The sequence below is a fragment of the Serratia sp. 506_PEND genome (assembly GCF_001076875.1).
GTDB classification, from domain to species: Bacteria; Pseudomonadota; Gammaproteobacteria; order Enterobacterales; family Enterobacteriaceae; genus Serratia; species Serratia marcescens.
The window spans coordinates 1-55,734 of the sequence record NZ_JVEL01000296.1 but is presented as its reverse complement, the minus strand read 5'-3'; the positions used below and the strand labels follow the sequence as shown (position 1 = coordinate 55,734).

53 protein-coding genes and 1 pseudogene are annotated in these 55,734 nt (G+C 61.9%); 25 read left to right on the top strand and 29 right to left on the bottom strand.

Going from position 1 to position 55,734, the window contains the following annotated elements:
- Positions 1-92: 92 nt before the first annotated feature.
- The 3 genes from ADK28_RS08025 to ADK28_RS08015 all read right to left on the bottom strand — a co-directional run bounded on the left by ADK28_RS08025 (position 93) and on the right by ADK28_RS08015 (position 4,609).
- Entirely contained in the window at positions 93-1,586 is a 1,494-nt protein-coding gene (locus ADK28_RS08025) for an APC family permease (protein WP_033638801.1), read from the bottom strand.
- 129 nt (positions 1,587-1,715) lie between these two features.
- On the bottom strand, positions 1,716-2,900 hold the full coding sequence (locus ADK28_RS08020) for an anaerobic sulfatase maturase (protein ID WP_033638802.1): 1,185 nt from the start codon (positions 2,898-2,900) through the stop codon (positions 1,716-1,718).
- Positions 2,897-4,609: an arylsulfatase gene (locus ADK28_RS08015; protein WP_033638803.1), complete on the bottom strand. Its 1,713-nt coding sequence runs from the start codon at positions 4,607-4,609 to the stop codon at positions 2,897-2,899. The genes ADK28_RS08020 and ADK28_RS08015 overlap by 4 nt, the downstream gene beginning before the upstream one ends.
- A gap of 481 nt (positions 4,610-5,090) precedes the next feature.
- On the opposite strand from ADK28_RS08015, the gene ADK28_RS08010 reads away from it, so the two are divergent.
- From ADK28_RS08010 to ADK28_RS07995, 4 genes are all read left to right on the top strand, one after another.
- Positions 5,091-5,738, top strand: coding sequence for a helix-turn-helix transcriptional regulator (locus ADK28_RS08010; protein ID WP_033638804.1), 648 nt, complete (start codon positions 5,091-5,093; stop codon positions 5,736-5,738).
- Positions 5,739-5,878: 140 nt separating this feature from the next.
- Entirely contained in the window at positions 5,879-7,066 is a 1,188-nt protein-coding gene (locus tag ADK28_RS08005; protein ID WP_025305177.1) for an MFS transporter, read from the top strand.
- Positions 7,063-8,175, top strand: coding sequence for a class II histone deacetylase (locus ADK28_RS08000; RefSeq protein ID WP_048795372.1), 1,113 nt, complete (start codon positions 7,063-7,065; stop codon positions 8,173-8,175). Before ADK28_RS08005 ends, ADK28_RS08000 begins: the two co-directional genes overlap by 4 nt.
- Positions 8,176-8,269: 94 nt before the next feature.
- Positions 8,270-9,076 carry an alpha/beta hydrolase gene (locus ADK28_RS07995; RefSeq protein WP_048795371.1) on the top strand — a complete coding sequence of 269 codons (807 nt, stop codon included), beginning with the start codon at positions 8,270-8,272 and terminating at the stop codon, positions 9,074-9,076.
- Positions 9,077-9,122: 46 nt separating this feature from the next.
- On the opposite strand, the gene ADK28_RS07990 is transcribed toward ADK28_RS07995, so the two are convergent.
- The 3 genes from ADK28_RS07990 to ADK28_RS07980 all read right to left on the bottom strand — a co-directional run bounded on the left by ADK28_RS07990 (position 9,123) and on the right by ADK28_RS07980 (position 11,668).
- The gene (locus ADK28_RS07990) at positions 9,123-9,488 is read right to left on the bottom strand and encodes a cupin domain-containing protein (RefSeq protein WP_015376517.1); all 366 of its coding nucleotides are present in this window, start codon (positions 9,486-9,488) and stop codon (positions 9,123-9,125) included.
- Positions 9,489-9,506: 18 nt separating this feature from the next.
- Positions 9,507-10,808 (bottom strand): NAD(P)/FAD-dependent oxidoreductase, encoded by a 1,302-nt coding sequence (locus tag ADK28_RS07985; RefSeq protein ID WP_033636959.1) that lies wholly within the window; start codon positions 10,806-10,808, stop codon positions 9,507-9,509.
- Positions 10,809-10,909: 101 nt separating this feature from the next.
- A complete protein-coding gene (locus ADK28_RS07980; protein ID WP_048795370.1) occupies positions 10,910-11,668 on the bottom strand; it encodes a helix-turn-helix transcriptional regulator in 759 nt (252 codons plus the stop codon).
- A 229-nt stretch (positions 11,669-11,897) separates the two neighbouring features.
- On the opposite strand from ADK28_RS07980, the gene ADK28_RS07975 reads away from it, so the two are divergent.
- Positions 11,898-13,025, top strand: coding sequence for an iron-containing alcohol dehydrogenase (locus ADK28_RS07975; protein ID WP_033638809.1), 1,128 nt, complete (start codon positions 11,898-11,900; stop codon positions 13,023-13,025).
- Positions 13,026-13,284: 259 nt separating this feature from the next.
- On the opposite strand, the gene ADK28_RS07970 is transcribed toward ADK28_RS07975, so the two are convergent.
- Positions 13,285-14,214, bottom strand: a complete 930-nt coding sequence (locus tag ADK28_RS07970) for a LysR family transcriptional regulator (RefSeq protein ID WP_016929209.1) — start codon at positions 14,212-14,214, stop codon at positions 13,285-13,287.
- Positions 14,215-14,349: 135 nt separating this feature from the next.
- Here ADK28_RS07970 and ADK28_RS07965 point away from each other — a divergent pair, with 135 nt between their 5' ends.
- From ADK28_RS07965 to ADK28_RS07950, 4 genes are all read left to right on the top strand, one after another.
- Complete coding sequence (locus tag ADK28_RS07965; protein WP_048795369.1) at positions 14,350-15,690, top strand: aspartate aminotransferase family protein; 1,341 nt, start codon at positions 14,350-14,352, stop codon at positions 15,688-15,690.
- A gap of 10 nt (positions 15,691-15,700) precedes the next feature.
- Entirely contained in the window at positions 15,701-17,209 is a 1,509-nt protein-coding gene (locus ADK28_RS07960) for a CoA-acylating methylmalonate-semialdehyde dehydrogenase (protein ID WP_048795368.1), read from the top strand.
- A 143-nt stretch (positions 17,210-17,352) separates the two neighbouring features.
- Positions 17,353-18,729 (top strand): APC family permease, encoded by a 1,377-nt coding sequence (locus tag ADK28_RS07955; RefSeq protein WP_048795367.1) that lies wholly within the window; start codon positions 17,353-17,355, stop codon positions 18,727-18,729.
- A 2-nt stretch (positions 18,730-18,731) separates the two neighbouring features.
- Entirely contained in the window at positions 18,732-19,841 is a 1,110-nt protein-coding gene (locus ADK28_RS07950) for a P1 family peptidase (RefSeq protein WP_048795366.1), read from the top strand.
- A gap of 38 nt (positions 19,842-19,879) precedes the next feature.
- On the opposite strand, the gene ADK28_RS07945 is transcribed toward ADK28_RS07950, so the two are convergent.
- The 10 genes from ADK28_RS07945 to ADK28_RS07900 all read right to left on the bottom strand — a co-directional run bounded on the left by ADK28_RS07945 (position 19,880) and on the right by ADK28_RS07900 (position 28,824).
- A complete protein-coding gene (locus ADK28_RS07945; protein ID WP_048795365.1) occupies positions 19,880-21,130 on the bottom strand; it encodes a phospholipase D-like domain-containing protein in 1,251 nt (416 codons plus the stop codon).
- Positions 21,123-21,773, bottom strand: coding sequence for a MotA/TolQ/ExbB proton channel family protein (locus ADK28_RS07940; RefSeq protein ID WP_016929215.1), 651 nt, complete (start codon positions 21,771-21,773; stop codon positions 21,123-21,125). The genes ADK28_RS07945 and ADK28_RS07940 overlap by 8 nt, the downstream gene beginning before the upstream one ends.
- Positions 21,774-21,819: 46 nt before the next feature.
- Complete coding sequence (locus ADK28_RS07935; RefSeq protein ID WP_016929216.1) at positions 21,820-24,054, bottom strand: TonB-dependent receptor family protein; 2,235 nt, start codon at positions 24,052-24,054, stop codon at positions 21,820-21,822.
- Between the two features lie 39 nt (positions 24,055-24,093).
- Positions 24,094-24,840: an energy transducer TonB family protein gene (locus tag ADK28_RS07930; RefSeq protein ID WP_048795364.1), complete on the bottom strand. Its 747-nt coding sequence runs from the start codon at positions 24,838-24,840 to the stop codon at positions 24,094-24,096.
- 1 nt (position 24,841) lies between these two features.
- Complete coding sequence (locus ADK28_RS07925; RefSeq protein ID WP_004933244.1) at positions 24,842-25,249, bottom strand: ExbD/TolR family protein; 408 nt, start codon at positions 25,247-25,249, stop codon at positions 24,842-24,844.
- 242 nt (positions 25,250-25,491) lie between these two features.
- Positions 25,492-25,815, bottom strand: a complete 324-nt coding sequence (locus ADK28_RS07920) for a helix-turn-helix domain-containing protein (protein WP_033638818.1) — start codon at positions 25,813-25,815, stop codon at positions 25,492-25,494.
- Complete coding sequence (locus tag ADK28_RS07915) at positions 25,778-26,158, bottom strand: type II toxin-antitoxin system RelE/ParE family toxin (protein WP_033641319.1); 381 nt, start codon at positions 26,156-26,158, stop codon at positions 25,778-25,780. Before ADK28_RS07915 ends, ADK28_RS07920 begins: the two co-directional genes overlap by 38 nt.
- Before the next feature lie 252 nt (positions 26,159-26,410).
- The gene (locus ADK28_RS07910; protein WP_033638819.1) at positions 26,411-27,331 is read right to left on the bottom strand and encodes a L,D-transpeptidase family protein; all 921 of its coding nucleotides are present in this window, start codon (positions 27,329-27,331) and stop codon (positions 26,411-26,413) included.
- A gap of 229 nt (positions 27,332-27,560) precedes the next feature.
- Positions 27,561-28,436, bottom strand: a complete 876-nt coding sequence (locus ADK28_RS07905) for a helix-turn-helix domain-containing protein (RefSeq protein WP_033638820.1) — start codon at positions 28,434-28,436, stop codon at positions 27,561-27,563.
- A gap of 10 nt (positions 28,437-28,446) precedes the next feature.
- Positions 28,447-28,824, bottom strand: coding sequence for a hypothetical protein (locus tag ADK28_RS07900; RefSeq protein ID WP_016929221.1), 378 nt, complete (start codon positions 28,822-28,824; stop codon positions 28,447-28,449).
- A gap of 120 nt (positions 28,825-28,944) precedes the next feature.
- Here ADK28_RS07900 and ADK28_RS07895 point away from each other — a divergent pair, with 120 nt between their 5' ends.
- A complete protein-coding gene (locus tag ADK28_RS07895; protein WP_004933266.1) occupies positions 28,945-29,766 on the top strand; it encodes an AraC family transcriptional regulator in 822 nt (273 codons plus the stop codon).
- Between the two features lie 38 nt (positions 29,767-29,804).
- On the opposite strand, the gene ADK28_RS07890 is transcribed toward ADK28_RS07895, so the two are convergent.
- The 7 genes from ADK28_RS07890 to ADK28_RS07860 form a co-directional block, all read right to left on the bottom strand.
- Positions 29,805-30,941, bottom strand: coding sequence for a porin (locus tag ADK28_RS07890; RefSeq protein WP_033638822.1), 1,137 nt, complete (start codon positions 30,939-30,941; stop codon positions 29,805-29,807).
- Between the two features lie 369 nt (positions 30,942-31,310).
- Entirely contained in the window at positions 31,311-32,081 is a 771-nt protein-coding gene (locus ADK28_RS07885) for a 3-hydroxybutyrate dehydrogenase (protein ID WP_048795363.1), read from the bottom strand.
- A gap of 12 nt (positions 32,082-32,093) precedes the next feature.
- The gene (locus ADK28_RS07880) at positions 32,094-33,485 is read right to left on the bottom strand and encodes a GntP family permease (protein ID WP_033638824.1); all 1,392 of its coding nucleotides are present in this window, start codon (positions 33,483-33,485) and stop codon (positions 32,094-32,096) included.
- Positions 33,486-33,530: 45 nt separating this feature from the next.
- A complete protein-coding gene (locus ADK28_RS07875) occupies positions 33,531-34,454 on the bottom strand; it encodes a 3-hydroxyacyl-CoA dehydrogenase family protein (RefSeq protein WP_033638825.1) in 924 nt (307 codons plus the stop codon).
- Between the two features lie 18 nt (positions 34,455-34,472).
- The gene (locus ADK28_RS07870) at positions 34,473-35,657 is read right to left on the bottom strand and encodes an acetyl-CoA C-acetyltransferase (protein WP_048795374.1); all 1,185 of its coding nucleotides are present in this window, start codon (positions 35,655-35,657) and stop codon (positions 34,473-34,475) included.
- A 14-nt stretch (positions 35,658-35,671) separates the two neighbouring features.
- Positions 35,672-36,325: a CoA transferase subunit B gene (locus tag ADK28_RS07865; protein WP_015376496.1), complete on the bottom strand. Its 654-nt coding sequence runs from the start codon at positions 36,323-36,325 to the stop codon at positions 35,672-35,674.
- 11 nt (positions 36,326-36,336) lie between these two features.
- Entirely contained in the window at positions 36,337-37,035 is a 699-nt protein-coding gene (locus ADK28_RS07860) for a CoA transferase subunit A (RefSeq protein ID WP_004933280.1), read from the bottom strand.
- A gap of 168 nt (positions 37,036-37,203) precedes the next feature.
- On the opposite strand from ADK28_RS07860, the gene ADK28_RS07855 reads away from it, so the two are divergent.
- The 4 genes from ADK28_RS07855 to ADK28_RS07840 all read left to right on the top strand — a co-directional run bounded on the left by ADK28_RS07855 (position 37,204) and on the right by ADK28_RS07840 (position 40,028).
- Complete coding sequence (locus tag ADK28_RS07855) at positions 37,204-38,103, top strand: LysR family transcriptional regulator (protein WP_048795362.1); 900 nt, start codon at positions 37,204-37,206, stop codon at positions 38,101-38,103.
- A gap of 108 nt (positions 38,104-38,211) precedes the next feature.
- On the top strand, positions 38,212-39,216 hold the full coding sequence (locus tag ADK28_RS07850; RefSeq protein WP_048795361.1) for a hypothetical protein: 1,005 nt from the start codon (positions 38,212-38,214) through the stop codon (positions 39,214-39,216).
- The gene (locus ADK28_RS07845) at positions 39,216-39,605 is read left to right on the top strand and encodes a hypothetical protein (RefSeq protein ID WP_048795360.1); all 390 of its coding nucleotides are present in this window, start codon (positions 39,216-39,218) and stop codon (positions 39,603-39,605) included. Before ADK28_RS07850 ends, ADK28_RS07845 begins: the two co-directional genes overlap by 1 nt.
- A gap of 27 nt (positions 39,606-39,632) precedes the next feature.
- On the top strand, positions 39,633-40,028 hold the full coding sequence (locus ADK28_RS07840) for a hypothetical protein (protein ID WP_048795359.1): 396 nt from the start codon (positions 39,633-39,635) through the stop codon (positions 40,026-40,028).
- Here the strand turns inward: ADK28_RS07840 and ADK28_RS07835 are convergent.
- A complete protein-coding gene (locus tag ADK28_RS07835) occupies positions 40,019-40,336 on the bottom strand; it encodes a hypothetical protein (RefSeq protein WP_048795358.1) in 318 nt (105 codons plus the stop codon). The two genes, ADK28_RS07840 and ADK28_RS07835, sit on opposite strands and share 10 nt — an antisense overlap.
- 236 nt (positions 40,337-40,572) lie before the next feature.
- Between ADK28_RS07835 and ADK28_RS07830 the strand changes: the two genes are divergently transcribed.
- The 3 genes from ADK28_RS07830 to ADK28_RS07820 are packed head-to-tail and all read left to right on the top strand — an operon-like array spanning position 40,573 to position 43,089.
- Positions 40,573-41,943, top strand: a complete 1,371-nt coding sequence (locus ADK28_RS07830; protein WP_048795357.1) for a glutamine synthetase family protein — start codon at positions 40,573-40,575, stop codon at positions 41,941-41,943.
- Positions 41,944-41,975: 32 nt separating this feature from the next.
- Positions 41,976-42,386, top strand: coding sequence for a GNAT family N-acetyltransferase (locus tag ADK28_RS07825; RefSeq protein WP_033631690.1), 411 nt, complete (start codon positions 41,976-41,978; stop codon positions 42,384-42,386).
- A 13-nt stretch (positions 42,387-42,399) separates the two neighbouring features.
- Complete coding sequence (locus tag ADK28_RS07820) at positions 42,400-43,089, top strand: trehalose-6-phosphate synthase (RefSeq protein WP_016929237.1); 690 nt, start codon at positions 42,400-42,402, stop codon at positions 43,087-43,089.
- 2 nt (positions 43,090-43,091) lie between these two features.
- On the opposite strand, the gene sfnG is transcribed toward ADK28_RS07820, so the two are convergent.
- Entirely contained in the window at positions 43,092-44,186 is a 1,095-nt protein-coding gene (sfnG, locus tag ADK28_RS07815) for a dimethylsulfone monooxygenase SfnG (RefSeq protein ID WP_033638838.1), read from the bottom strand.
- Between the two features lie 436 nt (positions 44,187-44,622).
- Here sfnG and ADK28_RS07810 point away from each other — a divergent pair, with 436 nt between their 5' ends.
- The 4 genes from ADK28_RS07810 to ADK28_RS07795 all read left to right on the top strand — a co-directional run bounded on the left by ADK28_RS07810 (position 44,623) and on the right by ADK28_RS07795 (position 48,669).
- Complete coding sequence (locus ADK28_RS07810; protein ID WP_048795356.1) at positions 44,623-46,803, top strand: carbon starvation CstA family protein; 2,181 nt, start codon at positions 44,623-44,625, stop codon at positions 46,801-46,803.
- 217 nt (positions 46,804-47,020) lie between these two features.
- Positions 47,021-47,206 carry a YbdD/YjiX family protein gene (locus ADK28_RS07805; RefSeq protein WP_048795355.1) on the top strand — a complete coding sequence of 62 codons (186 nt, stop codon included), beginning with the start codon at positions 47,021-47,023 and terminating at the stop codon, positions 47,204-47,206.
- Between the two features lie 21 nt (positions 47,207-47,227).
- Complete coding sequence (gene yjiA / locus ADK28_RS07800) at positions 47,228-48,190, top strand: GTPase (protein ID WP_048795354.1); 963 nt, start codon at positions 47,228-47,230, stop codon at positions 48,188-48,190.
- 56 nt (positions 48,191-48,246) lie between these two features.
- Complete coding sequence (locus ADK28_RS07795; protein ID WP_048795353.1) at positions 48,247-48,669, top strand: hypothetical protein; 423 nt, start codon at positions 48,247-48,249, stop codon at positions 48,667-48,669.
- Between the two features lie 24 nt (positions 48,670-48,693).
- On the opposite strand, the gene ADK28_RS07790 is transcribed toward ADK28_RS07795, so the two are convergent.
- The gene (locus ADK28_RS07790) at positions 48,694-49,716 is read right to left on the bottom strand and encodes a LacI family DNA-binding transcriptional regulator (RefSeq protein ID WP_145957376.1); all 1,023 of its coding nucleotides are present in this window, start codon (positions 49,714-49,716) and stop codon (positions 48,694-48,696) included.
- A gap of 284 nt (positions 49,717-50,000) precedes the next feature.
- On the opposite strand from ADK28_RS07790, the gene ascF reads away from it, so the two are divergent.
- On the top strand, positions 50,001-51,443 hold the full coding sequence (gene ascF, locus ADK28_RS07785; protein WP_048795352.1) for a PTS cellobiose/arbutin/salicin transporter subunit IIBC: 1,443 nt from the start codon (positions 50,001-50,003) through the stop codon (positions 51,441-51,443).
- A gap of 16 nt (positions 51,444-51,459) precedes the next feature.
- Positions 51,460-52,890 carry a 6-phospho-beta-glucosidase gene (locus ADK28_RS07780; protein ID WP_048795351.1) on the top strand — a complete coding sequence of 477 codons (1,431 nt, stop codon included), beginning with the start codon at positions 51,460-51,462 and terminating at the stop codon, positions 52,888-52,890.
- Between the two features lie 14 nt (positions 52,891-52,904).
- Here the strand turns inward: ADK28_RS07780 and ADK28_RS33420 are convergent, their stop codons facing one another.
- On the bottom strand, positions 52,905-53,738 hold the full coding sequence (locus ADK28_RS33420; RefSeq protein ID WP_343286270.1) for a putative T6SS immunity periplasmic lipoprotein: 834 nt from the start codon (positions 53,736-53,738) through the stop codon (positions 52,905-52,907).
- Positions 53,739-53,749: 11 nt separating this feature from the next.
- Positions 53,750-54,283, bottom strand: coding sequence for a hypothetical protein (locus tag ADK28_RS07770; RefSeq protein WP_048795350.1), 534 nt, complete (start codon positions 54,281-54,283; stop codon positions 53,750-53,752).
- 537 nt (positions 54,284-54,820) lie between these two features.
- On the opposite strand from ADK28_RS07770, the gene ADK28_RS32915 reads away from it, so the two are divergent.
- Together ADK28_RS32915 and ADK28_RS07760 are read left to right on the top strand one after the other, a co-directional pair.
- Positions 54,821-55,138: a hypothetical protein gene (locus ADK28_RS32915; protein WP_048795349.1), complete on the top strand. Its 318-nt coding sequence runs from the start codon at positions 54,821-54,823 to the stop codon at positions 55,136-55,138.
- A 229-nt stretch (positions 55,139-55,367) separates the two neighbouring features.
- Positions 55,368-55,734, top strand: a pseudogene (locus tag ADK28_RS07760) (HNH endonuclease); the annotation flags it as partial.

Here is a 55,734-nt window from a genome sequence, read left to right as displayed (position 1 = left end):
GCCGCTGATCGACAGTCTCAACGGCAGCGTCGGCCAGACGATCCAACGCGGCGCCCGGCCGATAGCCCGACGGCGCTCGCCGCCAGGCGCGATTAAGTGAGGGAAGTAAGCCGATCAAACTGCGCCTCCTCGTTTTCACCCTTGGCGAAGGCGTTCTCCAGCACCTGTTCGACCGGCACCGGCTTGAACGGATTCACTTTCTGCACGCACAGCGTCCAGAACAGCGCATAGGCGGCGGTCAGGCCGATCATCCAGCCGAAGGGAATGTAGACGTCGCGCGGATTCATCCCCGGCGGCGTGATGTAAACGATGGCCAGCACGATGCCGACGCTGGAGACGATCTGCGGCAGCGGGAACCACGGCGATTTATAGGCGCGCGGCAGATCGGGGCGGCGCAGGCGCAGCAGCACCACCGAGCAGGTCACCAGCAGGTAGGCCACGCCCCAGGCGCACACCGCCGCCAGCACCAGCGGAATGATCTTGTCGAGGTTGCCCTGAATGGCGAAGGCGTGTACGCAGGGGATCAGGACCGCCACCAGAATGCCGACCACCGGCGTCTTAAAGCGCGGGTGCAGATAGGCGAACATGCGCGGCAACGCGCCGTCCAGCGCCATGCCGTACAGAATGCGCGGCACCGCCGCCATCAGCGTGTTGATGGTCGCCGCGCCCGCCAGCAGCAGGCCGACGCCCAGCCAGTATTTGCCGAACTGGCCCATCACCTGGCCGGCGAAGGCCGGGATGGCCATCGGCGTTTCCAGCAGGCGCGTGCCGCTGGCGGCGTCGATCACCACGTTTTCCACCTGGTGGCTGAGCGCCGCGCCGTACAGCGCCATGCACACCGCCACGCCGCACAGCCCGAGCGCCATCGCCCGCGGGATCACCCGATCGCAGCGTTTGATCTCCGGCGCCATCGGCGTCACCAGTTCGCAGCCGACGAACATGAACATCGCCATGCCGATCAGGCTGAACACTGAGAAGGGATCGTTCAGGTTCAACGTGCTGCCGAACCAGCCCTCGAGCGGCACCGCATGCGGCGACAGCAGCCCGACGATGCCGAAAATCACCAGCGTGCTCCACATGGCGAAGGTCAGCACGATCTCCGCCTTGCCGAAGGCCTCGATGCCGAACGCGTTGAGCATGCCGAACACGACAACCAGCCCGACGCCGACCATCCAGGAGGCGTTGTGGCTTTCCATCAGGGTGTTGAGGTGTTCGAAGTTCACCAGCGCCATAATGCCGGAGAGAATGGTCTCGGCGGTGCCGGCGAAGATATGCACGATCAGGTAGGCCGACAGCGCGCCGGTGATGGCGAAAAAGCGCCCCATGCCGCAGGAAATGTAGTCGTAAACGGAACCGGAGGTCGGCAGCAGCGCCGCCGCTTCGGAGAAGGTGGTGAGCTGCGCCTGCATCATGACGAAAGCGATCAGCATCGCCAGCGCGAAGGTGTCGCCGCCGATGCCAAAGCCGCTGGTGACCGTCAGGATCACCGGGCTGGCCATGATCACCCCGACCGAACTGGCCAGGGTGGTGGGAAAGCCGACCTTGCCTCGAGCCAGGTGGGCGTGCAACCGCGACGACAGGTTCATGGTTATTTCCTCTTATAGTTTTGGCCTGATGCATGCAGGTGCTTGCAGGTTTTTCACCGCCAGCGGCGGTCATCTCACTATAGAGAGGAAAGGAAAATGCTGACTATCGTCCTTAAGGACGAGACGGTTTCAACCTGCGGTGGCGCTCACGGCGGCGCGCCACTGCATTGCCCCCTGCGGGCTGCGCGGGTAGGCGCGCAGCGGCGCCAGCAACGCGGAAAAGAAGGCGTAATAGCCGGCGCACAGCCGGTTGTAGCGATCTTCGCCCACATGCGCCGGGCAACCGCCCTGGCAGACGCTTTTCACGCTGCAGCGTTGGCACTCGCGGCGCAGGCTTTTGTTTTTACCGAACGGCATCTCTGCCGCCCTTGCCGCCAGGGTGGCGAGGGGCGTGTGGCGATCGGCATGGCCGAGCAGATGCTGCGCATTGATCAGATGATCGCAGGCGTAAAGCCGCCCGTCCGGCTCCATCACCAGATTGCCGCCGCAGCGTTCGGCGTGCACGCAGCTGGGGCTGACATGGGTGAAATACTGCGCGTAGACCTGTTCGATGTTCATTACAAAGACCTGGCCAACGTGCCCGCGGCTGCGCCAGCGGCGGTATACCGCCAGCATGAAGCGCCCCCAGTTGGCGGCGCTCAGTCCGTAACCGGCGGTGGGCGCATCCCCTTCCAGCATCAGCGGCTGGAACTGCAAATAACGCGCCCCGATCGCCACCGCATGATCGTAGATCGCCTCGGCGCGATCCGCGACGCCGTCGTGCACCACCATCAGCAGGTTGAAGTCGATCTGATGGCGCTGCAACAACGCAATGCCGCGCAACGCGGCGTCATAGCTGGCGCCGCCGCGCTTGTCCGGCCGGTGGGCGTCCTGCACCTCGCGATCGCCGTCCAGGCTGACGCCGAGGATAAAGTGATGCTGCCGGAACAGCCGGCACCAGGCGTCGTTCAGCAGAGTGCCATTGGTCTGCAGGCTGTTGCTGATCCGCACGCCCGGCGGCGCATAGCGGCGCTGCAACGCCAGCGCCCGCTTGTAAAAACCGATCCCCGCCAGCAGCGGCTCACCGCCCTGCCAGACGAAGTTGATCTCGCGGCTGTAACGCGGCTGGGCGGCGATGTAGCCGCGGATAAACTCCGCCAGCAGGTCGTCGTCCATCTTGCGCGTCCGCTCTTGCTGGCGCTGCGGGTAGTAACAGTAGCGGCAACCCAGGTTGCAGCCGGCGCCGATCGGCTTCACCAGCAAATGAAAAGGCGCCGCCGCGCGCGGTTCGCTCTCTACCGGGATCTGCTGCGCGCGCAGCTGGGCCAGGTTCATGGCGCCGCCTGCGGCAACGGTTTGTGGGTCTGCGGATCCAGGCCGATGTAGTCGCCGGTGCTGGCGTCTACGCCGAGATAGTCGATCGCTGCGCCTTTGGCTTCAATGACCATGCCCTGCTGCGCAAAGCGGCGATACGCCTCGCTCAGGCGTTTGACTTGATCCGGGTTAGCGGCGGCCAGATCGCGCGTTTCCAGCGGATCGTCATGCAGGTTGAACAGCCCCCACGGCGCCATCTGCGCCGTCGGCCCGGCCTTCACCAACCGCCGCAGCTTCCAGATGCCGTCTACATAGGCGGCCTGGTTATGCAGCTCCACGCCGTAGGCCGCGCGCGGCACGCCGTTGGCCTCGCCGCTGAAATAGCGCTTGAAGCTGACGCCGACCATCGGCAGCGTCGGTTTCGCCTTCAGCGGTTTGTTGGCGTCGATGCCGGCATAGTCGTACAGCGTCGGCGCGATGTCATACACCGCCATCGGCGTGCGGTCGATGCCGCCGCGCCCTTTCAGCTGTGGCGCGGAGATGATGAAATCGGTATTGATGCCGCCCTGCGCGCTGGTGGTTTTGTGGTAATTGGCATACGGCGCATTGCTGACGTTGGCCCAGTGCGGCCCGTAGGAGATAAACGATCCCTTGCGGCCGAGGTTGGCGTAGCTGTTGTCGAACTGCCGCCAATACTCCGGCTTCGAGCCGTAGTAGAAGCCGCTGGCCGGGTTGGCGCCGTTGTCGGTGGCGAACACGATCACCGTATTTTTATCGCGACCGGTCTGCTTCAGGGTGTTCAGCACCGCGCCGACCTGATCGTCCATATAGGCAATCATCGCCGCGTACACCTGCATGGTCTTGGCTTCATATTTTTGCTGCTCGGGCGTCAGCGCGTTCCAGGCCTTATCCAGCGCCAGCGTCGGCATCGGCGTGCGATCGGAAATCAACCCCAGCGCTTTCAGGCGTTGAATGCGCTGCTGATAGGCCTGCTGGTAGCCGGCGTCGTATTTGCCGTCGAATTTGGCGATCCAGTCATCCGGCGCCTGCAGCGGATCGTGCGGCGCGGTGAACGCCAGATAAGCGAAGACGGGCTTATTCTGCGGCGTCTCGCGGATCCACTGTTCCAGTTGATCGGCATAGGCCTTGCTGGAGTAGAAATCTTTGGGCAACGACACGCGTTTGCCGTTCAGGGTGTAGAAGGTGTGGAACGCCTCCACGGTGCCCAGCGGTTTCGCATCGTCGAAATGGCTGGTGCCGCCGCCCATGAAGGCGAAGGCGCGCTCGAAGCCGCGATCGGTCGGTTTGGCGCCGTCGACATAGCCCAGGTGCCATTTGCCCGCCATCATGGTGGCGTAACCCGCGTCGCGAAAGCGCTCCGGCAATGTGGTCACGCGGTCGGTCAGCCGCATTTCATAGCCCGGCTGCGCGGCGGTGCTCTCATACCACCACATGCCGCCCATGCCGGCCTGCTGGTTGGTGTTGCCGGTCATCAACATCGACCGCGCCGGCGCCGACATCGGCGAGGTGTAGTACTGGCTCATGCGCACGCCCCGCTCGGCCAGCGCCTGCAGGTTGGGGGTCGGTATCTCGCCGCCGAACGGGCTGATGTCGGAGTAGCCCATGTCGTCCACCAGAATGATCAGCACATTGGGGCGATCGGCGTCCGCCCCCTGAGCCAGGCCCGATAAGGCACCGCTCAACGCCACCGCCAGCGTTTTTTTCTGCATCGTTCGTTCCCCGTATGGTCATGTGGACTGAACAACCCGACGCCTCAGCCCGAGAAAGGTCATCATTTTTTCGTCTTATACGTTTGGCGCCGCCTGGCGCTATCTTCAATTCGCAGTGTAGGAAGCGGTGGAAAAGCCTGGCTATCGTTCTTAAGAACGAGGGACGGCGACGGTCGCGCCGGTTGTAGCACGCGCAGAGCGGCGAGGGCTTCGCCCAGGCAAGCATTGAAAAGCGCTGTAAATTCAGCGGGAAAAGCGGTGAATTATTTCATTAACCTATTAATGAAAATCGCGATAAATACAGCCTGAAAAGCCCTGACTAACGCAGTGTCATCTTGTTATTTATGTGTTTTATTGCAATCGGCCTCACGTTGTTAATATGTTTTTATTGTGTTGCCAAATTGCTACAACTATGCTTGTATCGTTCATATATTGACCGCCAACATTCTCCAGTTGAACGATAAAGGGAGGAACACGAATCATGCACAGCACCGCATCCGATGCCTTTATCAACAGTTGTTTGGCGACCATTACGCACCTGATCCCGGTGTCCGCCGGGGTGTTTTATCTGGTCGATCGCGACCTGCGGCCGGATCACTACATCCTGCACGGCATGCCCGATAAAACGCATCAGCAGTACCTGAACCACTTCCAGCAGATAGACCCGCTGCAGCCGGCCAATTTCCATCGCCAGGACATCACCATGGTCGGCATGAGCCCGGCGGCGATCGCCGGCAACCGCCGCTATTACCACGACTTTATGCTGCCGAACGACATGCGCGACATGACGGAGATCTTCATCCGCCAGCGCAAGCGCATCGTCGCCGGGGTATCGCTGATCCGTGATACCCCGTTTACCGAAGCGGAGCGCGGCCGACTGCGCGCGGTGCTGCCGCTGATCGAGCTGGCGACGCGCGATCTGCTGCCCGACAGCGAGGCGCAGCTGCTGACCGCCAAAGAGCAAGAGATCGTCAACCTGGTGCGCGAAGGCGCCAGCAATAAGCGCATCGCCCTGAAGCTGGGCATTTCGCTGTCCACGGTGAAAACCCATATGCGCAATATTTTCGCCAAAACCGACGTGGTGAACCGCACCGAACTGGTCGCCGGCGGTTTTCTCGCCCACGGTTAACGCCCGATAGCGGCCGCCGCTGCCAACGGCCGAAAAATAACGTCAGAACGTATTCGCCATTTATGGCGCGGCTTCCCCCTGCCCGCAATCGGGCCGAGCGGGATATTTCATCGTCACTTAACGCTTGGGGAATAAGGTTTATGTCCAGTGATTCGGTTTCCGCGCCCGCCGTCGGCGCGGCGCTCCCCTGCCCGCCGCGGCTGCTGACCGCCATTATCGTCTTCGCCGCCATCGCGCCGGGCATTCTGATGACCGCCCCCGCCGTGGCCGCCCAGCTCGCCGCGCAGTGGCAGCTCGGTCCGGCGCAGATTGGCCACCTGTTCTCCACCGAACTCGGCGCCATGAGCCTGGCCACGCTGCCGGCGTGGTGGTGGATCGGGCGCATCAACTGGCGGCGGGTCGCTACGCTGTCGGCGCTGGTGTTTATCGCCGGCAACCTGGCTTCGGCGCTGGTGCAGGATTTCACCCTGCTGCTGCCACTGCGCTTTATCGCCTCGCTGGCGGGCGGCACCCTGATGATCCTGTGCATCACCTGCGCCGCCGGCACCGCCAATCCCAGCCGCGTCTATGCCTTCTGGGTGCTCGGCCAGCTGGTGCTGGGCGCGGTCGGGCTGCTGGTGCTGCCGCCGCTATTCGCGCACTTCGGCCTGATGGCGGTCTACCTGATTTTGGCGGCCATCATGCTGTGCTGCCTGCCGCTCATCCCGGCGTTCCCCAACGGTTTCACCGCCGCCCGCGCCGCCCGCAGCGGCCCCGCCGCCTCGCTGGCGCGCAAGCTGTGCGCCGTGCTGGCGGTGCTGACCTTTTACATTAGCCTGAGCGCGGTCTGGACCTTTATCGGCGGCATCGCCGCCGGCGCCGGGTTGTCGCCGGCTCACAGTGGTCAGGTGCTGGCCGTCGCCACCTTGCTCGGCATCGTCGGCGCCGGCGCCGCGGCGCTGATCGGCGCGCGCTTCGGCGGCGGGCGCCTGATCGTGCTGGGGTACGCCCTGCTGCTGGCCAGCGTGGCGCTGCTGACGGGCCAACCCTTGCTGCTGCGCTTCGCCCTGGCCGCCCTGCTGTTCAAATTCACCTGGACCTTCGTGCTGCCGTTCATTCTGGCGCGGGTCGCCGGGCTGGATAACGACGGCAAGCTGATGAACGGCATCAACCTGGTGATCGGCGGCGGCATGGCCATCGGCCCGACGCTGGCCGGCTCTCTGATCGAATCTTCCGGCGGTTTCAACGCCTTGCTGCTCGGCGCGCTGGGCTGCGCGCTGCTGTCGCTGCTGTTGATTTCGCTGGCTTCACCGCGCGCACCGCGCCGTATAACAGGAGGAGAAAGGTGAAAAGAACAACCGGTTTCTTGTTTGATGAACGCTGTTTCTGGCACAGCACCGGCCTGCACGCCACCACCCTGCCGGTCGGCGGCTGGGTGCAACCGCCCTCAGGCGCCGGCCATGCCGAATCGCCGGAAACCAAACGGCGCATGAAGAACCTGATGGACGTATCCGGCCTGTCGCGCCGGCTCACCCTGCTGAGCGCCGAACCGGCGACGGAAGAAGACCTGCTGCGCATCCACCCCGCCCACTACCTGCAGCGCTTCAAACAGGTGAGCGACAGCGGCGGCGGCCTGCTGGGGGAGGAAGCGCCGCTGGGGCCGGGCAGCTATGAAATCGCCAAACTCTCCGCCGGGCTGGCCTGCGCGGCGGTGGAGGCGGTGCTGCAGGGCGAACTGGATAATGCCTATGCGCTGTCGCGCCCGCCGGGCCACCACTGCCTGCCGGATCAATCGATGGGCTTCTGCTTCCTGGCCAATATTCCCATCGCCATCGAGCGCGCCAAGGCCCGTTACGGCCTCGGAAAAGTGGCGGTGCTCGACTGGGACGTGCACCACGGCAACGGCACCCAGCACATCTATTGGCAGCGCGGCGACGTGCTGACGCTGTCGCTGCATCAGGACGGCTGCTTCCCGGCGGGCTATTCCGGCGAGCAGGATCGCGGTGAAGGCGACGGGGCGGGCTGCAACGTTAACGTGCCGATGCTGGCCGGCGCCGGCGACGACGGCTACCTGCACGCCATGCGGCGCATCATCATCCCGGCGCTGGAAAAATTCGAGCCTGAGCTGATCATCGTCGCCTGCGGCTACGACGCCAACGCCCTCGATCCGCTGGCGCGCATGCAGCTGCACAGCGACAGCTTCCGCGCCATGACCGCGCTGGTGCAGGACGCCGCCGACCGGCTGTGCGGCGGCAAGCTGGTGATGGTGCACGAAGGCGGCTACGCCGAATCCTACGTGCCGTTCTGCGGCCTGGCGGTAATGGAGCAGCTGAGCGGCGTGCGCACGGAAGTGCAGGATCCGCTGCTGGCGTTCATCCAGCAGCAGCAGCCGCGCGACGCGTTCAACCGCTTCCAGCGCGAAGCGCTCGACGAACTGGCGCGCCAGTTCGGCCTGTAATCCCCTCTCTGCGGGCGCCGCATCCGGCGCCCCTGACAACCTCGCCGCCAGCCGCTACGCTGAAGGGCAACCCTACCACCATGAGAACAATAACATGTCCGAACAAACCGTCAGCTTTATCAAAGGCCGTCACGGCGACATCGCCGTGCACGACTGGGGAAACGACAAGCCGCGCTATCTGGCGCTGCTGATACACGGCTACGGCGAGCACCTCGGCCGCTATCAATACGTGGCGCGCACGCTGCAGGCGCAGGGCGCGCGGGTGTTCGGCCCCGACCATCTCGGCCACGGCCTGTCGCAGGGCGAGCGCGTGCTGATCGAAGATTATGACGCCGTGGTCGACGACGTGCAGCGCGTGGTCAGCCATTTCCGACAGCAATACCCCACCTTGCCGCTGGTGGCGATCGGCCACTCGATGGGCGGCATGATCGCCACCCGCTACGTGCAGCGCCATAGCGAGGAAGTGCGCGCGCTGGTGCTGTCCGGCCCGCTGCTCGGCGACAGAACGGCGATCTCCGATCTGGCCGAACTGCCGACGATCCCCGACGCGCCGCTGGATACCGCCACCCTGGCGCGCGATCCGGCGGTCGGCGCAGCGTATCAGGAAGATCCGCTGGTGTGGCACGGGCCGTTCAAGCGCCCCACCCTGCGCGCCATGCAGCGGATCCTCGCCGCCATCAACGCCGGGCCGGGCTTCGGCGCGCTGCCCACGCTGTGGATCCACGGCGACGACGATCGGCTGGTGCTGATGAGCGAAACGCAAACCGCGCTCGATCGTCTGCGCGGCGACGATTTCGAACGGATGATCAATGCGGGCGGGCGGCACGAGAGCTTTAACGAAACCAATAAGGATCAAATCCTCAAGCGGGTGACCGATTTTATTACGCGGGCGTTAGGCTAAGGCGCTCCCCCTCGGCATTCAGCCTGCTGAGGGGGGCATGACGGCGTCAGCCCTCGACGATGGCGAGGTAGTGTTTGACGAAGCGATCCGAGGTGATGTCCCAACGCACCGGAGTGCCCTTCTCGACGAACCAGGAGTCGCCGGCCTGATACTGCACCGATTCGCCGGTGCGTTCGTTGGTCAGGGTCGCGCTACCTTCCCACACCGTGGCGTGCTCGGCGAACGGATACTCCATCACGAAGCTGCCGCGGGTGCAGCTGAACACGCCGCAGTTCAGGTTGTCGGTCGGTTCGCCGAAGATGCTGGCCACGCCGACGTTTGGCGTGCCGGCGATCACCGTGGCGCCCAGGTTGCTGACGCTGCCGATCTCCAGCAGTTCCGGCAGTGGTTGTTTAAGCAGTAACGGTTTCATGTCATTCTCCTCTGAGGGTTAACGGCGGCCTTTCCAGTAGCCGGATGTCTGGTGCCAAACCTTACCGGCGGTGGTCATCACCCGCCGCAGCTTGTCCTTGCCGAAGATGTTGACGTGCGGGATCGAGCTCATCAGATCGTACCGATCGGATCCTTCGCTCATGCCCTCCGCCAGCACCTTGCACACGATGTGGCTCGGCGTCACGCCGAAGCCGGAGTAGCCCTGCACGTAAAACACATTGTCGCGATCCGGCAGCGTGCCGATCTGCGGGAACAGGTTCGCGCTGCAGCACAGCGGGCCGCCCCAGGCCAGATCGATCTTCACGTCTTTCAGGTACGGGAACACCTTCAGCATCAGGTTGCGGTTCCAGGCCTTGAGATCCGACGGGAAATATTCGATCAGGCGGGTGGCGCTGCCGAACAGCAGCCGGTTTTCGTTGGTCACCCGGTAATAGTCGATCACCGGGCGGATGTCGCTGTAAGCGCCGCGGATCGGACTGATCTGGCGGATCAGATCGTCAGACAGCGGCTCGGTGGCCAGCTGGAAGGCGTAGGTATTGATGGTCTTGCGGTAGATCTGCGGCTCCATGCCGTTGAGAAAGCCGTTGCAGGCCCACAACATCTTGTTGGCGCGCACCGAGCCCATGGCGGTGCGCACCGTGATGCGCGGGCCATACTCCACGTTGAGCACGCTGCTGTTCTCGAAAATTTTCACCCCATAGCCGCTCAGCGCCTTAGCCTCGCCCAGCAACAGGTTGAGCGAATGCACGTGGCCGCCGCCCATGTGTTTCAGCGCGCAGGTGTAGGCGTCGGAGCCCACCACCTGCTTCACCTCCGCCCCGGTGTAGAGCTCAATCTCCTCCTGCGGCGCTACCGCCTTGAACTCCTTCAGCCAGCCGCGCAGGGTCTTCTCCTGGCGCGCGTTGCTGCCGAGATAGCCGTAGCCGAAGCAGAAGTCGGCGTCGATGTCATATTTCTTGATGCGCTCGCGGATAATGCCAGCGCCGAGATTGCTGATTTTGAAGATGGTTTCCAGCCCGGCCGGGCCAACGTGGCGCTTGATCTTCTCCAGATCGTGGCCGATGCCGGCCATCACCTGGCCGCCGTTGCGCCCGGTGCCGCCGTAACCCAGATAGCGGCCTTCGAGAATGGCGATGTTGGTGATGCCCTTCTCCGCCAGCTCCAGCGCGGTGTTGATGCCGGAGAAGCCGCCGCCGATGATCACCACGTCGACGTCCAGATCCTCTTCCAGCGTCGGGAAGCGCAGATCGTATTTTTTGGTCGCCGCGTAGTAGGTTAAGGACTCGATTTCGTTGTTCACTGCCGCACTCCCGATTGCCTATGCCATGACATCGGATTATCGGGAGCAGTGGGATCGTTCGCTATGTCCCCTTAGGGACATTCGCTACAAAAAATTAACATTCACGCGCTGCGTCGCTGCGGGGCAGTCAGCAGCAGGCTGAACAGTTCGGCCTGCGAACCGATGTTCAGCTTGCCGTAGATGTTCTTGCGGTGGTTTTTTACCGTGCCGAGGCTGATGAACAGCCGGTCGGCAATCTGCTGCGAACTGCAGCCGGCGAGGATCAGATCGACAATCTCGCGCTCGCGCGGCGTCAGCAGATAACGCGCCTGCGCGCCGTCGCTGTTCACCGTCGCGGCCTCGGCCGGCGCCGCCACCACCTCACCGTGCAGCCGCGCCACGCTTTTCACCAGCGTCAACGCGCTGCGCAGATCCGCCCGTTGCGGGTAGCGCACCGCCACCGTGCGGCGCGCCGAGCCGAAGAACACCCCCAGCCCGCGCTCCGGCGTCAGCTGCAGCAGCACGCCGGCCTCGTCGTGCCAGCCGGTCTTGCGATAAAAATTGCGGTAATAGTCGCTGTGATAAAACCCGCAGGGCGCCAGCTGGCGCAGCGTGAGCACCTCACCTTCGCCGCCGTCGCTCAGTGCGCGGTAAAACGGATCCTGCAGGTAGGCGCCCTGTTGGTAGAGCTGGTTGACCGCATCGCTGTTTTCCCGCTCGGTTTTGATCAGGCAATGCGGCGGCCGACCGCGTTCGAAGGCATAGACGATGGCGTTGTCGAAGGCGAAGAACCCTTCCAGCCAATTCAACAGGCTGGGATAAAAGCGCGGGCTGGCCACCGCATCGATCACCGCAGACAAGCGTTCAACCTGAATTTCCATACCCGCCTCGCCATTATTAATACATTAACAATCTACCGATTCCGGATGGGGTTGGCCGCATGGCGGCCGGTACTGTTAAAAAAAGCATCCGCAGCGCCGAAATGCAAGAACGCGATCGTTTACATGTTAAACAACTCACAGGTTGCCGCGGCGGGGAAAGCGGTGGCCGCTCCGCGCCCGCTGGCTTATGCTGTGGCATCGCGATCTGCAACGCCGTCAAGGAGACCTCATGTCCGTCAGCCACATCATCGCCAACCGCCAGACCTGGTTCGGCCACGGCAGCATCCAACAGCTGTCGCCGCTGCTGCTTGCCGATCCGCAGCCGACGCTGCTGTTCAGCTGCCGATCTTTTCTCAACGGCCCGGTGTACGCCGGCCTGCGCGAATCGCTGGCGCCGCTGTTCATCGGCACCGAGATCGTCAGCCACGAGGCGTCGCCGCAGGAAATCGACGCCTGGGTGGCGCGCTGGCGCGGACAGGTGCGGCGCGTGGTGGCCATCGGCGGCGGCAGCGTGCTGGACGCCGCCAAGGCGTTCTCCGCGCTGGTGGAGCATCCGCTGCCGACGCTGCGCTATATGGAAAAGGTGGGCGACAGCAAAATCAGCGGCGCCACCCTGCCGCTGATCGCCATTCCCACCACCGCCGGTACCGGCAGCGAGGTGACGCAGAACGCGGTGATCACCGATACCCAGATCAGCAAGGTGAAAGCTTCGCTGCGCCATAACAACTTCGTGCCGCACACCGCCATTCTCGATCCGCAGCTGCTGGCGGGCGCCCCGGACAAGGTGCTGGCCTACTGCGCCATCGACGCCTTCACCCACCTGTTCGAGGCCTATCTGTCGAAAACCGCCGGCGCCATGACGCGCGACATGTCGCTGAGCGGCATCCGCCACTTCCTCGCCGCCTGGCCGGCGCTCAACCGCAGCGACGCGGCGCGCGAGGCGATCATGCAGGCTTCCTACCTCGGCGGGCTGACGCTGAGCGCCGCCGGGCTGGGGGTCATTCACGGCATCGCCGGCGAGATCGGCGCACTGCGCGACTACCACCACGGGCAGGTCTGCGGCCGCCTGCTCCTGCCGTTCCTCGCCCTGTTGGAAAACAGCGAACAGCCGCAGCAACGCGCGCTGATGGCCGAGCTGGCCGCGCGCCTGTACCCACACTGGCAGGGCAGCCCGGAGAGCTACCTGACCGACTTCATCACCCGCCACGCCATCGCGCCGTTCTGGCAGGACGATTTGCCGATTTCCGGCCAGGAATTGGCGGTGGCGCTGGAGAAATCCAACAGCAAGAATTCCTGGATCGACTATGCGCCGGCACAGCGGCAACGGATGATCGAAGAGGCGTTTCGCGTCGAATGATGATATCTACCCTAAATAGTTGGAGCTGCATCCCGGCGGCAAGAGGCGCCTCGCCAGGAGCTTACTCAAGTAAGTGACTGGCGTACGCACTCGCAGCCAACACAGATGCAGTTTCAAGTATGACGGGTATAATCAGATCAACGCACTAGCAGGAGTTAAGGAAATGGGCATCATCGGCTGGATCTTCGCCGGCATCGCGGTCGGCATCCTGGTCGGCGCGCTGATCAGAATCTTCGGCAAGAAGAAAGAACAGTAAGCGTCACGCTGTTCCGTGGGCCGCCAGCAGGCACTCATGGAACAGCTTCACCACCCGCTGCGGCACCGGCGAGCGGCGCAGCACGCTGGAGTATTCGCAGTGATAGCGGAACAGCGCCGGTTTGATCGCCCGCATCATATTCTGCGCCACGAAAAACGCCGCGTAGTGATCCGGCAAAAAGCCGACGTATTTGCCGGACAGGATCAGCGTGGCGATCGACTCCTGCGCAAACCCCGTCGCCTTGCGATGCAAATGTTGCTGCAGGCTCAGTTCCATATTCGGCGAATGATAGCCTAATCCGGCGAAGGCATAATTGTGCAGCAGATCCCAATTTAATGTTTCATGGGGGCCGGAAAATAATTCATGCTGTGCGCCGCAATATAAGAACATCCTCTCACTGAATAACGAATGATAAGATAAACTTTCCGCGCTGCGGTGCATGGGAATAACGCCAACCTGAAATTGCCCGTCAATGACGCCGCGTTCAATGGTATTAATCGGCTCCACGTACATTTGCAAAGAAACCTCCGGCGCGCGCTCGCTGAATAATGCGATGGCCCGGCCGATCTGCGCCTGCGGATTGCTGACCGTATGGTCGAATATCGCCACGTGCAGCTGCCCGCCCATGCGCTGGTGCACCTCGTCCACCCCGCGCCGGAACGCCTCGGTGGCCGCCAGCAGGTTGACGGTTTCCTGGTAGATAATCAGCCCCTCGTCGGTGACCGCAAAGCCCTCGCGCCCGCGCTGGCACAGCGTCAGGCCCAGCCGCTGCTCCAGATCCTTGATGTGCTTGCTGATGGTCGACAGGCTGATGTTCAGCTCCAGTTCGGCGGCGCTCATGCCGCCGCAGTCGACCACGGCCTTGAATACCCGCAGCAAACGCAGATCCATATCCGACAATTGTCCTAACAGCGCGCGCTTTTTTACTTGCATAAAACCTTAAGTAAGTTTCGACATATGATTATTCACAGTAGAGAACAAGCGGTACATAGTCAATTTCGCACAACAATTCGTTAACAACTCAGTTTATTTCATTAATCGCTCTTATTTTCCTGTTCGGAGGAAAACATGGCCGCTGAAAATCACCCGCTAAATAACCTCGATGCCGCAGGATTAGAGGCCCATTGGATGCCTTTTACCGGCAACCGCAATTTTAAAGCGCAGCCGCGCATCATTACTCAAGCCGCGGGGGCGTATTACACCAGCCACGACGGCAGAAAGATTTTCGACGGCCTGTCCGGATTGTGGTGCTGCGGATTGGGGCACGGCCGGCAGGAAATCACCGACGCCGCCCAGCGCCAGCTGGCGACGCTGGATTACTCGCCGGCGTTTCAGTTCGGCCACCCGCTGTCGTTCGAGCTAGCCAACCAGATCAAAGCGATGACGCCGGCGGGGCTGGATTACGTGTTCTTCACCGGCTCCGGCTCGGAAGCGGCGGACACCTCGCTGAAAATGGCGCGCGCTTACTGGCGCGCCAAAGGTCAGGCGGGCAAAACCTGCTTTATCGGCCGGGAAAAGGGCTACCACGGCGTTAACTTCGGCGGTATCTCGGTCGGCGGCATCGCCGGCAACCGCAAGGCGTTCGGCGCCGGCGCCGAGGCGGATCACCTGCCGCACACCCTGCTGGCCGGCAACGCCTTTTCGCGCGGCATGCCGCAACAGGGGGCGGAGCTGGCGGAAGAGCTCAACCGCATCATCGCGCTGCGCGACGCCTCGACGATCGCTGCGGTGATCGTCGAACCGTTCTCCGGCTCCGCCGGCGTGATTGTGCCGCCGGTCGGCTATCTGCAGCGCCTGCGCGAGATCTGCACCCAGCATGACATTCTGCTGATCTTCGACGAAGTGATCACCGCCTTCGGCCGCTGCGGCGCGATGACCGGCGCCGAGGCGTTCGGCGTCACGCCGGACATCATGAACATCGCCAAACAGGTGACCAACGGCGCGCAGCCGATGGGCGCGGTGGTGGTGCGGCCGGAGATCTACCAAACCTTCATGAACGGCGGCGAACCGGACTACCAGCTCGAATTCCCGCACGGCTACACCTACTCCGCCCATCCGGTCAGCTGCGCGGTCGCGCTGGCGACGCTGGACATCCTGCAGCGCGAACAGATGGTGGAGCGCGTACAGGCGCTGGCGCCCTATTTCGAACGCGCGGTGCACAGCCTGCAAGGAGCCAAACACGTCGCCGACATTCGCAATATCGGCCTGGCGGCCGGCATCACGCTGGCGGCGCGGCCCGGCGAACCGGCGCGGCGCCCCTTCGAGGCGGCGATGCGCTGCTGGGAAAGCGGATTTTACGTGCGCTACGGCGGCGACACCCTGCAGCTGGCGCCGCCGTTCATCAGCAGCGAGGCGCAGATCGATGCGCTGATCAACGCCGTCGGCGACGCCCTCAACGCCACCGAATAAGGAGAGAATCATGACCATCACCCATTGGATCAACGGCGAGCCCGCCGCCGGGGGCGAACGCAGCCAGCCGGTTTACGACCCGGCCACCGGCCAATCGGCGCAGGAGGTGCAGCTGGCCGACCGCGCCACGGTGGAGCGCGCCATCGCCGCCGCCGAACAGGCCTATCCCGCCTGGCGCGATACCCCGCCGCTGAAACGCGCGCGCATCATGATGAAGCTCAAGGATCTGCTGGAGCAACATGCCGACGCCGTCTGCCAATTGATCACCGCCGAGCACGGCAAAGTGCTCAGCGACGCCCTGGGCGAACTGCAGCGCGGCATCGAGAATATCGAATACGCCGGCTATGTGCCGGAACTGCTGAAAGGCGAACACAGCAAAGAGGCAGGCCCGGGCATCGACAGCTGGAGCGAGTTTCAGCCGCTGGGGGTGGTGGCGGGCATCACCCCGTTCAACTTCCCGGCGATGGTGCCGCTGTGGATGTGGCCAATGGCGGTCGCCTGCGGCAATACCTTCGTGCTGAAGCCTTCCGAGCGCGTGCCTTCCGCCGCGCTGTATATCGCGCGGCTGGCGGCGGAGGCCGGGCTGCCACCGGGGGTGCTCAACGTGGTCAACGGCGACCGCGAAGCGGTGGAGACGCTGCTGCATGACGGGCGCGTCAAAGCGATAAGCTTCGTCGGTTCGACGCCGGTGGCGGAGCACATTTATCACACCGGCTGCGGCCAGAACAAACGGGTACAGGCGCTGGGCGGCGCCAAAAACCACGCGGTGGTGCTGCCGGACGCCGATATCCCCGGCGCGGTCGGCGCGCTGATGGGCGCGGCCTTCGGTTCCTGCGGCCAGCGCTGCATGGCCATCCCGCTGGTGGTGGCGGTGGGCGACGGCACCGCCGACGCGCTGATCGCCGGGCTGCGGCAACAAATGGCCGCCATGCGCGTCGGCCCCGGCAGCGACAACCGCAACGACATGGGGCCGCTGGTGACCCAGCAGCATTATCAGAAGGTGAAAGGCTATATCGAGCAGGGCGTGGCCGAAGGCGCCGAGCTGCTGGTGGACGGCCGCGAGCTGAGCGTGACCGGCGACGACGGCCGCCCCAGCCAGGGGTATTTCCTCGGCCCGACGCTGTTCGATCGCGTGACGCCGGGCATGCGCATCTATCAGGAAGAGATCTTCGGCCCGGTGCTCGGCGTGGTGCGCGCGGCGTCGCTGCAGGAGGCGATGACCTTGATCGACGCCCACGAATACGGCAATGGCACCTGCCTGTTCACCCGCGACGGCGAAGCGGCGCGTTACTTCTCCAGCCGCATTCAGGTCGGTATGGTGGGGATCAACGTGGCGCTGCCGGTGCCGGTGGCCTACCACTCGTTCGGCGGCTGGAAGCGCTCGCTGTTTGGCGATCTGCACGCCTACGGCCCGGACGCGGTCAGGTTCTACACCAAACGCAAGACCGTGACCCAGCGCTGGCCGGCCTCCGGCGACGCCCGGCTCGCCAGCTTCAGCTTCCCGTCGGGGCAGGGGTAATCCCAGAATAACGAAAAGTCCTTTCCGGGGAAGTTCGCTTCCCCGGTATTTCCACGCGCTCCATTTCATCTTTACGCAGGACAACAGAGTCGCCCTTCTGGCGGCAACAACAATTCACCCAAGCGTTAATGGAGTAGTTCCCAATGAAAGAGTCCGCCCCTGAACACACCTTCAAAGGCAATCTCAGCGTCCTCGACGTGGTGATGATCACCGCGTCCGGCGTGACGCCGGCCAGTTCGATCTTCGTCATCGCGCCGCTGGCGATCGCCAACGCCGGCAGCGGCGCCTTTCTGTCGTTTCTGATCGCCGCCTGCGTCGCCGCCGCCATCGCGCTGTGCTATGCCGAGCTCGGCGCCGCACACCCCAGCGCCGGCGGCGAATACAGCATCATCAAGCGCCTGTTCGGCACCCTGTGCGGGTTGCAGACCTACCTGTTTATCCTCAGCGCCTCGCTGTTCGTGCCGGCGGTGCTGGCCACTGGCGCAGTGCCCTACCTGAATACCGCGCTGGGCACCCAATTCGACGCCTCCACCGCCGGCATGCTCACCGTGCTGGTCGGCGGTATCTGCGCCATTTTCAACATCAAGGCCAACGCCCTGCTGACCGGCGCCTTTCTGGTGGTGGAAGTGGCGGTGCTGGCGCTGATCGCCTGGCTCGGTTTCAGCCATCCGCATCAAAGCGCGGAGATCCTCACCGCGCCGGTGATGCTGGACGCGCAAGGCAGCCTGGCGCCGGTATCGCTGCCGCTGATCGTCGCCATGGTCGGGGTCGCGCTGTTCTCCTACAACGGCTACGGCGCGGCGGTGTACATGGCGGAAGACATGCGCGAACAGGGCAGGCCGATGGCGATCGCGATCATGCTGACGCTGACCATCGTGGTGCTGGTGGAGTTGGTGCCGTTCACCGCCCTGCTGATCGGCTCGCCGTCACTGACGGAGATGGCCAAACAGGCCGACCCGGTCGGCTATGTGGTCACCGAGCTCGGCGGCCCGACGCTGGCGCGGGTGGTGAGCGGCGCGATTTATCTGTCGGTATTCAACGCCATCATCGCCATCGTGGCGCAGTTCAGCCGCATGATGTTCGCCAGCGGACGCGACGGCTTCTGGCTGCCGGCGTTCAACCGGGCGCTGAAAATCATCCATCCGCGCTTCGGCACCCCCTGGATCGCCACCCTGCTGTTCGGCGTGCCCTCGGCGCTGCTGGCGTTTTGCTCCGACCTCGAATCGCTGACCTCGTTCACCGTGATCCTGCTGCTGCTGGTGTACATCATCATGGCGGTCGCGGCGCTGATCAGCCGCCGTCGCCGCCACTTCCCCCACCCGTATCTGATGCCGCTGTGGCCGCTGCCGGTGGTGGCGGCGCTGCTGTGCTGCCTGTACGTACTGTGGACGATTTTGATCGCCAGCAGCCTGAAAGACTTTATTATCATTGCCGGCATCATCGGCTTCGGGCTGGCGCTGAACCATCTGCGCGGCCGCCAGACGGCGCCCCTCGCCGCCCCCTCAATAGAAGGAGAATAACCATGACGCAGCGCACTCAGGATCTGGGCATCACCATCGGCCAGGGCACGCCCGGCCCGCTGAACGCCATCACCGACGTGCCCGGCGTGCGCGTCGGCCATGCCAGCCTGCATGCCGATTTGGCGGACGGGCGCAGCGTGCGCACCGGCGTGACGGTGATCGAACCGCGCCCCGGCTCCGCCCGCCACGCCCCCTGCTTTGCCGGCGTGCACGTGCTGAACGGCAACGGCGACGCCACCGGCCTGGAATGGGTGCGCGAAGCGGGGCTGCTGACCAGCCCGATCGCCTTCACCAACACCCACAGCGTGGGGGTAGTGCGCGATGCGCTGATCGCGCTGGAACGCGAAGCGCTGCCCGCGAGCGACAACGCGGTGTACTGGAATATGCCGGTGGTGATGGAAACCTTCGATGGCCTGCTCAACGACATCAACGGCTTTCACGTCAAGGCCGAGCACGTGCGCCAGGCGCAGCAGGCGGCCCGTGGCGGCTTGCCGCAGGAAGGCGCGGTCGGCGGCGGCAGCGGCATGATCTGCCATGAATTCAAAGGCGGCAGCGGCACCGCATCGCGCCGCTTGCCCGCCGATCAGGGCGGCTGGACGGTGGGCGCCATTGTGCAGGCCAACCACGGCAAGCGCGAGTCGCTGCTGGTGGGCGGTTATCCGGTGGGCCGCCACCTGGGGCATATCCCCTCGCCGTTCACGCCGCAGTTGCCGCATCCCGGCATGGGCTCCATCGTGGTGGCGCTGGCCACCGACGCGCCGCTGCTGCCGCACCAGTGCGCGCGCCTGGCGCAGCGCGCCAGCATCGGCATCGCCCGCACCGGCGGCGGCACCGAGGATTCGAGCGGCGATATCTTTATCGCCTTCGCCACCGGCAATGACGACCTGCCGCCCGCCGACTACGCCAATAAAGGCGATTTCACCACGCCGCTGCGCATGGTGAACAACGACTACATTTCGGCGCTGTTCGCCGCGGCGGCGGAAGCGGTGGAAGAAGCGATCGTCAATGCGTTGCTGGCGGCCAATACCGTCAGCGGCAACGGCCATCGGGCGGAAGGATTGAGCGCCGAACAGCTGGTGACGGCGCTGGAGAAAGCCGGCTGGCGGCGGTAAAAAAACACAGGGCGCGGGGGTTAACCGCGCCCTGATTATCAGGATTCGCCGCCCGGCTTGGGCGTCGGGTAGTCGTAATCCAGCCGCAACGGTTCGGCGTAGACGCTGTTCCACAGCTGTTGGTACAGCTGGTCCAACCGCCCGCTCATCGCCGCGCTGTGCAGCACCAGCTCCAGATTGCGCGAGTTGTCCAGATAGCCGCCGGTCCAGTTGCTGGTGCCCACCCAGGCGATCTCATCATCGATGGTCATCAGCTTGCTGTGGATCACCCGGGCAAACGGGATGAAGCCGCTGCTGGCCGGCGGAATAGTCACCACCTTGATCTGCAGGTTCGGCACCAGCGCCAGGCTCTTCAGCCAGGCGATATCCGGCTTTTTGGTGTTCCAGTTGGCCACCATCAGCTCGATCTGCACGCCGCGCGCCGCCGCGCTGCGCAGCGCGTTGTCGATCACCGCATAGAAGGGACGGCTGCGTTCCGGGCCGAACGACAGCGGCGCGTAGTCCATCACCTGCACCCGCACCCGCCGTTTGGCGTCGGCCAGCAGGCGCGGCAGCTCGGCCTGTGAGTCGATCACCCCTGCCGGATTGTAGGCGCGCGGGCTGGCCACCAGATAGTTGCCCTGCGGGGGCGCGGTCGGCGGCGAGTCGGGCAGCGCCGGCACCGGCTTATCCTGCGCCAGCAGCGCCTGCGCCCGCCAGTCCTGTTCGAAGATCGCCTGGATCTGCCCCACCACCCTGGCGTCGCTGATGCGCAGCCCGGTTTCGTGAATGTGTTCCAGCGCGCGCCAGTCGAAGTTCTGGCTGCCGACGAACGCCTGCTCGCCGTCCACCAGCAGATACTTGGCGTGCAGGATGCCGCCGCTCAGCTTCTGATAAGGAATGATGCGCAGCTCCAGATTGGGGATCGCCTTCAGCTGTTCCAGCGTTTCGGCGGTAGAAATGCGAAGGCCCTTCTCTTCGACCAAAAAGCGGATTTTCACCCCGCGTTCGCCGGCCGCCTTCAGGTGCTGCAGCACGCCATCCAGCAGCGAACCGTCCTGATTCGCCACGTAGAACTGCCCCAGGTCGATGCGGGTTTTCGCCGCGTCGAACATCTCGCGCCACACCTCGGCGGTGTTGCGCAGGTCGTCGGCCTGCAGCGCGGTTTCCACCGGCGCGGTGTACACCAGCTCGTAACCGGGAATCGCAAAACGCGCCGCAGCGCTCTGGCTCAACATCAATAAACAACCGCTCCACAATGCCGTATAAAGGCGGCCTCTCGGCCGCCGTGCTGGATGGCCATTAGGCATAGCGCGGCGCTCCGCTGTCAACCCATTGTTCGCCGCTGCCGCTCTCCGGCCGGCTGGCCGGTTGACCGGCGCGGATCAGCAGCACCTTCAGCAATTCGTTGATGCGCTCCATGCGGCTCTGCAGGAAGTTGTTGGCCACCAGGCACAGCAGCGCGATGGCGATGCCCAGCCCGGTGGCGTACAGCGCGGTGCCCATGCCGGCCGACACCAGACTCGGCTCGGACACCCCCGAGGCGGCCAGCGCCTTGAAGGTTTCGATGATCCCCATCACCGTGCCCAGCAGCCCCAGCAACGGCGCGGCGGTGACCACGGTTTCCAGTAGCCACAGGCCGCGCGCCATCGGCGGCTTGCTCAGCAGGTACTGGGCGTCGATCAGATCGCCGATCGCCTCGCGGTCGCCGGCGCGGTGTTTCTGCGCCAGCACCGGCGCGATCACCGCCATCGGCAGGCTGTTGCGCTGGGTCAGCGCGTCGGGCAAATCGGCGGCGCGGCGCACCTCCGGCGTCAGCGCCTGCTCCAGCCGGCGCGCCTGGCGCTGGGTATAGGCGAAGTACAGCGTGCGTTCGATGATGATCACCAGCGCAATCGCCAGCGCGGCGTACATCACGTAGAAAATAATGTCGTGCAACAGATTAGCGTCCATACAGGTTTCCTCTTCCCCGCCGCACGGCAGGCAGCGGGGTATTCAGTTAAAAGGTGGCTTCCAGCGAGACGCTGAAGGTGCGTTCTTCGCCGACGTTGTAATACGGCGTGCTGGCCTTCACACCGCCGTAGGGCGCCGCGTTGAAGGTGGTGGTGCGCACCGAGGTCAGGTATTCCTTGTCAAACAGGTTGCTGATGCCAAAGCGCAGCGCGGCGCTTTTGACGATTTTCTTGTCCACCGGCAGATGCACCCCCGCCGCCAGATCGAACACCGTGCGGCCGCCGATCTTCTCGTCGTTGGTCAGATCGCCGTAGAACGCGCTGACGTACTTGCCGCTGACGCTGCCGTAATACAGCCCGTCGTCATAACCCAACGTCATGTTCAGCAGGTTTTTCGGCACGTTCGGCACTTCTTTGCCGGAGGTCGGCAGCGGCTGCCCGCCATTGCTGACGATGTCGCTCTTCTGCTTCGATTGGGTATAGGTATAAGAGGTGTAGTAGTTGAAGTTATGCGGCAGTTGGCCGCTCCACTCCAGCTCCAGCCCTTTGTTCTCCACGTTGCCGATGTTCATCATCTCGTAGTCGCCGGCCGCGTTGGTGGTGGAGATTTGGCGATCGCTGTAGCGCATGTAGAACAGCGTGGCGCTCAGCAGCATGTCCTCTTGCTGGAAACGCCAGCCCAGCTCGTGGTTCCAGCTCAGTTCCGGCTTGGTGCTGAGCGAGTCGCCGACGTTGTACAGCACGTAGTTTGGCGGCGTGCGCATGTTGCGCGTCAGGTTGTAGAACACCTGGTTTTCCTGGTTCACCTTATAGCTGGCGCTGAAGTTCGGCAGGAATTCGTGATAGGTGGCTTTGCGCTTCTCCGGCACGTTGTACAGGCTGCCGCGGTTGTCCCCTTTGCGCTCCACATACTGATAGGCCAGGCCGCCGACGAAGGTCCAGTCCGGCGTGGCGAACCAGGTGTCCTGCAGCCACACTTTCTGCGCCGGGGTGATGGTGTACTGGTTGCGTCCCTGCACGGTGTTGCCGTTGGCGTCCTTCACCTGATCGGAACCGCCAGGTTTCCCCCAAATCTGTGACGGGTTGCCGTCGCCCTTGATGCTGATGAACGGCTGAGTCTGCAACTGGCGCGCGCGCTCGTACCAATAACCGACGTCCAGGCTGTGCTGCTCGTTGATGTCCCACTTCAGCTTGGTGGTGATGCCCGGCCGCCAGGTTTGGGTCCACGACGGGCGGTAATAGGTGTTGGACTGCAGGTTGCTGAGGTCATACTGCCCGGCTCTGTCTGACGTGCTGGACAATACCGACGCCGTCTGGCCGTTGAAACTGCCGCCGTTGCCCCAGTAGTAATAGGGCTGCAGAGTCAGCGACAGGTTGTCGCGCAGCTGCAGTTTCTGGGTGAACGACAGCGTAAAGTTCTCGAACGGGTTGCGTTCAATCTTGTAATACTTGTTCAACTGCCCTTTGCTGTTGTACTCCGGCGAGGTGACATAATCGGTGTCACGACCGTCGTTTTGGAACTGCGCCTTGCTCAGGGTGTTGTAGTTGGTGTTGTTCTGGCGGTTGTACTTCATCACCAGATTGCTGCTGTTGCCGTTGCCGTCTTCATACAGCGAGTTCATCTCGAACTTGTCGGAGTACAGCCGCCCCTCGCCGCGCCATTTCTTCGCCTCGGTGTGCGAATAGGAGAGCCAGTTGCTGAAGCCGTTGTACTCGCCGGTTTCCAGGCGGGCGAAGGTTTTGCTCAGGCTGTTGCTGCCCAGCGTCTGCTTGACGAAACCGCCGAAGTCTTTCGCCGGGCGGCGCGTCACCAGGCCGATGTTGCCGCCGCTGGAGCCGATGTGCGGGCCGTCCGCTTCGGAAGACCCCTGGGTGACGAACACCTCTTCCAGGTTCTCCGCATCGCCGAGCAGGTTCGGGTAGACCGCGTAGTTGCCGGAGTCATTGATCGGGATGCCGTCCATCGACAGGCCGATCTGATCCGAGTTCATGCCGCGCATGGTGTAGTCCACGCCGCTCAGGCCGCTGGCGTCGTTGCTGTTGACGTTCAAGCCCGGCGTGTATTTCAGTTTATCGATGGCGTTGGCCGCCGACGGCATTTTGTCCATCGCTTCTTTGGTGACGGTGGAGCGCGCCTTGGCGCTGTCATCCTGCACCATCATGCCGCCGCCGAGCGACTGCCCCTTGACGCTGATGGTGCCGACATCGGTGGCGTCGGCCGCCAGCGCGGCGCCCGGCAGCATCACCGCCAGATAGATCCCAGAACGATTAAACGATTTCATTGTGTGCATCCCATAAAAATCAAACGATTAACCCTTGCGCTAAGGCGCCTGATAATTGAACGTCGCGGTAAATCTTTTGGTTGTTTGCCCGGCGAACGCCTCGCTCGGGAACGGCTTCACTGAACTGATGCTTTGCAGGCTGCTCATCGCCGCGCGATTCAGCAGCATGCTGGCGGCTTTGTTGGCGATGCCGGAAGAGAGCACCCGCCCGCTGCGATCGACCTCCAACCACACCTCGACGTTGCCCTGCGGGCGCTCGAGCGAGGCCTGCCGCCCGCTCGGGTAGCGCTTGCGCTGTTCCAACTCACGGCGCAAGGCCAGCAGGTAGCCGTTTTCTATCGCCTGCGCGTTCACCTTCGGCGCCGCGGGAGCGGCCGGTGCGGGCTGCGCCGCCGGTTTGCTGGCCAGCGCGCGCGGTACGGCGGGCGCCGGCGTCGGTTTGGGTTTCTCTACCGGTTTGGCTTTCTCTTTCACCGGTTTGGGTTTGGGCTTCGGCTGTGGCTTCGGCACCGGCTTGGCTTCCACGATCGGTTCCGGCGCCGGCACCACCGGTTCGGGGATCGGCTCCGGCTCGGGCGGCGGCGGTTCGGGCTGAGGTTCCGGCGGCGTTTCCGGTTGGGGTTCCGGCGCCGGTTCAGGTTCCACCAGCGCCAGTTCAATGGCGGTTTCGTCATAGCGCGGCTGGATCTTCAGTGCCGCCTGTTGGCTGGCGAACAGCAGGCAACCGGCGACAATCAGCGCCGGCAACCAGCTGAAAAGATGACGTGAGCAATAGAGCAGATACATGTCACAGCTTCCGTGTCGCGATGGAGACGGAGAAGAAGCCGCCCTGGCGCAGGTTGTCCATGACCGCCACCAGCCGCTCGACCGCCACGCCTTTATCGCTGTTGACGATGATGGTGGTGGTCTGGTTGGCCTGCTGCTGTTGTTTCAGCGTGTTGACCAACGCGTCGAGCGCGATCGGCTGGCCATCCAGCTGCAGCTGTTCGTCGGCCCCCAGCGTGATGATCGCTTTCTTCTGCGGTTTCAGCTGTTGCGCGCTGCCGGCGGACGGCAACTGCGTTTTCAGCCCGAGCGCCGGGATGACGTTCAGGCTGATCAAGACGAAAAACACCAATAAAAACATCATCACGTCGATCATCGGGATCAGTTCGATGTGCGCTTTGTTCTTTTTCGGTTCGTTCCAGTTACGCATGACACTCCCTCCAAAAGCGAAGCAGCCAATATAGGAGGGGTTTGTTTACCTTTTGTTACGCTTGTGTGATCTTATTTTCACAGCACGGATTTTTTGCGAGAATTTTTTCAATGGCAGGCGATAAGGGAGTAGATATAACTTATTAATTAGCGATAGTTTTTATTGGAATAATTGCGATGGGGTATTTCAGAGAGCCAAAGCCAGAGAGGATAATGTGAGAATAGTGACAGCCCATACGGTCACTACAACAAGACCTCAAGCCCGTGCTTACGTACGATCGAAAGCAGCTTGAGCGACACGCCGCCGGGCCGTTTCACCCCCGTCTCCCACTTCTGTATGGTCGACACGCTGGTATTCAGATAACGGGCAAAAACCGGTTGGCTTAAACGTAAATGCTCACGCAAGGCTTTGATCTCTTGGGGCTGCAACATCTCGACCGGAGCAAGGCAAGACTCATCGAAACTGCGTAGGGTTTCCAGAGAAATGGCGCCAGTACGATGCAATCCTTCAGCCGCGCTGTGAATCGCCTCAAAGGCCGGACTCCGAAACGTTTTTTCCTTCTTCATGGCAAATCTCCATCCATTCGTTCTTTACGACCAAGGATTGGAGCATTTCGTCGCTCAACGCGCCAAAATGCACCGCCAACTTGCGAAAAGCTTGCAATTCCGCCCCAGAGATATTGGCCTGGACCTGCTTGGCAAACAAAAAAACATACACCCAATGCCGACCGTTTTTCGCTAATACCAACGCACGGTCGCGATTATGATTAAGACGTTTTTTAAATACACCACCGCCTAAATCCACAGCCAAACCCCGTTGTACATCGTGTACCGCCCGACATAATGCCTTATCGGTAATGCCGTGCGCCTGAGCCTTCTTGCTAAACCAACGAGTTTTAAATGTACGCATTGCAATGACTCCCCCATAAAACATAGCACTGAGTGAAACACTTTTCCAGAGCATTCCTTCTCGCCAGCATCACCTCAAACGTCGATGATGGCCACCATGGGAAACCCGATTTGCATGATGGCGCGCATCATGACTTCTTTCTGTGCAACGCTGAGGGCATCATTGCGAACGCACACGCAACAACATGTTTTACAAGCACAAAAAAAGACGCCCGCAGGCGTCTTCTTGGCATTGTCACTGAGCCCGAGGCGATCAGTTCACTTTCACCGGCATACCGGAACGGGCCTTGATCGCCGCGTCCACTTCGCTCTGGTTGACGCCGGCGTCCATCAGCACTTTGCCGACCGGCGCGGAGATGGTCAACGGCACCGGATCTTTCGATTGCAGCTGCTCTTCGTTGGCCGACAGCGGGTTGTGCACTTCCACGTAGCGCGAGCCGTCCGGTTCGACGGAGGCTTTCATCGGTTCGTTGATGAACTGCACGCGGGTGCCGACCGGCACGTTTTCGAACAGATACTTGATGTCGTCGGCGCGCAGACGCACGCAGCCGTGGCTCACGCGCAGGCCGATGCCGAAGTTGGCGTTGGTGCCGTGGATGGCGTACAGGCGGCCGACATACAGCGCATACAGCCCCATCGGGTTGTCCGGGCCGGCCGGGAACACCGCAGGCAGGATCTCGCCGTCAGCCGCGTATTCGGCGCGCATCTTGGCGGTCGGCGTCCAGGTCGGGCCGTCTTTCTTGCGCTGCACGGTGGTGGTCCAGTTCAGCGGGGTGTCTTTACCCAGCTGGCCGATGCCGATCGGCAGCACCACCACGGTGTTGGAGCCTTTCGGGTAATAGTACAGACGCATTTCGGCGCTGTTGATGATGATGCCTTCACGCGGCGCGTCCGGCAGGATCAGCTGCTGCGGGATAGTCAGGGTGCTGCCGGCCTTCGGCAGGAACGGATCCACGCCCGGGTTGGCCTCCAGCATGTTGCTCAGCCCCATCTGATACTGGGCGGCGAAGCTCTCCAGCGGCAGTTTGCTGTCTTCCGGTACGGTGATTTGGATATTCTCGCCCACCAAACGGCTGTCTTTTGGCGGCAGCGGGTAAACGACGGCGAAGGCAGCCTGGCTGAATGCAACCAGTGCCGTAAACAGGGTTAATAACGCGCGAATGCTCATTTTCATCTTCGTGTTGGTCAAGGCCACTGGCGATTAGGGATATCGGTTTCTACGGCCACTTCGCCCCGATGAGTTTCAGCCGGCAGCCACACGCTGCGGCCTGAAAAACAGGGGGATTGGACCGGATGCGCATTATATGTGCACATCAATCAAAGTGTGAACCATTACCGATGTAATATCGCAATTTTTTGTAACCTTACGCGCCACGAAGGCGATTTTTTGCGAGAACCGCCGCCTAGCTGGCGGCGGCCAACGCTTCCACCCGCCGTATCGGGATCAGGTATTCACAGCGGATCGCCGCGCCGCCGAGCGGGCAACTGCCCTCCTGCGCCGGGTAGAAACGCTCGATATCCTGCCCCGGCCGGCGGATGGCGTTCATCTGCGGCATGGCGGTGTCATACAGCCGGACAATAAAGTTTTGTAACCCCTCCGCCTGTCCCTGGTAGGTGAAACGGGCATACTCGCCCTGCTCGATAGTCACCCGCTCTCCCGGCGCCCCTTCGTCCGGCAGAGCGGCGGTGTAGGCCATGCGCGGGCTGCCCCGGCGGCGCCGGTCAACTTCCAGACTGGTAAGGCCGTATACTACCTCCGGCAGCGCCTGCGGCTGCAGCAACTGCCGCCAGGCGTGGCGGCGCAGCTCACACTTGGAGGCCGCCAGTTGCCCCAGGGTAAAACTGCGGCGCTGGGTATGGCCCACCAACTGCATGGCGGGCAGCGTCACGATATCGGCCTGCGGCAATGGCGCTTCGGTCAGGCGCAGCGGCGGCTGCAGGCCATAGCTCGACCAATCCTGGCTGCGACGATAGCTGGCCGGCGGCAGACCGAACTGCTTGCGGAAGCAACGGGTGAAGGTCTGCTGCGAATCGAACTGGTAAGTATCGGCGATGCAGGCCACGCTGGTGCCGGTCAGGCGCAGCTCACGCGCGGCGGCGGTCAGCCTTCTGCGGCGCGCGTAGGTGCCGAGAATATGGCCGGTATGCTGCTTGAACATCCGCTGCAAATGCCATTTGGAGTAGCCGGACTTGGCGGCGATGTCGTCCAGCGTCAGCGGCTGATCCAGGCTCTGCTCGATCCAGGCCAGCAGCTGTTCAATCACCTGTTGCTGGTGCATGGTGTTCCCCTTATTTGATCAATAACGTCTGCGCCAATACCCGGCCTGCGGCTTCATTGGCGGCCACCAGCACCGGATAGCCCCAGAATTTGGCGCCGTATTCGGCGAATTCTTCCGCCGCCGCGCGTTTGGCGTCGTCCGGCTCCAGCATAATCATGCCTTTCACCCACCGCTTCAGCGCCTCGCGGTTATCGCGTTTCCACAGCGCCACCTGGGTGCGAGCATCGCGGTCATGTTCTTCTTCTTCATCGCCGACGCTGCGGTCGGTGATCAGAACAAAAGGTTCGGCGCGCGCCAGCAGCGCGCTGAATTCGGCCAGCTCGGCCTGGGTATCGCGCCCGTTTCGGCGCATCCACACCAGCGGAAAATCGGCGGTATCCAATGACATAATCAGTTTCCTCGCGAAAGGGTTTAGGACTGGCGCTTACTTTATCGGCACCGGCGCTAGACCGCATTGCGCAATCAGGACATAATACTTTTCAATTCCGCCAAATTGAGAACTATTCTCATGAAAGTACAGATCCCCCGCCACTGTCTGGATATCGATCAAGTGCCGCGCCCGCTGTTTGCCCTGCAGGGGTCGACCCTCGAACAGGATTGGGAAGTCGAGCCGCACCGCCACCGGAAGGCGCAACTGATCTACACCGTGCGCGGCATGATCCGCTGCGAAGTGGAAAACGGGCTGTGGCTGGTGCCGCCGCAGTGCGCGCTGTGGATGCCGGGCAACGTATTGCACAACGCCCAGGGCGCCGGCTCCACCGAGGCCTACTGCCTGTTCGTCGATCAACATGCCGCCGCCGGCCTGCCGCAAAGCTGCTGCACGCTGTCGGTCTCGCCGCTGCTGCGCGAGCTGCTGCTGCAGGCCAGCACCTTCGAGCCGCTTTACGACGAACAGGGCGCCGAAGGGCGTCTGACGGCGGTATTGCTGGATCAGCTGGCGGCCGCGCCGATCGAGAATCTGCATCTGCCGGTGTCCGACGATGCGCGCATCCGGCAGTTGACCGAAGGCATGCTGAGCAGCCCGGCGGACAAATCCACCCTCGGGCAGTGGGCGCAGCGCATCGGCATGAGCGAACGCTCCCTCAGCCGCACGCTGCAACAGCAGATGGGCATGAGCTTCGGCCACTGGCGGCGCCAGTTGCACGTGATGCTGGCGCTGCAGCGCTTGACGCAGGGCGAGAGCGTACAGACGGTGGCGCTGGATCTGGGCTACGAGAGCGCCAGCGGCTTCGTCACCATGTTCAGAAAGGCGGTGGGCAAACCGCCGGCGCGCTACCTGGCGGAGCGCAACGCCTCTGGAGAGACCCTGGGCGGCGCGATCACCATGTGAAAAAGCCGGCGCAAGCGCCGGCTTGGAGCAGGTGAAAATCAGAAGTCGTAGAACACCGTTATCCAGGTGGAATCCGGCTCGTTGTCGCTGCTGTTGGCCAGCGTGCGCTCCACATACACCGACAGACCGTAACCGATGGTGGTGCCCGCGCCAAGATAGACGTGGTTGGCGTGATACGCCTCGTCTCCCTTCAGCCGCAGCGAGTCCGCCGCCACATAAGGCTGGACGGATTTGAGGAACGGCTTGTCGATATTGAAGGTATAACCGACGAAGCCTTCCAGCCCGTAGCCGTCACCGGCGAAGAAGTGCGACAGCGTGCGCTGGCGGGTGCTCGGCACATAATCTTTGTAATAGCTGGCGGTGCCGACGATGTACCAGTTGTTCGGCTGCCAGGTCAACGCGGTGCCGGACAACTGCTGGTGATAATCCTGTTCGTGGTACAGATTGTCTTTGATCTTCGCGTCGGTATAACTGTAGGCGGCGCTGAAGGTGAAATCCTTCGTCACCTTATAATCGAAGCCCAGCCCGCCACCGCCCTTGCGGCGGTAAATCAGATTATCCGCGGTGTGCAGATCGTCTTCCGGCAATAAATAGTTGGCGTACAGCGTGACCGGCCCGAAATCATTGGTGTATTTGATGCTGTTTTTCGGTTTATTGCCGCCGTCATAGTCGCCGGAAATGCCGATGCCGGTGCCGCCCGCATGGCCATCGTTATCCCAGACGTCGCTTTTAATGCCGACCACCGAATAATAGATGCCGTATTGATGGCCATAGGTCAGGGTGCCGTAACGATCGTCCTTGAAACCGGCGTACAGTTGGCGCTGATAGTCGCGCTTGCCGTCTTCGTTATAATGCCCGTCCCAGCTGAGCGCGTGCGCCAGATCGACGCCCCACTCGTAATAGCCGATGATCGAAGTGTCCTGCGTCAGCGCATAATCGCCGCTGAAGCGAAAACGCGTGCCGCCGTCGTGGCCGTTTTTGTCATAGCCCGGCTCCGGGCCGTTATTGAAGATCCACTCGGGGCGAATGCTGCCGCCCACCTTTAAACTGAGCGGCGCCAGCAACACATTGCTCTGCGGGTTTTTATCCAGAATGGTGATCTCGGCCTGTGCGCCGGCGGATAACGCCGACAGCAAGACGCCGCCAATGAATATTGGCGTTGTATTTTTTCTCATTATTACCCCTGCCCGAAAAAATTATTGTTATAAACGCGGTGGTCTTAAGCCACGTAGAAATAATTAACCGATGTGAACATCGCACGCAAGATATAAAAATTCACGCCATAACCTGCCATTATTTCAGGTTGGATTTAATTTCAGCAAAAACATGTTCATCTGTAACACAAAGAAAAACAATGTAATAATCGCAGCACGAAATAAACCAATCCGCACGCTTCACCCAAAATAACCCTTCGTGATTATCTGGAAATAAAGATAGCAAATAACAAATAAATATTATTGCCGCAGGTAAACCGTCACGCGAGGGAATTAATTAAAGGCGGGAAATAACGACGGAGCGCGTTGCGCGCTCCGGGTAAAATCTCACTACTGCGCCAGCCAGCCGCCGTCCATGTTCCAGGCGGCGCCGCGCACCTGCGCCGCCGCATCGCTGCACAGGAACAGCGCCAGCTCGCCGAGTTGCTCTGGCGTGACGAACGCTTGCGAAGGCTGCTTCTCCGCCAACAGCTCATCGCGCGCCCGTTGCGGATCGGCACCGGCGGCGATGCGCTTGTCGATCTGCTGTTGCACCAGCGGCGTCAGCACCCAACCGGGGCAGATGGCGTTGCAGGTGACGGGCGTGCGGGCGGTCTCCAGCGCCAGCGTCTTGGTCAGCCCCACCACGCCGTGCTTGGCCGCCACATAGGCCGACTTGTCTTTCGACGCCACCAGCCCGTGCACCGACGCCACGTTGATGATGCGCCCCCAGTTGCGCTCGCGCATCCCCGGCAGCGCCAATCGGCAAGTGTGGAACACCGCCGACAGGTTGATGGCGAGGATGGCGTTCCATTTCTCCACCGGGAACTGATCCAGCGGCGCCACATGCTGAATGCCGGCGTTGTTCACCAGAATGTCCACGCCGCCGAACTCACGCTCGGCATACTGCATCATGTCCGCTATCTGGGCCGCATCGCCGAGATCGGCGCCGTGATACCCCGGCGCGGCGCCCAGCCGCGCGACCTGCATTTGCGCCTGCTCCACGTCGCCGAAGCCGTTGAGGATCACGCGCGCGCCGGCGGCGGCCAGCACGGACGCTATCCCGAGGCCGATGCCGCTGGTCGAGCCGGTCACCAGCGCGGTTTTGCCTTGTACACTCATGGTATCGCTCCTTTAAACAATGCCGGTCAGGTAGAACACGCCGATCACGAACAGCACCGCGGCGCTTTTGATCAGGGTGATGGCGAAGATGCCGCCATAGGCCTGCCGGTGGCTGAGGCCGGTGATCGCCAGCAGGGTGATCACCGCGCCGTTGTGCGGCAAGGTGTCCATGCCGCCGCTGGCCATCGAGGCCACCCGGTGCAGCACCTCCAGCGGAATGTGTGCCGCATGGGCGGCGGCCACGAAGTTATCGGCCATCGCCGCCAGCGCGATGCTCATGCCGCCGGAGGCCGAACCGGTGATGCCGGCCAGCAGGGTGACGCTGATCGCTTCGTTCAGCAGCGGGTTGGGGATCGCCGACAGCGCCTGCGACAGCACCAAAAAGCCCGGCAGCGCGGCGATCACCGCGCCGAAGCCGTATTCGGAGGCGGTGTTCATCGCCGCCAGGATCGCGCCGCCGACCGCCGTCTTGCTGCCTTCCGCCAGCCGGCCGCGAATATTGCGAAAGCCGAACACCACCACCAGCAGAATACCCGACACCAGCGCCGCTTCCACCGCCCAGATGGCGGTGATCTTCGCCACATCGGTGGTGATGGGCTTGGCCAGCCCCGGCAGCGTCAGATCGTGGCTGGCGCCGTACCACTGCGGGATCCAATGGGTGAAGCCAAGGTTGAATACCCCGACCAAAATCAACGGCAAGATGGCGATCAGCGGGTTAGGCAGGTTGATGTCGTCCGGGGTTTCCGGTTCGTTCAGCAGCTCGGTGCCGTAACCCTCCCCCTTCAACTGCGCGTTGCGCCGCTGGCGTTCAAGATACAGCAAACCGACCGCGATGATGAACAGCGAGCCGATCAGCCCCAGCCAGGGCGCGGCCCAGGCGTTGGTGCCGAAGAAGCTGGTCGGGATGATGTTTTGGATCTGCGGCGTGCCGGGCAAGGCGTCCATGGTGAAGGAGAAGGCGCCGAGCGCTACGGTGGCCGGGATCAGCCGCTTGGGGATGCCGCTCTGGCGGAACAGCTCGGCGGCGAACGGATAGACCGCGAACGCCACCACGAACAGCGACACCCCGCCGTAGGTCAGCAGCGCGCATACCAGCACAATCACCGGAATGGCGTGGCGTCGGCCGAGAATGCGGATCGCCGCCGCGACGATCGATCGGGAAAAGCCGGACAGCTCGATCAGTTTGCCGAATACCGCCCCCAGCAGGAACACCGGGAAGTAGAGCTTCACGAAGCCGACCATCTTCTCCATAAACAGCCCGGTGAAGGTCGGCGCCACCGCGCCGGGATCGGTCAACAGCACCGCGCCCAGCGCGGCGATCGGGGCGAACAAAATCACGCTGTAGCCGCGGTAGGCGGCCAGCATCAGTAATCCCAGTGCTGCCAGGGCAATTAAAACGCTCATCGGGCACCTCGCTATCGTTGTTATTGTCAGGTACGGCGTGCGAAATTACGGTTTCAGCGCAAAGCGCAGCTGATGCGCCCGTCGCCGTTGAATGCGTTCCCTGCGGGCTTCATCCCAAAGATAAAATCCCCGGCCGCTGCGCTGGCCGCTATCGCCGCGCTGCAGCCGCTGTTCTACCAGCGCCATCATCTCGTCGCCGGTCGCCAGTTCCGGGAACAGGTGGCGGGCGATGTCCGCCACCGTCGCCAACCCGGTCATGTCGGCGGCCTCCAGCGGGCCGACCATGGCGTAGCGCCGCCCCAGCGAGGCGCGCATCACCTGATCCACCACCTCCGCGCTGGCGATGCCGCTGTGGACGATGTGCAGCGCCTCGCGCAGCACCGCAAACTGCAGCCGGTTGCCGACAAACCCCGGCGCGGCGCGCTCCAGCAGCACCGCCTCCAGCGCCATCCCGCCGAGCAGCGCCTGCACCGCCGCCAGATGGCGCGGATCGGTGGCGCGGCCGGGCACGATCTCCACCAGCGGGATCAGGTGCGGCGGGTGCCAGAAGTGGGCGATCAGCAGCCGCTGCGGATGGGTCATGCGCGCCGCCAGCTCGTCCGGCGGCAGGCCGCTGGTGTTGCTGGCAATCACCGCGTCGTCGGCGATCAGCCCCTCCAGTTGCTCATACAGCGCGTGCTTCAGCTCGAGCCGTTCCGGGATCGCCTCGATAAGCAGCCGGGCGCGCGCCACGTCGTTCAGATTGCCGGTCACGCGCAGGCGCGCCAGCGCCACGTCGCGCTCACCGCGATCAAACTGCCCGACGTCGCTCAGCTCAGCCAGAATGCCGCTTGCTACCGCCGGCGCTTCCGCCAGGCGCTGCGGATCCGGGTCATACAGCAGCACCTCATGGCCGTGGCGAATAAAGTGGGTGGCGATGCCCACCCCCATCAGCCCGGCGCCCAATACCGCATAGTCAGATGACTGCATGGTGCCCTCCTCGGTTGTTTACGGGCGCTCTACCGCCAGCGCCACCCCCTGCCCGCCGCCGATGCACAGCATCGCCAGCCCCTTGTTCACCCCGCGGCGCTGCATTTCGTACAGCAGCGACACCAAAATGCGACAGCCGGAGGCGCCGATCGGATGCCCCAGCGCGATCGCTCCGCCGTTGACGTTGACCCGCTCCGCCTCCCAGCCCAGTTCTTTACCCACCGCCAGCGCCTGCGCGGCGAAGGCTTCGTTGGCTTCGATCAGATCGACTTCCTCCAGCCGCCAACCGGCTTTTTCCAGGCAGCGGCGCGCGGCCGGCGCCGGGCCGATGCCCATGATCGCCGGATCGACGCCCGACGAGGCGTAACCGGCAATGCGCGCCAGCACCGGCAAGCGCAGCTCAGCGGCTTTTTCCGCGCTCATCAGCAACACCACGGCGGCGCCGTCGTTGAGCGACGAGGCGTTGCCGGCGGTCACCGAGCCCTCCTTGCGAAACGCCGGACGCAGCCGCGCCAGCGCCTCCAGGCTGGTGTCGCGCGGCTGTTCGTCGCGCTCAACTCTCAGCGCCTCCCCCTTCGGCTGCGGCACCGTCACCGGCGTGATCTCCTGCGCGAAACGCCCGGCCTGCTGCGCCGCCTGCGCCTTCTGCTGCGAACGCAGCGCGAACCTGTCTTGTTCTTCTCTGCTGATGGCGTATTTCTCCGCCAGGTTCTCGGCGGTGATGCCCATGTGGTAGTCGTTGAACGCGTCCCACAGGCCATCGTGGATCACGCTGTCCACCATCTGCGCGTGACCGAGGCGCAGACCGGCGCGCGCGCCGGCCATCAGGTAAGGCGACTGGCTCATGCTTTCCTGGCCGCCGGCGATCACCGCCTCGGCGTCGCCGCTGCGGATCGCCTGCACCGCCAGATGCACCGCCTTCAAACCGGAGCCGCACACCTTGTTGATGGTCAGCGCCGGCGTCGTAACGGGCAGCCCGGCGTTGAGCGCGGTCTGGCGCGCCGGATTCTGCCCGCAGCCGGCGGTCAGCACCTGGCCGAGGATCACTTCATCGATCTGCTGCGGCGGCACGCCGCTTTGCGCCAGCAGCCCCTGCACCGCCGCCGCGCCCAGTTCCACCGCCGTCAGCGGCGCCAGCGCGCCGTGAAAACTGCCGACCGGCGTGCGCGTCGCCGCCACGATCACCACTTCACGTTGTTGCACATTCACCTCCCGTTTCAGAAACGCATTTCCGGCACTTGCTCCGGCACGATCAGCCGGCCGGCGGTTTTGGCGACAATCTCCGCCACGCTGACGCCCGGCGCGCGTTCGCGCAGCACGAAGGCGCCGTCTTCAATTTCCAGGTAGGCCAGATCGGTCAATACCTTGCGAATGCAGCGGGCGCCGGTCAGCGGCAGCGTACAGCGCGGCAGCAGCTTGGACTCGCCGCCCTTCGCGGCGTGGGTCATCACCACGATGATGTTCTCCGCCCCCGCCACCAGATCCATCGCGCCGCCCATGCCCTTGACCATCTTGCCGGGGATCATCCACGAGGCGATGTTGCCCTCGACGTCCACTTCAAACGCCCCCAGCACGGTCAGATCGACATGGCCGCCGCGGATCATGGCGAACGACTGCGCCGAATCGAAAATAGACGCGCCGAGGCGCGCGGTGACCGTCTGCTTGCCGGCGTTGATCATGTCGGCGTCCAGCTGCTGCTCGGTCGGGAACTCGCCCATCCCCAGCAGGCCGTTTTCCGACTGCAGCATCACGTCCATGCCCGCCGGCACGTAGTTGGCCACCAGCGTCGGGATGCCGATGCCCAGGTTGACGTAGTAACCGTCCCTCAACTCTTGCGCCACGCGCTGCGCCATTTGTTCACGGGTAAGCATGCGAATTCTCCTTATGCCCGCAGGGTGCGTTGTTCGATACGCTTCTCGAAGGTGCCCTGGATCAGCCGATCGACGTAAATGCCGGGGGTGTGGATCGCCGCCGGATCCAGCTCGCCCGGCGCCACGATCTCTTCCACTTCCACCACCGTGATGCGCCCGGCGGTCGCCATCAGCGGATTGAAGTTCTGCGCGGTGTGGCGGTAGATGACGTTGCCGAAGTGATCGGCCTTCCAGCCTTTCACGATGGCGAAATCGCCGGTGATGGCGGTTTCCATGATGTAAGGGCGGCCGTTGAACTCGCGCACCTCTTTGCCTTCGGCGATCGGCGTGCCGTAACCGGTGGCGGTGAAGAACGCCGGGATGCCGGCGCCGCCGGCGCGGATCTTCTCCGCCAGCGTGCCCTGCGGCGTGAGATCCACCTCCAGCTCGCCGCTGAGCGCCTGCTGCTCGAACAGCGCGTTTTCACCGACGTAAGATCCCACCACCTTGCGGATCTGATGGGTTTCCAGCAGCCGCCCGAGGCCGAACCCGTCGACGCCGCAGTTGTTGGAGACCACCGTCAACCCGCGCACGCCGCGCCGGCGGATCTCTTCGATCAGGTTTTCCGGGATGCCGCACAGGCCGAAGCCGCCCGCCAGCACCGTCATGTTGTCCGTCAGGCCTGCCAGCGCTTCCTGGTAGCTGCCGACGCGTTTGTCGAGCCCTGCCATATCGTTGCCTCTGCATGTTGCGGCGCAGGGCGAAATGCCCTGGCTTGCGTGAGGGCATCTTCAGGTCACAAAAATGATTTGTTAATTTTGTTTTTATGCCGCATTCATTTAGAATTTTTATTAATCAGTCGTTAACCGACAATTAACAAAGAGTTAACGCCAACCAAAATGAAAATGAGCATCAAACAGTTACGCGCGTTTTTAGCGGTAGCTCACACTCTGAATTTCGCCCAGGCCAGCGAGCGGCTGAATATTTCTCAGCCGGCGCTCAGCCTGGCGATCCGTGGGCTGGAAGACGCGCTGGGCGGGCCGCTGCTGCTGCGCACCACCCGTCGGGTGACGCTGACACCGGAGGGGGAAACCTTCTTTCCGATGGCGCGCCAGCTGCTGGCGGATTGGGACAACGCGGAAGAGGCTATGCGCCAGCGCTTCACCCTGCAGATGGGCAAGGTGGCGATCGCCGCCATGCCGTCGTTCGCCGGCAACCTGCTGCCGCCGATCCTCAAGGCGTTTCGCGATCGTTACGCCGGCATCAACGTGGCGGTGCACGACGTCATCAACGAGCAGGTATTTGAAATGATCCGCGAAGGCCGGGTGGAGATGGGCATCGCCTTCGAGCCGGAGCCGAGCGACACCCTGCACTTTACCCCGCTGTGCCGCGATCGCTTTCTGGCGGTGGTGCCGAAGGATTCGGCGCTGGCGCGCAAGGCGCAGGTCAGCTGGAAGGAGCTGCTGACGCTGGATTTCATCACCCTGCAGCGGCCATCGGCGGTACGGCTGCTGCTGGAGCAGGAGCTGGCCCGCAGCGGGCGAACGCTGGAGGTGGCGTTTGAAAGCCACCAGTTGGTGACGGTCGGGCGCATGGTGGCCAACGGCCTCGGCGCCAGCGCGGTGCCGGCGCTGTGCGAGCGACAGATGGATGAGCTGGGGGCGGTCTGCGTGCCGCTGATCGGCCCGATCATCGAACGGCGCGTGGGCCTGATCCGCCTGGCGCAGCATCAGCTCTCTTCCGCCGCGCAGGCGCTGGCGACGGTGATCGAACGGGAGATGGCGGGGAGTGGCGGGTAAGGCGGCACCAGCATTTTCAGATGATTCTCCGATCGAGAGCGTGAGCCAGAACCTGTTACCACCCTGTAGAAAATGTTAAGTTTCCTAAAAATAAGGAGGTTTTTCGACATGGAACAGAAGTCCAACAGCATCGCACCGGGCTATTGCATCGCCCAACAAACCGGCCCGCTCGCCTTCCACGCCAACTACCTGTTCGGTGGCAAGCCATCGGAAGCGGCACGCTTTTTTATGCAGCTCAATGCCGATACGCCGCTGGTTCAACCGGGGCAAATGCTGATCGTCGCCGATCCGCGCAATCATAATCAATCTACGCAGATCGCCGCCCTGATGCAGGCCAAGAGCCGCACCAGCAAAGCGGTGAAAGCCGGTGACAGCGATTTCTCCACCTTCTTGCACCGCAATTACGCCGCTATCGCCGCCTTCACCAGCTATGGGGAAACGGTCGTCGGGCTGGCTTCGGATGCCGGAGAACGCTACTTCAGCCAGATCAAAAATATCCTGGTCGAGATTGAAAAAACCTACCAAAATCAGTTCCGCACGAGTGGCGCGTTGATTGGCACCCAGTTTCAGGTGGAACGAGCGCGCCTGTTCGGTACATTAAAACCGTTACTGAATCGCCTTACTCGTGCTCAACTCAATATGAAAGAGTATGCGCAAATCAAACACGCGCTGGGGCTCTCCAGTAAATCGCTGGTGCATGAATGGAGCACCGCCGGCGTCGGCGCCATCAAGGGTTATTCGAACTACGTCGACAGCGCCAGCCGGGCGGCCAAGTTTATGAAAGCCGGCGGCTGGATCGGCATCGGATTGAGTGGGCTGAATACCACCAACGACGTCTACAACGCCTGCACCACCGGTCGCGAACAGGAGTGCGCCAAGATTGCGGTGAAGGGATACAGTCATTTTGCGGCAAGTACTGCGGCGGGGATTTGGGGGGGTGAAGGCGGTGCAATGTTAGCAATGACGGCTTGTAGTATCGTCTTAGGCGCCTCCACATTTGGTACCGGTATTTTAGCTTGTGGTATAGCAGGCGCTGCTCTGGGTGGCGCAGCTGGCAGTTGGGGTGGCGGTGTAGCCGCCGACAGCATTACTGGTTTCATTTTTGGTGAATAATGAAAATCGCTATCGTCCTGTTCTTCACTCTGACATTGATTAGCGCCCTGGTGCAGTACCTTTACTATCGGCGCTATAAAGACGAATTTTCTGAATTCTATCAACGTTATGTACAAAGCGCCCATCCCTTGCCTCCATTCGTCATCTTCGCGGATAACCTTGGTTTGCTCGGTGTGTCTATCAAAGCACAATGGTTCCGTTGGGTATTGAATGGCAGAAAAATAAAGATAGGGAAAAACGCTTTTCTGAGCCCAAAAACCTACGAATTCGTGAATGAAAACACATCTCAACATCTGAAGAGCTGGATTCGAAAAGACTTCATATTAAGCGTGTTGAAAATGGGGTGTTTGGCGTTGATGTGTATCTTTGCTTTTTTGAGTAAGACATAACACCCCTTGAACCTTAGCCGATGGCTTATGAAAACAGCATCACTTATTGCAGCCGTGCTGCTCTTAGTTTGTTGGCTTGCTCAATATATTTACTCTCGTCGCTATAAACGCGAGTTTGATGTTTTTTATCAACGCTATACCCAACAGGGCCACTTTTTCCCTGCTCACGTCGCAATTGCCGATAGCCTCGGCATGCCAGGTACCTCATTGAAGGCACAGTGGTTTCTTTGGATCCTGAAGAGGAAAAAAATAAAAATAAGGGATCAAGTTTGGCTCGATGCGAAAACCTACGATTTCGTGCAAAAAACCGCCTCTCCTGAACTACAGAAGTGGCTGGCGATGGACTTTATACTTTTGCTCGTAGAGGCAATTATTACCGCCGTGGGCTGTATTTTTATTTATCTCATCAAACATCAAGGTTGAGCAGACCCGTTGCTCCCCTCCACCGCCTGCACCGCCGCCTTCTGCGTGGCGCGCTGATATAAGCACAGCTCCCTGCCCGGCTGGTTTTTCATAAACGGCTGCGGGTAGCGCCCGCCGATAAACAGCGCCGAATAGCCGACGTCATCACCGTAGTGAATAATCTCCCCTTCCACCCTGGCGTTTTTTAGCCCGCTGGCTTTCAGGCAGGCGGCGCGCATCGCCCGTTCGCTCTCGGCCCACGCCTGTGGGGAAGACGCGGTGGCGTGGAACGCGGCCAGCGCGGCGATAAGCAGCCCTATTCTCTTCATCGTTATATCTCCTTCTACGGCCCGTCTCGCCAGTATAGACCGTGCCGACCCGGCCAACCCGCCGCGCTCTTTACGGCATTTTTATTCCGCGCCCCGTTAACGTTACGGCGTTTTTACAGACAGTTTTTGCCGCCGCAGATACCCTTTTCACATCGCCGCTATGGCCTCACAAGAGAGTTGTCTCATGCGTTTATCCCTGCCTCTGGCCGTGACCGGTCTTCATTCTGGAGCGCGCCATGCATTCTAATATCATCGGGTTCAATCCTCTGCTGGCGGAGCTGCCCGCATCGCCGACACGCACCTTCCGCAAAGAGCTGGAACACTACCTGCAGCGCTATCCGGATACCGAACAGCTGGATATTTATCTGCACGATCTGAACGGCCAGCTGCGCGGCAAGCGCCTGCCGATCGCCGAAGCCTTTGGCCTCGAAAAAGGCTGCTACTTCCCGCTGTCGATCTACGCCCTGGATCTGCACGGCCGGGTGATTGAAGAAAGCGGGCTGGGGCAACGGGCGGGCGAGCCGGATCGACTGTGCCTGCCGGTGCCCGGCACGCTGCGCCCCTGCGCGCGCGATCCCGAACGCCACGCCCAGCTGCTGCTGACGATGCAAAACGCCGACGGCGGCGCCTGCGAGCTGGAGCCGCGCGTGGTGCTGCAACGGGTGCTGAAGCGCCTGCACGAGCGCAACTGCTTCCCGGTGGTGGCGGCCGAGCTGGAGTTCTACCTGCAGGATCCGCTGCGCCCCGCCGAGGCGGAAGCTTGCCCGACGCAGAGCTTCGCGGTGGATGCGCCCGAGCGCCACCATGCGCTGCTGAGCGACATCGAACGGCACGCGCGGCTGCAAAACCTGCCGCTGACCGGCGTGGTGGCCGAAGCCGCCTCCGGCCAGTACGAGCTGAACCTGCATCACACCCGGCGCGTGCTGGAAGCCTGCGACCAGATCATGGCGCTGAAACGCCTGACGCGGCAGATTGCCGAGCAGCATCACCAGCACGCCTGCTTTATGGCCAAACCCTGCGCCCATGCCGCCGGCAGCGGACTGCACTTTCACATCAGCCTGCAGAACGAGCACGGCGAGAACCTGCTGACCGGCGCGCCGGGCGAACTGAGCGACAACATGCAGCAGGCGATGGCGGGCATGCTGGCGCTGATGCCCGCGTCGATGGCGATCCTGGCGCCCAACATCAACGCGTTTCGCCGCTTCCGCCCCGGCATGCACGTGCCGCTGCGCGCCTCCTGGGGCCACAACAATCGCACGGTGGCGCTGCGCCTGCCCTGCGCCGACAGCGCCAATCAGCGTATCGAATACCGCCTGGCCGGCGCCGACACCAACCCCTATCTGGCGCTGGCGGTGATGCTCGGCGGCCTGCTGCACGGGCTGGAACACCCGCTGCCGCTGCCGCCCGCCGCCCACGGCTGCGAAAGCGACAACGCCGCCCCCTTGCCGCTCGGCCAGCAGGAGGCGCTGGCGCTGTTCCGCCACAGCGATCCGCTGCGCGAGCTGCTCGGCCCGGCGTTCTGCACCCTGTGGCACACCTGCAAAAGCGCCGAACTGCGCCGCTTCGAGGAACAGGTCACCGCCGCCGAACTCGGCTGGATGCTGTAACCGTCCACTGATTCGTTAACCTAAGGATAATCATGAACATGCAACCGCAATTGGCCCCCGTACAGCCGCTGCTCTGCTGGCGCAAAGGCGTTTTTCATATCAGCACCGATCGGCAGTTATTGGATATCGAGGCGATCCAGCGTTTCCTCAGCCTGCCGGATCGGGCGGCGGCGGAGCGCCTGGCGCGCCACGGCCTGTGCTTTGGCCTGTACCGCAAACGCCACCAGCTCGGCTTCGCCCGTATGGTGACCGATTACGCCACCTTCGCCTCGGTGAGCGAGCTGTTCGTCAGCGCCGAATACCGCGGCGTCGGGCTGGGAAGCTGGCTGACGCGCTGCTGCCTGGCGCATCCGGCATTGCGCGGCCTGCGCGTCACGCTGCCCGCGCTGCAAGCGCCCTGGCGCGCCGACTGCGCGGCGCACGCCCCGCGCGCCCTGCACTGATAAGGAGAACCCGATGTCTCGTTTGGTGCTGATTTCCAACAAACAGTGCGACGGCAAGGATCTGGCCTGCGCCGGCCGGACGTTGGCGGCCGACGCCGAACCGGGGCTGTGGCTCGGCTGGAACGGCGACGTGCAGAATTTCGCGCAGCGCCCGATCAGTTGCCGCCAACGCGCCGGTTACGATCAGGTGACCTTCCCGCTGTCGATCGAGGAGTTTCGCCGCCACTATCAGGGCTACTACCACGACGGCCTGTGGCCGGTGTTCCACAACCAGCCGGAGAAGGCGCACTTCACGCCGGAAAACTACCGCGCTTACCGGCAGCTGAACTGCCGTTTCGCCGATATCGCCTGCGAGCACCTGTGCCCGGGCGACATCGTCTGTATCGACGACTACCAGCTGCTGCCCTGCGCCCAGGCGTTGAAGGAGCAGGGGCTGCTGAATGCCTGCGCGTTCTTCTTCCACCTGCCGTTCCCGTCGGCGGCGCTGCTGCGGCGCATCCCGGAACATCGCCAGCTGATCGCTTCGCTGCTGTTCTACGATCTGATCGGCTTTACCACCACGGACGATCGCAACGCCTTTCTCAGCTGCCTGTCAGGCGAGTTCCCGCTGGAGATGCTGCCCGACGACCAGATCCAGGCCAACGGGCATATTTTCGCCACCGGCATTTTCCCCGCCGGCATCAACGCCAGGCAGGTTTACTGAACTCAGGCCGCCGCCCGCTGGCGCTCCAGTTCTCGCACCAGCGGGATCACCTCGCGGCCGAAGAACGCCACTTCTTCCTGGAAGTGCAGGAACGCCAACAGCATCAGATCCACCCCGGCGTCTTTCAGCGCGATGATGCGCTCGGCGATCTGCTGCGGCGTGCCGATCAGGTTGGTTTTAAAGCCATCGTTGTACTGCACCAGATCCTCAAACGAGGATTTGGCCCAGTTGCCCTCACCCTCCGGCGAAGCCGCCCCGGCGTTCTTCACCTCGTGGCCGAATCCTTGCACCGCCTCCGGGTTGGCGTGATCGATAATCTCCTGCAGCACCGCCTGCGCTTCCTGCTCGGTATCGCGGGCAATGACGAAGCCGTTCACCCCCACCTTGACCCGGTGCTGGTTGGCCCTGGCCTTGGTCTGCAGATCGTCCACCTGCTGGCGAATGCCCTCCACGCTATTGCCGTTGGTGAAATACCAGTCCGAAACCCGCGCCGCCATGTCGCGCGCCGCCCGCGAGCTGCCGCCCTGGAAGATCTCCGGCAGCGGATCCAGCGGCTTGGGCTTTAGCGAGTAGTCGCGATAGCGATAAAAATCGCCGGCGAAGCTGAAGCTGGGCTCGGCCCAGATGCCGCGCAGGCAACGGATAAACTCTTCCGAACGCAGGTAGCGCTCTTCGTGGTCCAGCCACGGCTCGCCGATGGCCTTGAACTCGCCGCGGAACCAGCCGCTGACGATATTGACCGCGATGCGCGCCTGCGAAAGGTGGCTGATGGTGGCGATCTGCTTGGCCGCCAGCGTGGGGTTCCACGGCCCCGGCAGCAGCGCGGCGATCACCTTCAGCTTCTCGGTGGAATCCAGCAGCGCCTGCGAAAACGACACCGACTCGTGCTGGTTGTCGGCGCCGTAACCGGCGGTGAAACGGATCTGGGTGAGCGCGTAGTCGAAACCGGCGCGCTCGGCAATCTGCGCCAACTTGCGGTTGTAGCCGATGTCCCAACCGGTGCGCTGCGGGATGTTGCTGATCACCAGGCCGCCGGAGACGTTCGGCACCCAGTAGGCGAACTGAATAGGCTGCTGCGAGTGGTTTGTTGCTGACATGCTTCTCTCCCTCTGCTCGTTGGCGCCGTGATGCGGCGCGCATATAACCATTATTGATTTACAAATATTGAAAATCTTGTTTTGGTTATAAATCCGATAGCAGAATGCGTGCCAACCGCCGCGTTAAGGCATCCGGCTGATAAACCGAGGGTTTAAAGTCGGCGGGTTAAAGCGGGTGCTGCATTGGCAACAGCGGCTGGCGGGCGGCTGTTGGTTATGCAGCAAACCGCTCACCCCGCCAATCCAACCGTTCACCCGGCGGATCTGACCGCTGAGCGAAATACGCCTGTCTTCCCCCCTTACCCCCGGCGATGATGAGCTGTTCCTAAACCCGCCTTACCTCGGGAAAGACGCTACGGCTCGCCGCGCCACTCTGACATCTCTTACAAGCGGATGAGTTCATTCATATTTTGCAGACTGGAATTAAGGATACCTCATGAAACGAGAGGGGATTTTAAAGCACATTCCGTGGATGCTGCTGGGGATACTCGGCGCAGCCTGCCTCGGCGTGGTGGCGCTGCGCCGCGGCGAACACATCAGCGCGCTATGGATCGTCGTCGCTTCGGTGGCGGTGTATCTGGTGGCCTACCGCTACTACAGCCTGTACATCGCCACCAAGGTGATGAAGCTGGACGCCGGCCGCGCCACCCCGGCGGTGGTCAACAACGACGGCCTCAACTACGTGCCGACCAACAAGAACGTGCTGTTCGGCCACCACTTCGCCGCCATCGCCGGCGCCGGGCCGCTGGTGGGGCCGGTGCTGGCCGCGCAGGTCGGCTACCTGCCCGGCACGCTGTGGCTGCTGGGCGGCGTGGTGCTGGCGGGGGCGGTGCAGGACTTTATGGTGCTGTTCATCTCCTCGCGCCGCAACGGCGCCTCGCTCGGTGAGATCATCAAAAAAGAGATGGGGCCGATACCGGGCACCATCGCGCTGTTCGGCTGCTTCCTGATCATGATCATCATCCTGGCGGTGCTGGCGCTGATCGTGGTGAAAGCGCTGGCGGAAAGCCCGTGGGGCGTGTTCACCGTCTGCTCCACCGTGCCGATCGCGCTGTTTATGGGCATCTACATGCGCTATCTGCGCCCCGGCCGCGTGGGTGAAGTGTCGATCATCGGCATCGTGCTGCTGGTGGCCGCCATCTGGTTCGGCGGCGTGGTGGCGCACGACCCGTACTGGGGCCCGGCGCTGACCTTTAAAGACACCACCATCACCTTCACGCTGATCGGCTACGCCTTTGTCTCCGCCCTGCTGCCGGTGTGGCTGATCCTGGCGCCGCGCGACTACCTGGCCACCTTCCTGAAAATCGGCGTGATCGTCGGGCTGGCAATCGGCATCGTGATCCTCAACCCTGAGCTGAAAATGCCGGCGGTGACCCAGTTCGTCGACGGCACCGGCCCGGTGTGGAAAGGCACCCTGTTCCCGTTCCTGTTCATCACCATCGCCTGCGGCGCGGTTTCCGGCTTCCATGCGCTGATCGCCTCCGGCACCACGCCGAAGCTGCTGGCCAATGAGACCGACGCGCGCTTTATCGGCTACGGCGCGATGCTGATGGAATCCTTCGTCGCCATCATGGCGTTGGTGGCGGCTTCCATCATCGAGCCGGGCCTGTACTTCGCCATGAACACCCCGCCGGCGGCGCTGGGCATCACCATGCCGGATCTGCACCGCCTGGGCACCGAAGACGCGCCGATGATCATGGCTTCGCTGAAGGACGTCACCGTGCATGCGGCGGCGGCGGTCAGCTCCTGGGGCTTCGTCATCAGCCCGGAACAGATCCTGCAGACCGCCACCGACATCGGCGAACCTTCGGTGCTGAACCGCGCCGGCGGCGCGCCAACCCTGGCGGTGGGCATCGCCCACGTGTTCCACCAGATCATTCCGGGCGCCAACATGGGCTTCTGGTACCACTTCGGCATTCTGTTCGAGGCGCTGTTCATCCTGACCGCGCTGGACGCCGGCACCCGCTCCGGCCGCTTTATGCTGCAGGATCTGCTGGGCAACTTCGTGCCGTTCCTGAAGAAAACCGACTCGCTGGTGGCCGGCATCGTCGGCACCGCCGGCTGCGTCGGGCTATGGGGCTACCTGCTGTATCAGGGCGTGGTGGATCCGCTCGGCGGCGTGAAGAGCCTGTGGCCGCTGTTCGGCATCTCCAACCAGATGCTGGCCGCCGTGGCGCTGGTGCTGGGCACCGTGGTGCTGATTAAGATGAAGCGCGCGCAATACATCTGGGTGACCGTGCTGCCGGCGGTGTGGCTGCTGATCTGCACCACCTACGCGCTGGGCCTGAAGCTGTTCAGCGACAACCCGCAGCTGGAAGGCTTCTTCTTCCTGGCCGGCGAATACAAACGCAAAATCGCCGAAGGCGGCGCCGAGCTGAGCGCCCAGCAGATTGCCAACATGAACCACATCGTGGTGAACAACTACACCAACGCCGGGCTGAGCATTCTGTTCCTGCTGGTGGTGTACAGCATCATCTTCTACGGCGTGAAAACCGCGATGGCGGCGCACAAGAACCCGAAACGCACCGACCAGGAAACGCCTTACGTGCCGGTGCCGCAGGCCGCGCCCGCCGACGGCGTAACTGAGGGGGAGGTCAAAGTTTCGACCCAGCATTGATGTGATTTAACGGATACCCTGCATAATAACGTTAAGTAGTACCCAAAGCCGCACGGCCTGCGTATCGCAAGATGCCAGGCGTGCGGCGCGATGCAATAGAGATACCCGGGGCGACCCGGAGGTGGGGCATCCCTGCGGGAACCCCATCCCCCGGCTTCCCCTAATATCAGGCTTAAGCAAGCGCTGTAGTGATGCAGGGTAAAGTTGGAGAAGGCTTATGTTCGGAAATCTCGGCCAGGCGGGGAAATATCTCGGGCAGGCGGCGCGCATGTTGGTGGGCGTGCCTGACTACGATACCTACGTCCNCCCGGACAAGCCGGTGATGACCTATAAAGAATTTTTCCGCGAGCGCCAGCAAGCGCGCTACGGCGGCGACGGCAAAGGCGGCATGCGCTGCTGTTAACCCGCAGTCACAAGGACCCGTATGAAACCCATTGCAGTCACCATCCTGACCGGCTTTTTGGGCGCCGGCAAAACCACCCTGCTGCGCCACATCCTGAACGCCGAACACGGCTATAAAATCGCGGTCATCGAGAACGAGTTCGGCGAAGTGCCGATCGACGACGCGCTGATCGGCGATCGCGCCAGCCGCATCACCACGTTGAGCAACGGCTGCATCTGCTGCAGCAAGTCCAACGAACTGGCGGACGCGCTGTTGGATCTGCTGGACGGCGTCGACAGCGGCCAGCTGGCGTTCGATCGGCTGATCATCGAATGCACCGGCATGGCCGATCCCGGCCCGATTACCCAGACCTTTTTCTCGCACGAGATCCTGTGCGAGCGTTTCCTGCTGGACGGCATCATCACCCTGGTGGACGCGGCGCACGCCGAGCAGCAGCTGAGCCAGTTCAGCATCGCCCAGGCGCAGGTGGGCTACGCCGACCGCCTCCTGCTGACCAAAACCGACGTGGCGCCGGACTGCGAAGCGCTGATCCAGCGGCTGCAGCGGATGAACGCCCGCGCGCCGGTCTACCAGGTGACGCACGGCGATATCGATCTGAGCGTGCTGTTCGACATCGAAGGCTTTACGCTGAACGACAAACTCAACCTGACGCCGCCCGCCCCGCTGTTCCGCCTAATCCCGCAGCCGCAGAGCGACATCCGCTCGATCGTGGTGACGCTGGAGCGCCCGCTGCCGCTGATGCAAATCTCCGAGGTGATGGAAGGCCTGCTGCTGGAATACGCCGACAACCTGCTGCGCTACAAAGGCATTCTGTCTATCGAAGACGAGCCGCGCCGCCTGCTGTTCCAGGGCGTGCAGCGGCTGTATAACGCCGACTGGGATCGGGAGTGGCTGCCGGAGGAAGAGCGCAAGAGCACCTTGGTATTTATTGGCGTGGATCTGCCGGAGGAGGAGATTCGGGGAAGGATTGGGGGGTTGGGGTAAGATAAACCATTCCCCAGGCCAACACGGCCCATATTCAGCAAACTCAAGGATGAACGATGGCAAACAACGTGATGATAGTAGGATTAAAGGCGCTTAACCTGTGCGCGAGCGCCTATATCGTCATCAAACTGAGCACGGTGTTAGCCATCGGCATCATGTTTCTTATTGTCTCTTACGCCGGCGTGGAGGACGTTGGGCTGTCCAATCTCCTCGCCGGGGCGCTCATCATCCTGCCGCTGTTGGTCGTCGTCGGTGGTACGCTTATCGTCTGCGCCGTCGCCGCCTATCTCAACCTAAAGGCGCCCTATCGTAAAAAAGCGCTGTTCTTTAGCCTGCTGTTGGGCAGCATTTCTGCGGTTGGCCTGCTGCTGCCCTACACGCGCGAGTTCGCGCTATCCACGGCACTTGCCAGCGCCCTGGCATTGGGCAGCGCGCTGGGGATTTTTGCTTTGTCGAAGAGGCGGATTCAAGCGTTGTAGCGCCTGAAAAAGGCGGGTACGCGATTATGCCTTTCCCCAATACGGCCCCGCCGCCACCGACTCGCGCTCGATCAGGCTGGCCGGGAAGCTGGGGCGCTTGCTCAGCTCGCCGCCGTCCAGCATCGACAGCAGGCGGTTGATGGTCTCCTGGATCATCTCGGTGACCGGCATCTTCATGCTCGACAGCGACGGCACGGTATAGGGCGCCAGCGGGATGTCGTCGAAGCCGATGACCGATACCGCCTCCGGCACCGCCACGCCGCGCTCCGCCAGCCGCTTCATCGCGCCGATGGCCATCTCGTCGTTGCCGGCGACGATAGCGCTGAACGGTTGCCCGCCGGCCAGCAGCGCATCGACCGCCGCCACGCCGCTTTGCGCGTGCCATTTCCCCTCGACGATCAACGCCTCGTTAACCGCGATGCCCTGCTGCGCCAGCGCGGATTTGTAGCCGGAAAGCCGCTCCAGCCCGGTGGGGGAATCGAGCGAGCCGGTGATAAAGGCGATGTCGCGATGGCCGCGCGCGATCAGGTGCGCCACCGCCGCCGCGCCGGCGGCGTGCTGATCGCTGAAGATGCAGTAGCTGTCGTTCAGCCGCAGCCGCCGGTTGATCACCAGAATCGGCTGGCGGTGTTGGGAGACGATCTCGTCCATTTCCGCGATCGACAGAAAACGCGGATAGATGATCACCCCGTCGCAGCGCAGATCCAGCAAAAACTGAATGGCGGCCCGCTCCTCTTCCGCGGTGTGCTTGCCGTCCGCCAGGATCAGTTGGCGGCCGTTCGCCTCCATGATGCGCGCCGACTGCGCCATCAGTTCGCTGAAATAGTTGCCGCTGTAGAGGGTATTGGTGACCACCAGGCCGAGGGTTTGGGTGGTGTTGGTCGCCAGGCTGCGCGCCAGCAGGTTGGGCCGATAGCCGGTTTCCGCGATGGCTTTATCCACCAACGCGCGTTTCTCCTCGCTGACATAGCCGCTGCCGGACAAAACGCGCGACACCGTCGCCTTTGAAACGCCGGCCTTTTTCGCCACCTCGAGTATCGTTGCCATCTGTGCGCCGCCAAAATCCATGGGTTCAGCGCAGTCTACCCAAGACGCCCGGCGTTTGGAACGTTTTCACGCCCCTGCACAGCGGTATGCGCTTACCCCTAACGATCCAGATCACGAAAACGCAATGCCAAAAATCATAGTTCTTGCCAACAACAAAACACCAATACATGATTTTGTGAAACCGGTTTCTTATGGGCGTTTCATACGGATGGAACGACGGATCGCCCAGGCAGTAAATATTCGCCTTTGGGCTATCCGAATTGCTATCTGAGAGACGACACGCCATGCCGAAGAACTACGCAGAGATCTCGCACGCCATCGTGGCCGCCCTGGGCGGCGCGGGCAATATCGAGGCCGTGACCCACTGCATGACCCGCCTGAGATTCGTGGTGAAAGACAAAGCGCGGATCGACACGCCGGCGCTGAAGGCCATCGACGGCGTGCTGGGCGTGGTGCACAGCGGGGAGCAGTGCCAAGTGATCATCGGCAACGAGGTGGCCAAGGCCTATCAGGCGGTGCTGGCGCTCGGCATGCCGGGCGCGGCGGCTCCCGCCGCCCCGGTGAAGCGCAAGCTCACCCTGAAAGGCATCGGCGCCGGCATTCTCGACGCGCTGGTGGGCACCATGTCGCCCCTGATCCCCGCCATCATCGGCGGCTCGATGGTGAAGCTGCTGGCGATGATCCTGGATATGGCCGGGGTATTCGAGAAAGGCTCCTCGACCCTCGTCATCCTCAATGTGATCGGCGACGGCGCGTTCTTCTTCCTGCCGGTGATGGTCGCCGCCTCGGCGGCGCTGAAGTTCAAAACCAACATGTCATTGGCGATCGCCATCGCCGGGGTGCTGGTGCATCCCAACTTTATCGATCTGATGGCCAAGGCGGCGCAGGGCCAGGCGGTGGAATTCGCCTTCATCCCGGTGACGGCGGTGAAATACACCTACACGGTGATCCCGGCGCTGGTGATGACCTGGATCCTGTCGCACATCGAACGCGGGGTGGATCGCATCACCCCGGCGGTGACCAAGAACTTCCTCAAGCCGATGCTGATCGTGCTGATCGCCGCGCCGATCGCCATTCTGCTTATCGGCCCGCTCGGCATCTGGATCGGCAGCGGCATCTCTGCGCTGGTCTACACCGTGCACGGCTACCTGGGCTGGCTTTCCGTGGCCATTATGGGGGCGATTTGGCCGCTGCTGGTGATCACCGGCATGCACCGGGTATTCACCCCGACCATCATCCAGACCATCGCCGAGACCGGCAAAGAGGGCATGGTGATGCCTTCGGAGATCGGCGCCAACCTGTCGCTGGGCGGCGCTTCGCTGGCGGTGGCGCTGAAAACCAAGAACCGCGAGCTGCGCCAGACCGCGCTGGCCGCCGCCGCCTCCGCCATCGTGGCGGGGATTTCCGAACCGGCGCTGTACGGCGTGGCGGTACGCCTGAAGCGGCCGCTGGTCGCCAGCCTGATCAGCGGCTTCGTCTGTGGCGCGGTCGCCGGCATCGGCGGGTTGGCCAGCCATTCGATGGCCTCGCCCGGGCTGTTCACCAGCGTGCAGTTCTTCGATCCGGCCAACCCGATGAGCATCGTGTGGGTGGTAGCGGTGATGGCGCTCTCGGTGGTGCTGTCGTTCGCGCTCACGCTGATGCTGGGCTTCGAGGATCTGCCGGAAAACGCCGCCGCGCCCGGCCAAACCGCACCGGCGGCGAACGCCGCCAGCGCAACGCATTGAGACACCAGAGGATTGCATGTCCGATTCAACATTCCCTAAAGGATTTTTATGGGGCGGCGCTTTGGCCGCCAACCAGGCGGAAGGCGGCTATCGCGAGGGCGGCAAAGGGCTGACCACCGTCGATATGATCCCGCACGGCGCCAACCGCATGGCGGTCAAACTCGGGCTGGAGAAGCGCTTTAGCCTGCGCGACGACGAGTTTTACCCCAGCCACGACGCCATCGATTTCTACCATCGCTACCGCGACGACATCGCGCTGATGGCAGAGATGGGCTTTACCGTGTTCCGCACCTCCATCGCCTGGAGCCGCATCTACCCCAACGGCGACGAGCTGGCGCCCAACCCCGAGGGCATCGCCTTCTACCGCAGCCTGTTCGAAGAGTGCCGCCAATACGGCATCGAGCCGCTGGTCACCCTGTGCCACTTCGACGTGCCGATGCACCTGGTGACCGAATACGGCTCCTGGCGCAGCCGCAAGATGGTGGAGTTTTTCACCCGCTACGCCCGCACCTGCTTCGAAGCCTTCGACGGACTGGTTAAATACTGGCTGACCTTCAACGAGATCAACATCCTGCTGCACAGCCCGTTCTCCGGCGCCGGGCTGGTGTTTGAAACGGACGAAAACCCCGAACAGGTGAAATACCAGGCCGCGCACCACGAACTGGTGGCCAGCGCGCTGGCGACGCGCATCGCCCACGAAGTGAACCCCGCCAACCAGGTGGGCTGCATGCTGGCCGGCGGCAACTTCTACCCGTGGTCCAGCAAGCCGGAAGACGTGTGGGCCGCGCTGGAGAAAGACCGCGAGAACCTGTTCTTTATCGACGTGCAGGCGCGCGGCGCTTATCCCTCCTATGCCGCCCGCGTATTCCGTGAGAAAGACGTCAGCATCGTCATGGAACCGGAAGACGCCGACATCCTGAAACACACCGTCGACTTCGTCTCCTTCAGCTACTACGCCTCGCGCTGCGCCTCCGCCGACATGAACGACAACAACAGCAGCGCCGCCAACGTGGTGAAATCGCTGGCGAACCCGCACCTGCCGCGCAGCGACTGGGGCTGGGGCATCGATCCGCTGGGGCTGCGCATCACCATGAACATGATGTACGACCGCTACCAAAAACCGCTGTTCCTGGTGGAAAACGGCCTGGGCGCACACGACGAGTTCAATGCAGCAGGCGAGATTGAGGACGACTACCGCATCAGCTACCTGCGCGAACACATCCGCGCCATGGCCGACGCCATCGCCGACGGCGTGCCGGTGCTGGGTTACACCACCTGGGGCTGCATCGATCTGGTGGCCGCCTCGACCGGCGAAATGAGCAAGCGCTACGGCTTTGTCTACGTCGACCGCGACGACCAGGGCAACGGCACCCTCACCCGCACCCGCAAGAAATCGTTCTGGTGGTATAAGAAAGTGATCGCCAGCAATGGGGGGGATTTGGGGTAGGTTTGGCGGTGGGGTTAGCGTGGGGTGCGGAGGGCTTCCAACCTAAGTTGATTGCCTTCCTGCTGTACAGCGAATTCGGCGACAAATTCACGTGCAGAGGGGAACTCACCTGCCTGTTCTTTCTTCTGGGAGACCAGCTTCACGGAGAAATGGTATTGCTGCCCCGGCGTAAATACATAGCCCTCATCAGGGACGCACTGATTGGGGGCGACATCCCTCAGCGGATCGAAGAATTTGAACGTGCGGCTCTGTGCCTCATCCAATCGGTAGATCGAGATGCCCGCAAGTTTTTCGTCTCCCTGCGGCTGAACGGTGATGCATACTTTGCCCCCACGCAGGTTGGCGGTGGCGGGATAGTCTACGGGGATACGATCGCCTATCGACGGGCAACCGGCGAGCAGGAAAGGGAATGCGAGGGGGAAGATCCGTTTCATTNGTGTGATATTTTCAATTTCGTAAACACCATTGAGCTTTGTCACTTTGAAGTGAGCAACAAAGGCCCTGCCGGAAACATCCTGCAGGTTTCTGCGCTTCTCAATCGGCACAAAATTTAGCCTCATGCTGTAGGTATGATTTTCCTGAAACGGATAATCTTCTTGGGTAACGCAAATGCCCTTTTTCAGATCCTGACTCTCCACCTCAATCAATTTCTCATCAGTATCACCAGTGAGATAGAGCGTATCTTGCCTCTCGTTTTCCTTTGGTGACGGAGAAATGCAGATGTCGCCATTCGCTTTAGCATGGGCGGTGATAGGGACATCCGGCGCATAGCGTTGATCGAGACGATCGCCTACACAAGCGCTTAGCAAGGTCACACCAACAACGGCACAGAACAGTCTCGCCTTCATAACCAATCCTCTTACTTGTAAGGAAAACCGACTAACACTTTCTCATATTTTTCTTTTACTTTTCTCACATCGGCATAGTCATTACCGTTGTAAGTCACTTCCTTGCCGAAGCGGTTTCTCCAAACAGCATAACCTGAAGAGGTCAACAAATGATAATCAGCAACGATCTGAGCCTGTTGCTCCATAGCGTAGTTCTTTAGGAGTTTGGAGCCATCCAGTTCATAACTGTAATTTGCCAACCAACTGTAGAGGCCTCGGGTCTTAACCCACATACCACGCTGGTATTGCCAAACATGAACCATTTCATGGATGAAAAGATGTTTATGACTATACCCTTCCTTTGAGAAATCGGGCACGTACCAGTCTCTAAAATACAGCTCACCATTGGGTGACATCGCAGTGTTTCGATTTTGTAAGCCAAAGGGGAAATAGCTATCGTGATGAACCCAGACTTTCCCATAAATAATTGAACCACCAAATACCGACTTCGCAAGGCCGATCTCCCCGGAGGTTAATAGCCTTAAAGCGCCCTCTTTCTTTTCCATCGTGGTGCATCCCTGTCATTATTTAAAAAAATTCACTACCGCGAGCACTAACAAAGAGGTTAATAATAGCACTCAAGGTACGCAGAATAAATATTCAACAATTATTTTTACATTCATTCACTCCAACGTGTTCCTTGATAACTAAATTCACACAATTAATAATTCACTTAGAAAATGAATTCTCCTAACTGATTAGCCTGAATTAAAATTTAATAACTGCGATCTGCATTACAATATCATGAGTAAACAGCCTGTAATTCCATACAGCTTATTTTTTCCTTTTACTGATAACGCTATAGTTTTTTCGCTGCGGCAAAATCCGCAGCCGGAGTTAGCGTTCCGAATCCCCCAACCCTGTTCGAATATGGTATAAATTCGAGCATGCCGATGCGCACCCAAACAATGGTGGCTCGGGCGGTGCTTCCTCCGGGAAGGCCGGTATCCGTTGGGGCCGGTACGCTAACGCCGTTCGAGCTACCACCCGAGTTTAGCGTCTCTTCTGGTAGCGGTATTTCTCTCCCAATGGAAATAGCCGATATGGAAAACACAAACTTACCCAACGCTTCTGAAACCATCCCCAATACCCTCACCCTCTATCGCCAACTGTTTAACCACCTCGATCTCAGCGCTTTTAATCCCTCAGAACTCTTAGACCTGGCCGCACTCTCTGCCGAGCAAGCGGAAGGTCTGTGCCACGGCCTAATGCTGTTCGGCCACTTGCTGCAAAAACACCCACAGCTGGATGCCCAAGACTGGGAGCAAATTAATCACTATCTCAACGCCACAGCGCATCTGGTTCCTGCGCTGTGTAATCTTTATGGGCGGGCATTGCGGGAGATGGAAGCCTGCGGCTAACGTAAATGGCAATCAGGGCGATGCTCATCGCCCTTCCCACCCACGATTTCCAATAGATCTGACTGACATATCACAACAAAAACATTCATCAAGGTAGGCATTTCCTCCCCTACCTGGCATAGTTAACGCATTCGGTAAATCGATGAGTTAACTGCTGGGTATTGATGCATACTGCTCTCGTCAGCAAGCACATTGCTCAGAGTCTGCTCGGCAATGTGAGGGAGTGGTTTTGGCAACTGCAATAGAGGCGTTATCTTCAAAAGAATCCGTTTTAAAAGCCATCGAAGAATATAAAAAACTTGGCCGGGATGAATTCTTAAAACAACATAGAATTAAGCGATTTAAAAAACACACCCTTCTTTATAATGGCGAGAAGTACGATATACGAGGCATTGCCGCTAGAGCATACAGTGAGCAGCATGGCTATCCGTTAAAGGGAATAAATGCCGATAGCGGCACGGAAAAAGCCATTCGGTTTCTCAAAGACCTCGGTTTTGAGATCGTCGAAACACCACATCCTTTTGACTATTTAACCGAAGGCAAACTGTACACACGCAAAGCACTTATCGAGCTCTACGGCGGACAGCTACAAGGCG

Bases quoted from the DNA above. Each gene is read 5' to 3' on its own strand.
- ADK28_RS08020 (WP_033638802.1), bottom strand. From the start codon at position 2,900: ATGAACCTGGCCCAGCTGCGCGCGCAGCAGATCCCGGTAGAGAGCGAA.
- ADK28_RS07900 (WP_016929221.1), bottom strand. From the start codon at position 28,824: ATGTCATTGGATACCGCCGATTTTCCGCTGGTGTGGATGCGCCGAAAC.
- ADK28_RS07855 (WP_048795362.1), top strand. From the start codon at position 37,204: ATGAAAATGAGCATCAAACAGTTACGCGCGTTTTTAGCGGTAGCTCAC.
- ADK28_RS07810 (WP_048795356.1), top strand. From the start codon at position 44,623: ATGAAACGAGAGGGGATTTTAAAGCACATTCCGTGGATGCTGCTGGGG.
- ADK28_RS07790 (WP_145957376.1), bottom strand. From the start codon at position 49,716: ATGGCAACGATACTCGAGGTGGCGAAAAAGGCCGGCGTTTCAAAGGCG.
- ADK28_RS32915 (WP_048795349.1), top strand. From the start codon at position 54,821: ATGGAAAACACAAACTTACCCAACGCTTCTGAAACCATCCCCAATACC.
- ADK28_RS07905 (WP_033638820.1), bottom strand. From the start codon at position 28,436: ATGCACCAGCAACAGGTGATTGAACAGCTGCTGGCCTGGATCGAGCAG.
- ADK28_RS07925 (WP_004933244.1), bottom strand. From the start codon at position 25,249: ATGCGTAACTGGAACGAACCGAAAAAGAACAAAGCGCACATCGAACTG.
- ADK28_RS07965 (WP_048795369.1), top strand. From the start codon at position 14,350: ATGGCCGCTGAAAATCACCCGCTAAATAACCTCGATGCCGCAGGATTA.
- ADK28_RS07850 (WP_048795361.1), top strand. From the start codon at position 38,212: ATGGAACAGAAGTCCAACAGCATCGCACCGGGCTATTGCATCGCCCAA.
- ADK28_RS07830 (WP_048795357.1), top strand. From the start codon at position 40,573: ATGCATTCTAATATCATCGGGTTCAATCCTCTGCTGGCGGAGCTGCCC.
- ADK28_RS07795 (WP_048795353.1), top strand. From the start codon at position 48,247: ATGGCAAACAACGTGATGATAGTAGGATTAAAGGCGCTTAACCTGTGC.
- ADK28_RS07845 (WP_048795360.1), top strand. From the start codon at position 39,216: ATGAAAATCGCTATCGTCCTGTTCTTCACTCTGACATTGATTAGCGCC.
- ADK28_RS07975 (WP_033638809.1), top strand. From the start codon at position 11,898: ATGTCCGTCAGCCACATCATCGCCAACCGCCAGACCTGGTTCGGCCAC.
- sfnG (WP_033638838.1), bottom strand. From the start codon at position 44,186: ATGTCAGCAACAAACCACTCGCAGCAGCCTATTCAGTTCGCCTACTGG.
- ADK28_RS07940 (WP_016929215.1), bottom strand. From the start codon at position 21,773: ATGGACGCTAATCTGTTGCACGACATTATTTTCTACGTGATGTACGCC.
- ADK28_RS07920 (WP_033638818.1), bottom strand. From the start codon at position 25,815: ATGAAGAAGGAAAAAACGTTTCGGAGTCCGGCCTTTGAGGCGATTCAC.
- ADK28_RS07835 (WP_048795358.1), bottom strand. From the start codon at position 40,336: ATGAAGAGAATAGGGCTGCTTATCGCCGCGCTGGCCGCGTTCCACGCC.
- ADK28_RS08010 (WP_033638804.1), top strand. From the start codon at position 5,091: ATGCACAGCACCGCATCCGATGCCTTTATCAACAGTTGTTTGGCGACC.
- ADK28_RS07860 (WP_004933280.1), bottom strand. From the start codon at position 37,035: ATGGCAGGGCTCGACAAACGCGTCGGCAGCTACCAGGAAGCGCTGGCA.
- ADK28_RS07995 (WP_048795371.1), top strand. From the start codon at position 8,270: ATGTCCGAACAAACCGTCAGCTTTATCAAAGGCCGTCACGGCGACATC.
- ADK28_RS07955 (WP_048795367.1), top strand. From the start codon at position 17,353: ATGAAAGAGTCCGCCCCTGAACACACCTTCAAAGGCAATCTCAGCGTC.
- ADK28_RS07980 (WP_048795370.1), bottom strand. From the start codon at position 11,668: ATGGAAATTCAGGTTGAACGCTTGTCTGCGGTGATCGATGCGGTGGCC.
- ADK28_RS07820 (WP_016929237.1), top strand. From the start codon at position 42,400: ATGTCTCGTTTGGTGCTGATTTCCAACAAACAGTGCGACGGCAAGGAT.
- ADK28_RS07930 (WP_048795364.1), bottom strand. From the start codon at position 24,840: ATGTATCTGCTCTATTGCTCACGTCATCTTTTCAGCTGGTTGCCGGCG.
- ADK28_RS07945 (WP_048795365.1), bottom strand. From the start codon at position 21,130: ATGCCTAATGGCCATCCAGCACGGCGGCCGAGAGGCCGCCTTTATACG.
- ADK28_RS07780 (WP_048795351.1), top strand. From the start codon at position 51,460: ATGTCCGATTCAACATTCCCTAAAGGATTTTTATGGGGCGGCGCTTTG.
- ADK28_RS07910 (WP_033638819.1), bottom strand. From the start codon at position 27,331: ATGAAAATGAGCATTCGCGCGTTATTAACCCTGTTTACGGCACTGGTT.
- ADK28_RS07825 (WP_033631690.1), top strand. From the start codon at position 41,976: ATGAACATGCAACCGCAATTGGCCCCCGTACAGCCGCTGCTCTGCTGG.
- ADK28_RS07915 (WP_033641319.1), bottom strand. From the start codon at position 26,158: ATGCGTACATTTAAAACTCGTTGGTTTAGCAAGAAGGCTCAGGCGCAC.
- ADK28_RS08005 (WP_025305177.1), top strand. From the start codon at position 5,879: ATGTCCAGTGATTCGGTTTCCGCGCCCGCCGTCGGCGCGGCGCTCCCC.
- yjiA (WP_048795354.1), top strand. From the start codon at position 47,228: ATGAAACCCATTGCAGTCACCATCCTGACCGGCTTTTTGGGCGCCGGC.
- ADK28_RS07960 (WP_048795368.1), top strand. From the start codon at position 15,701: ATGACCATCACCCATTGGATCAACGGCGAGCCCGCCGCCGGGGGCGAA.
- ADK28_RS07935 (WP_016929216.1), bottom strand. From the start codon at position 24,054: ATGAAATCGTTTAATCGTTCTGGGATCTATCTGGCGGTGATGCTGCCG.
- ADK28_RS07770 (WP_048795350.1), bottom strand. From the start codon at position 54,283: ATGGAAAAGAAAGAGGGCGCTTTAAGGCTATTAACCTCCGGGGAGATC.
- ascF (WP_048795352.1), top strand. From the start codon at position 50,001: ATGCCGAAGAACTACGCAGAGATCTCGCACGCCATCGTGGCCGCCCTG.
- ADK28_RS07875 (WP_033638825.1), bottom strand. From the start codon at position 34,454: ATGCAGTCATCTGACTATGCGGTATTGGGCGCCGGGCTGATGGGGGTG.
- ADK28_RS07890 (WP_033638822.1), bottom strand. From the start codon at position 30,941: ATGAGAAAAAATACAACGCCAATATTCATTGGCGGCGTCTTGCTGTCG.
- ADK28_RS07840 (WP_048795359.1), top strand. From the start codon at position 39,633: ATGAAAACAGCATCACTTATTGCAGCCGTGCTGCTCTTAGTTTGTTGG.
- ADK28_RS07970 (WP_016929209.1), bottom strand. From the start codon at position 14,214: ATGCAAGTAAAAAAGCGCGCGCTGTTAGGACAATTGTCGGATATGGAT.
- ADK28_RS07865 (WP_015376496.1), bottom strand. From the start codon at position 36,325: ATGCTTACCCGTGAACAAATGGCGCAGCGCGTGGCGCAAGAGTTGAGG.
- ADK28_RS07880 (WP_033638824.1), bottom strand. From the start codon at position 33,485: ATGAGCGTTTTAATTGCCCTGGCAGCACTGGGATTACTGATGCTGGCC.
- ADK28_RS07895 (WP_004933266.1), top strand. From the start codon at position 28,945: ATGAAAGTACAGATCCCCCGCCACTGTCTGGATATCGATCAAGTGCCG.
- ADK28_RS07950 (WP_048795366.1), top strand. From the start codon at position 18,732: ATGACGCAGCGCACTCAGGATCTGGGCATCACCATCGGCCAGGGCACG.
- ADK28_RS07885 (WP_048795363.1), bottom strand. From the start codon at position 32,081: ATGAGTGTACAAGGCAAAACCGCGCTGGTGACCGGCTCGACCAGCGGC.
- ADK28_RS08015 (WP_033638803.1), bottom strand. From the start codon at position 4,609: ATGCAGAAAAAAACGCTGGCGGTGGCGTTGAGCGGTGCCTTATCGGGC.
- ADK28_RS07990 (WP_015376517.1), bottom strand. From the start codon at position 9,488: ATGAAACCGTTACTGCTTAAACAACCACTGCCGGAACTGCTGGAGATC.
- ADK28_RS08025 (WP_033638801.1), bottom strand. From the start codon at position 1,586: ATGAACCTGTCGTCGCGGTTGCACGCCCACCTGGCTCGAGGCAAGGTC.